General features: G+C 69.4%; 57 protein-coding genes (1 of these 57 cut by a window edge). 30 read left to right on the top strand and 27 right to left on the bottom strand.

The window, feature by feature from the left end; translation table 11 throughout:
• Window positions 1-322, top strand: the 3' portion of a protein-coding gene (locus ACO06I_RS09240) for an ABC transporter permease (RefSeq protein WP_421932282.1). 2,198 nt of this gene lie to the left of the window's left edge; only the last 322 of its 2,520 coding nucleotides appear in the window; the start codon falls outside the window, past its left edge; it ends in the stop codon at window positions 320-322.
• A gap of 113 nt (window positions 323-435) precedes the next feature.
• Here ACO06I_RS09240 and ACO06I_RS09235 read toward each other — a convergent pair whose 3' ends face one another.
• The 5 genes from ACO06I_RS09235 to ACO06I_RS09215 form a co-directional block, all read right to left on the bottom strand.
• Window positions 436-699, bottom strand: coding sequence for a hypothetical protein (locus tag ACO06I_RS09235; protein ID WP_421932281.1), 264 nt, complete (start codon window positions 697-699; stop codon window positions 436-438).
• A gap of 108 nt (window positions 700-807) precedes the next feature.
• On the bottom strand, window positions 808-1,830 hold the full coding sequence (locus tag ACO06I_RS09230; RefSeq protein WP_421932280.1) for an NAD-dependent epimerase: 1,023 nt from the start codon (window positions 1,828-1,830) through the stop codon (window positions 808-810).
• Between the two features lie 61 nt (window positions 1,831-1,891).
• Window positions 1,892-3,835 carry a polysaccharide biosynthesis protein gene (locus tag ACO06I_RS09225; RefSeq protein ID WP_421932279.1) on the bottom strand — a complete coding sequence of 648 codons (1,944 nt, stop codon included), beginning with the start codon at window positions 3,833-3,835 and terminating at the stop codon, window positions 1,892-1,894.
• A 221-nt stretch (window positions 3,836-4,056) separates the two neighbouring features.
• Entirely contained in the window at window positions 4,057-4,749 is a 693-nt protein-coding gene (locus ACO06I_RS09220) for a TorF family putative porin (RefSeq protein ID WP_421932278.1), read from the bottom strand.
• Window positions 4,750-4,958: 209 nt separating this feature from the next.
• The gene (locus ACO06I_RS09215) at window positions 4,959-5,762 is read right to left on the bottom strand and encodes an SDR family NAD(P)-dependent oxidoreductase (RefSeq protein WP_421932277.1); all 804 of its coding nucleotides are present in this window, start codon (window positions 5,760-5,762) and stop codon (window positions 4,959-4,961) included.
• A gap of 95 nt (window positions 5,763-5,857) precedes the next feature.
• Here ACO06I_RS09215 and queF point away from each other — a divergent pair, with 95 nt between their 5' ends.
• Complete coding sequence (gene queF / locus ACO06I_RS09210) at window positions 5,858-6,313, top strand: preQ(1) synthase (RefSeq protein WP_421932276.1); 456 nt, start codon at window positions 5,858-5,860, stop codon at window positions 6,311-6,313.
• A 274-nt stretch (window positions 6,314-6,587) separates the two neighbouring features.
• On the opposite strand, the gene ACO06I_RS09205 is transcribed toward queF, so the two are convergent.
• The gene (locus tag ACO06I_RS09205) at window positions 6,588-7,199 is read right to left on the bottom strand and encodes a nitroreductase family protein (RefSeq protein WP_421932275.1); all 612 of its coding nucleotides are present in this window, start codon (window positions 7,197-7,199) and stop codon (window positions 6,588-6,590) included.
• Between the two features lie 77 nt (window positions 7,200-7,276).
• On the opposite strand from ACO06I_RS09205, the gene ACO06I_RS09200 reads away from it, so the two are divergent.
• The 4 genes from ACO06I_RS09200 (at window position 7,277) to ACO06I_RS09185 (ending at window position 10,515) form a co-directional block, all read left to right on the top strand.
• On the top strand, window positions 7,277-7,891 hold the full coding sequence (locus tag ACO06I_RS09200) for an NUDIX domain-containing protein (RefSeq protein ID WP_421932274.1): 615 nt from the start codon (window positions 7,277-7,279) through the stop codon (window positions 7,889-7,891).
• 28 nt (window positions 7,892-7,919) lie between these two features.
• Window positions 7,920-8,750 (top strand): serine O-acetyltransferase, encoded by an 831-nt coding sequence (gene cysE, locus ACO06I_RS09195; protein WP_421932273.1) that lies wholly within the window; start codon window positions 7,920-7,922, stop codon window positions 8,748-8,750.
• A 57-nt stretch (window positions 8,751-8,807) separates the two neighbouring features.
• Window positions 8,808-9,020 (top strand): DUF3126 family protein, encoded by a 213-nt coding sequence (locus tag ACO06I_RS09190; RefSeq protein ID WP_370689228.1) that lies wholly within the window; start codon window positions 8,808-8,810, stop codon window positions 9,018-9,020.
• A 403-nt stretch (window positions 9,021-9,423) separates the two neighbouring features.
• Window positions 9,424-10,515 carry a patatin-like phospholipase family protein gene (locus tag ACO06I_RS09185; protein WP_421932272.1) on the top strand — a complete coding sequence of 364 codons (1,092 nt, stop codon included), beginning with the start codon at window positions 9,424-9,426 and terminating at the stop codon, window positions 10,513-10,515.
• Window positions 10,516-10,555: 40 nt separating this feature from the next.
• Here the strand turns inward: ACO06I_RS09185 and ACO06I_RS09180 are convergent, their stop codons facing one another.
• A complete protein-coding gene (locus ACO06I_RS09180; RefSeq protein WP_421932271.1) occupies window positions 10,556-11,320 on the bottom strand; it encodes a PhoH family protein in 765 nt (254 codons plus the stop codon).
• A gap of 314 nt (window positions 11,321-11,634) precedes the next feature.
• On the opposite strand from ACO06I_RS09180, the gene ACO06I_RS09175 reads away from it, so the two are divergent.
• Window positions 11,635-12,165, top strand: a complete 531-nt coding sequence (locus ACO06I_RS09175; RefSeq protein ID WP_421932270.1) for a gamma carbonic anhydrase family protein — start codon at window positions 11,635-11,637, stop codon at window positions 12,163-12,165.
• Between the two features lie 66 nt (window positions 12,166-12,231).
• Here the strand turns inward: ACO06I_RS09175 and ACO06I_RS09170 are convergent, their stop codons facing one another.
• Window positions 12,232-12,906 carry an OmpA family protein gene (locus ACO06I_RS09170; protein ID WP_421932269.1) on the bottom strand — a complete coding sequence of 225 codons (675 nt, stop codon included), beginning with the start codon at window positions 12,904-12,906 and terminating at the stop codon, window positions 12,232-12,234.
• A gap of 66 nt (window positions 12,907-12,972) precedes the next feature.
• Window positions 12,973-14,151 (bottom strand): acyl-CoA dehydrogenase family protein, encoded by a 1,179-nt coding sequence (locus ACO06I_RS09165; protein WP_421932268.1) that lies wholly within the window; start codon window positions 14,149-14,151, stop codon window positions 12,973-12,975.
• An 81-nt stretch (window positions 14,152-14,232) separates the two neighbouring features.
• Here ACO06I_RS09165 and ACO06I_RS09160 point away from each other — a divergent pair, with 81 nt between their 5' ends.
• The 4 genes from ACO06I_RS09160 to ACO06I_RS09145 are packed head-to-tail and all read left to right on the top strand — an operon-like array spanning window position 14,233 to window position 19,196.
• Window positions 14,233-15,114 carry a hypothetical protein gene (locus ACO06I_RS09160; protein WP_421932267.1) on the top strand — a complete coding sequence of 294 codons (882 nt, stop codon included), beginning with the start codon at window positions 14,233-14,235 and terminating at the stop codon, window positions 15,112-15,114.
• A 27-nt stretch (window positions 15,115-15,141) separates the two neighbouring features.
• Window positions 15,142-15,747, top strand: coding sequence for a TetR/AcrR family transcriptional regulator (locus ACO06I_RS09155; RefSeq protein WP_421932266.1), 606 nt, complete (start codon window positions 15,142-15,144; stop codon window positions 15,745-15,747).
• A 57-nt stretch (window positions 15,748-15,804) separates the two neighbouring features.
• Window positions 15,805-18,237 carry a phosphoenolpyruvate synthase gene (ppsA, locus tag ACO06I_RS09150; protein ID WP_421932265.1) on the top strand — a complete coding sequence of 811 codons (2,433 nt, stop codon included), beginning with the start codon at window positions 15,805-15,807 and terminating at the stop codon, window positions 18,235-18,237.
• Window positions 18,234-19,196 carry a 1-phosphofructokinase family hexose kinase gene (locus tag ACO06I_RS09145; protein WP_421932264.1) on the top strand — a complete coding sequence of 321 codons (963 nt, stop codon included), beginning with the start codon at window positions 18,234-18,236 and terminating at the stop codon, window positions 19,194-19,196. The genes ppsA and ACO06I_RS09145 overlap by 4 nt, the downstream gene beginning before the upstream one ends.
• Before the next feature lie 6 nt (window positions 19,197-19,202).
• Here ACO06I_RS09145 and ACO06I_RS09140 read toward each other — a convergent pair whose 3' ends face one another.
• A complete protein-coding gene (locus ACO06I_RS09140) occupies window positions 19,203-19,655 on the bottom strand; it encodes a hypothetical protein (protein WP_421932263.1) in 453 nt (150 codons plus the stop codon).
• A 147-nt stretch (window positions 19,656-19,802) separates the two neighbouring features.
• On the opposite strand from ACO06I_RS09140, the gene ACO06I_RS09135 reads away from it, so the two are divergent.
• On the top strand, window positions 19,803-20,354 hold the full coding sequence (locus ACO06I_RS09135) for an HdeD family acid-resistance protein (RefSeq protein ID WP_421932262.1): 552 nt from the start codon (window positions 19,803-19,805) through the stop codon (window positions 20,352-20,354).
• Here the strand turns inward: ACO06I_RS09135 and ACO06I_RS09130 are convergent.
• The 3 genes from ACO06I_RS09130 to ACO06I_RS09120 form a co-directional block, all read right to left on the bottom strand.
• Window positions 20,320-21,363 carry an AI-2E family transporter gene (locus ACO06I_RS09130; RefSeq protein ID WP_421932261.1) on the bottom strand — a complete coding sequence of 348 codons (1,044 nt, stop codon included), beginning with the start codon at window positions 21,361-21,363 and terminating at the stop codon, window positions 20,320-20,322. The two genes, ACO06I_RS09135 and ACO06I_RS09130, sit on opposite strands and share 35 nt — an antisense overlap.
• Before the next feature lie 123 nt (window positions 21,364-21,486).
• Window positions 21,487-22,350, bottom strand: a complete 864-nt coding sequence (locus ACO06I_RS09125; RefSeq protein ID WP_421932260.1) for a dienelactone hydrolase family protein — start codon at window positions 22,348-22,350, stop codon at window positions 21,487-21,489.
• 89 nt (window positions 22,351-22,439) lie between these two features.
• Window positions 22,440-23,096 (bottom strand): alpha/beta hydrolase, encoded by a 657-nt coding sequence (locus ACO06I_RS09120; RefSeq protein WP_421932259.1) that lies wholly within the window; start codon window positions 23,094-23,096, stop codon window positions 22,440-22,442.
• 81 nt (window positions 23,097-23,177) lie between these two features.
• On the opposite strand from ACO06I_RS09120, the gene ACO06I_RS09115 reads away from it, so the two are divergent.
• The 8 genes from ACO06I_RS09115 to ACO06I_RS09080 all read left to right on the top strand — a co-directional run bounded on the left by ACO06I_RS09115 (window position 23,178) and on the right by ACO06I_RS09080 (window position 30,467).
• The gene (locus tag ACO06I_RS09115; RefSeq protein WP_421932258.1) at window positions 23,178-23,522 is read left to right on the top strand and encodes an ArsR/SmtB family transcription factor; all 345 of its coding nucleotides are present in this window, start codon (window positions 23,178-23,180) and stop codon (window positions 23,520-23,522) included.
• Entirely contained in the window at window positions 23,519-23,977 is a 459-nt protein-coding gene (locus ACO06I_RS09110; protein ID WP_421932257.1) for an SRPBCC family protein, read from the top strand. Before ACO06I_RS09115 ends, ACO06I_RS09110 begins: the two co-directional genes overlap by 4 nt.
• Window positions 23,978-24,031: 54 nt before the next feature.
• On the top strand, window positions 24,032-24,814 hold the full coding sequence (locus tag ACO06I_RS09105) for an enoyl-CoA hydratase-related protein (protein ID WP_421932256.1): 783 nt from the start codon (window positions 24,032-24,034) through the stop codon (window positions 24,812-24,814).
• 66 nt (window positions 24,815-24,880) lie between these two features.
• The gene (locus ACO06I_RS09100) at window positions 24,881-25,354 is read left to right on the top strand and encodes a DUF1579 domain-containing protein (protein ID WP_421932255.1); all 474 of its coding nucleotides are present in this window, start codon (window positions 24,881-24,883) and stop codon (window positions 25,352-25,354) included.
• Window positions 25,355-25,460: 106 nt separating this feature from the next.
• The gene (locus ACO06I_RS09095) at window positions 25,461-27,113 is read left to right on the top strand and encodes a choline dehydrogenase (protein WP_421932254.1); all 1,653 of its coding nucleotides are present in this window, start codon (window positions 25,461-25,463) and stop codon (window positions 27,111-27,113) included.
• Window positions 27,114-27,293: 180 nt separating this feature from the next.
• Entirely contained in the window at window positions 27,294-28,682 is a 1,389-nt protein-coding gene (locus ACO06I_RS09090) for a pyridoxal-phosphate dependent enzyme (protein ID WP_421932253.1), read from the top strand.
• Entirely contained in the window at window positions 28,679-29,845 is a 1,167-nt protein-coding gene (locus tag ACO06I_RS09085; protein ID WP_421932252.1) for a cystathionine gamma-synthase, read from the top strand. The genes ACO06I_RS09090 and ACO06I_RS09085 overlap by 4 nt, the downstream gene beginning before the upstream one ends.
• 31 nt (window positions 29,846-29,876) lie before the next feature.
• A complete protein-coding gene (locus ACO06I_RS09080; protein WP_421932251.1) occupies window positions 29,877-30,467 on the top strand; it encodes a TetR/AcrR family transcriptional regulator in 591 nt (196 codons plus the stop codon).
• Window positions 30,468-30,640: 173 nt separating this feature from the next.
• On the opposite strand, the gene ACO06I_RS09075 is transcribed toward ACO06I_RS09080, so the two are convergent.
• A complete protein-coding gene (locus ACO06I_RS09075) occupies window positions 30,641-32,710 on the bottom strand; it encodes an ATP-binding protein (RefSeq protein ID WP_421932250.1) in 2,070 nt (689 codons plus the stop codon).
• 243 nt (window positions 32,711-32,953) lie between these two features.
• On the opposite strand from ACO06I_RS09075, the gene ACO06I_RS09070 reads away from it, so the two are divergent.
• From ACO06I_RS09070 to ACO06I_RS09055, 4 genes are all read left to right on the top strand, one after another.
• A complete protein-coding gene (locus ACO06I_RS09070; RefSeq protein WP_421932249.1) occupies window positions 32,954-33,550 on the top strand; it encodes a LuxR C-terminal-related transcriptional regulator in 597 nt (198 codons plus the stop codon).
• Between the two features lie 245 nt (window positions 33,551-33,795).
• Window positions 33,796-34,503, top strand: coding sequence for a TetR/AcrR family transcriptional regulator (locus ACO06I_RS09065; protein ID WP_421932248.1), 708 nt, complete (start codon window positions 33,796-33,798; stop codon window positions 34,501-34,503).
• 103 nt (window positions 34,504-34,606) lie between these two features.
• Complete coding sequence (locus tag ACO06I_RS09060) at window positions 34,607-35,959, top strand: LLM class flavin-dependent oxidoreductase (protein WP_421932247.1); 1,353 nt, start codon at window positions 34,607-34,609, stop codon at window positions 35,957-35,959.
• A 3-nt stretch (window positions 35,960-35,962) separates the two neighbouring features.
• Window positions 35,963-36,841, top strand: a complete 879-nt coding sequence (locus tag ACO06I_RS09055; protein WP_421932246.1) for a DMT family transporter — start codon at window positions 35,963-35,965, stop codon at window positions 36,839-36,841.
• 144 nt (window positions 36,842-36,985) lie between these two features.
• On the opposite strand, the gene ACO06I_RS09050 is transcribed toward ACO06I_RS09055, so the two are convergent.
• Window positions 36,986-38,020: a calcium-binding protein gene (locus ACO06I_RS09050; RefSeq protein WP_421932245.1), complete on the bottom strand. Its 1,035-nt coding sequence runs from the start codon at window positions 38,018-38,020 to the stop codon at window positions 36,986-36,988.
• 30 nt (window positions 38,021-38,050) lie between these two features.
• Window positions 38,051-38,245, bottom strand: coding sequence for a hypothetical protein (locus ACO06I_RS09045; protein WP_421932244.1), 195 nt, complete (start codon window positions 38,243-38,245; stop codon window positions 38,051-38,053).
• On the opposite strand from ACO06I_RS09045, the gene ACO06I_RS09040 reads away from it, so the two are divergent.
• Window positions 38,244-38,591 carry a hypothetical protein gene (locus tag ACO06I_RS09040; RefSeq protein ID WP_421932243.1) on the top strand — a complete coding sequence of 116 codons (348 nt, stop codon included), beginning with the start codon at window positions 38,244-38,246 and terminating at the stop codon, window positions 38,589-38,591. The genes ACO06I_RS09045 and ACO06I_RS09040 overlap by 2 nt on opposite strands.
• A gap of 83 nt (window positions 38,592-38,674) precedes the next feature.
• Here ACO06I_RS09040 and greA read toward each other — a convergent pair whose 3' ends face one another.
• Complete coding sequence (greA, locus tag ACO06I_RS09035) at window positions 38,675-39,148, bottom strand: transcription elongation factor GreA (protein ID WP_421932242.1); 474 nt, start codon at window positions 39,146-39,148, stop codon at window positions 38,675-38,677.
• 239 nt (window positions 39,149-39,387) lie between these two features.
• Window positions 39,388-40,215 (bottom strand): potassium channel family protein, encoded by an 828-nt coding sequence (locus ACO06I_RS09030; protein WP_421932241.1) that lies wholly within the window; start codon window positions 40,213-40,215, stop codon window positions 39,388-39,390.
• On the opposite strand from ACO06I_RS09030, the gene ACO06I_RS09025 reads away from it, so the two are divergent.
• Together ACO06I_RS09025 and ACO06I_RS09020 are read left to right on the top strand one after the other, a co-directional pair.
• Entirely contained in the window at window positions 40,214-41,074 is an 861-nt protein-coding gene (locus ACO06I_RS09025) for a histidine phosphatase family protein (protein ID WP_421932240.1), read from the top strand. The genes ACO06I_RS09030 and ACO06I_RS09025 overlap by 2 nt on opposite strands.
• Window positions 41,071-41,961, top strand: a complete 891-nt coding sequence (locus ACO06I_RS09020; protein ID WP_421932239.1) for an NAD(P)H-hydrate dehydratase — start codon at window positions 41,071-41,073, stop codon at window positions 41,959-41,961. Before ACO06I_RS09025 ends, ACO06I_RS09020 begins: the two co-directional genes overlap by 4 nt.
• Here ACO06I_RS09020 and ACO06I_RS09015 read toward each other — a convergent pair.
• Both ACO06I_RS09015 and ACO06I_RS09010 read right to left on the bottom strand, forming a co-directional pair.
• Window positions 41,958-42,581: a hypothetical protein gene (locus ACO06I_RS09015; protein WP_421932238.1), complete on the bottom strand. Its 624-nt coding sequence runs from the start codon at window positions 42,579-42,581 to the stop codon at window positions 41,958-41,960. The two genes, ACO06I_RS09020 and ACO06I_RS09015, sit on opposite strands and share 4 nt — an antisense overlap.
• Window positions 42,582-42,682: 101 nt before the next feature.
• On the bottom strand, window positions 42,683-43,234 hold the full coding sequence (locus ACO06I_RS09010; RefSeq protein ID WP_421932237.1) for a PAS domain-containing protein: 552 nt from the start codon (window positions 43,232-43,234) through the stop codon (window positions 42,683-42,685).
• Between the two features lie 173 nt (window positions 43,235-43,407).
• On the opposite strand from ACO06I_RS09010, the gene ACO06I_RS09005 reads away from it, so the two are divergent.
• Window positions 43,408-44,310: a hypothetical protein gene (locus tag ACO06I_RS09005; protein WP_421932236.1), complete on the top strand. Its 903-nt coding sequence runs from the start codon at window positions 43,408-43,410 to the stop codon at window positions 44,308-44,310.
• Window positions 44,311-44,554: 244 nt separating this feature from the next.
• Here ACO06I_RS09005 and ACO06I_RS09000 read toward each other — a convergent pair whose 3' ends face one another.
• The 6 genes from ACO06I_RS09000 to hfaA all read right to left on the bottom strand — a co-directional run bounded on the left by ACO06I_RS09000 (window position 44,555) and on the right by hfaA (window position 51,655).
• A complete protein-coding gene (locus ACO06I_RS09000) occupies window positions 44,555-45,304 on the bottom strand; it encodes a class I SAM-dependent methyltransferase (protein WP_421932235.1) in 750 nt (249 codons plus the stop codon).
• A 24-nt stretch (window positions 45,305-45,328) separates the two neighbouring features.
• Complete coding sequence (locus tag ACO06I_RS08995) at window positions 45,329-45,967, bottom strand: glutathione S-transferase family protein (protein ID WP_421932234.1); 639 nt, start codon at window positions 45,965-45,967, stop codon at window positions 45,329-45,331.
• A gap of 115 nt (window positions 45,968-46,082) precedes the next feature.
• The gene (locus ACO06I_RS08990; RefSeq protein WP_421932233.1) at window positions 46,083-48,974 is read right to left on the bottom strand and encodes a M16 family metallopeptidase; all 2,892 of its coding nucleotides are present in this window, start codon (window positions 48,972-48,974) and stop codon (window positions 46,083-46,085) included.
• A 90-nt stretch (window positions 48,975-49,064) separates the two neighbouring features.
• On the bottom strand, window positions 49,065-50,294 hold the full coding sequence (gene hfaD, locus ACO06I_RS08985) for a holdfast anchor protein HfaD (protein ID WP_421932232.1): 1,230 nt from the start codon (window positions 50,292-50,294) through the stop codon (window positions 49,065-49,067).
• The gene (gene hfaB / locus ACO06I_RS08980) at window positions 50,224-51,228 is read right to left on the bottom strand and encodes a holdfast anchoring protein HfaB (RefSeq protein WP_421932231.1); all 1,005 of its coding nucleotides are present in this window, start codon (window positions 51,226-51,228) and stop codon (window positions 50,224-50,226) included. Before hfaB ends, hfaD begins: the two co-directional genes overlap by 71 nt.
• On the bottom strand, window positions 51,218-51,655 hold the full coding sequence (gene hfaA, locus ACO06I_RS08975; protein ID WP_421932230.1) for a holdfast anchoring protein HfaA: 438 nt from the start codon (window positions 51,653-51,655) through the stop codon (window positions 51,218-51,220). Before hfaA ends, hfaB begins: the two co-directional genes overlap by 11 nt.
• Before the next feature lie 163 nt (window positions 51,656-51,818).
• Here hfaA and ACO06I_RS08970 point away from each other — a divergent pair, with 163 nt between their 5' ends.
• On the top strand, window positions 51,819-52,457 hold the full coding sequence (locus ACO06I_RS08970; RefSeq protein WP_421932229.1) for a rhomboid family intramembrane serine protease: 639 nt from the start codon (window positions 51,819-51,821) through the stop codon (window positions 52,455-52,457).
• 57 nt (window positions 52,458-52,514) lie between these two features.
• Entirely contained in the window at window positions 52,515-52,943 is a 429-nt protein-coding gene (locus tag ACO06I_RS08965; RefSeq protein WP_421932228.1) for a CBS domain-containing protein, read from the top strand.
• A gap of 55 nt (window positions 52,944-52,998) precedes the next feature.
• On the opposite strand, the gene ACO06I_RS08960 is transcribed toward ACO06I_RS08965, so the two are convergent.
• A complete protein-coding gene (locus ACO06I_RS08960) occupies window positions 52,999-53,436 on the bottom strand; it encodes an RrF2 family transcriptional regulator (RefSeq protein ID WP_421932227.1) in 438 nt (145 codons plus the stop codon).
• Window positions 53,437-53,578 lie beyond the last annotated feature (142 nt).

The raw sequence follows: 53,578 nt of genomic DNA, 5'->3' as shown, positions 1-53,578 counted from the left end.
GGCGATCGCGGCCGGCGCCCAGTCGCGCATGCGCGAGGCCGCCATCCTCAAGGTCCTGGGGGCCTCGCGCGGCCAGATCCTCAGTGTCTATGTCCTGGAGTACGGCGCCGTGGGCGTGGTGGCCGGCGCGGCGGGCGTGGCCCTGGGCTGCGCCGCGGCCTGGCCCATCGTGACCCAGGTCTTCCAGGCCCACTGGAGCGTGGATTGGTCGGGGATCGCCGCCCTGGTGGGCGGGGCGGCCCTGCTGGCGGCGCTCGGGGGCCTGGCGGCCTCTCTGCAGGCCCTGTCTCGCCGCCCGGCCCCGGCGCTGCGGAGCGAGTAGCTAGAGCGTGACAGTCTGGAGTGGATACCGGTTCGGGCGCCCGTCACGCTCTAAGCTTAAGAGGGCGAGCCTGCTCATCCGTTTCAGATAAGGTCATCTGAAACGGGCAGGCTCTAGCGGATCGAGGCGACCGCGGTGGTGGTGGTCGGGGAATAGAGGCCCATCAGGCCTTCGCGGGCGGCGACGGTCCGCGCCGCGCGGGCGGCGTTCTGGCAGATGACGCCGTGGGCGTCGCCGGAGAGGCACTGCTGCAAGGCGGCCTCACGCTCATAGGCGTTGTCGCGGAAATAGGTGAAGGAGCGGTCGATGGAACCCCAACCGACCGAGGCGGTGATGGCCGCCAAGGCGACCCCGCACCAGAACACAACGCGTACCATATTGAAGCACCCCCCCAGGGCTGGGTGCAAGTCGTAGGCCCCAATCTGGGGCGCCTCAACCCCGCGCCCGCGCCAGGCGAAGAGATACAATCCTCAGGGGTGAAAACCTCAGGCGCCCTTGGGCTTGTAGTAGTCGAGGTACCAGTCGACGAACCGTCCGATCCCGGTCTCGATGGGGGTCGCAGGGGCGTAGTCGAGAGCGGCCTGGGTCTCGGCGGTGTCGGCCTCGGTGCGGCTGACGTCGCCCGGCTGCATGGGCATGAGGTTGAGCTGCGCCTTGCGGCCGAGCTTCTCCTCCAGCACCTCGATATAGCGCATCAGCTCCACCCTCTGGCTGTTGCCCAGGTTGAGGATGCGCCAGGGGGCGACGCCGCTGGTGGCCGGGTTGGGCGCCTGGGCGTCCCAGGTCGGGTCGATCCCCGGCGGCCGGTCGAGGCCGGCGATCACCCCCGAGACGATGTCGTCCACATAGGTGAAGTCCCGCTGCATCTTGCCCTGGCCGTAGACGTCGATGGCTTCGCCCTTGAGGATGGCGTCGGTGAACTTGAACAGCGCCATGTCCGGCCGGCCCCACGGACCGTAGACGGTGAAGAACCGGAAGCCCGTCGCGGGGATGCCGAACAGGTGGGCGTAGGAATGGGCCATGGACTCGTTGGCGAGCTTGGTGGCCGCGTAGAGGGTGATCGGATGGTGCACCGGATCGCGCACCGAGAACGGCAGCTTGCCATTGGCGCCGTAGACCGAGCTGGTGGAGGCGAAGACCAGGTGCTTGGGCTGGGTGGCGCGGCAGCCCTCCAGGATGTTGAGGAACCCCACGACGTTGGAGTCCACATAGGCCTCGGGGTTTTCCAGGCTGTAGCGGACGCCGGCCTGGGCGGCGAGATTGATCACCCCGTCGGGCTTCACGTCCTGGAACAGCTTGGCGACGGCCTCGCGGTCGGCCAGGTCGATCTTGGCGTGGCGGTAGCCTTCGCGCGCCTCCAGGCGGGCCAGGCGCGCCTGCTTCAAGGTGGGGTCATAATAGGCGTTGAGGTCGTCGAGACCGACCACCTCGTCGCCGCGATCGAGCAGGCGATGGGCGGTGTGCGAGCCGATGAAGCCCGCCGATCCGGTGACAAGTACGATCGCCATGTAACTCTCTTACCGTAGATATGATGTCATGCCGGCCGGGCGGGACCCGGGTCGGAGCCTGCTAGCCGTTGGCCACGACCCGCAGGGCGGGGGCGGCGCCGGGCTTCTCGCCGCGGATCTGGGCGACCAGGTCGAAGAGGGCGCGCCGCACCTCGTCCACATCGCCCTTGTCGGCGAGGCCCTCAAGATCAACCAGGTGGTTGGCGGTGATGCGAAGGGCCGAGGAGGAGACCACCTCCATGACCTTGGGCGCGCAGGGCAGGGAGCGCTCGGTCTCGTCCAGCAGGGCCTCGGTGAGCTTCTCGCCGGGACGCAGGCCGGTGATCTCGATCTCGATGTCCTTGCCGGGCAGGCGGCCCGACAGGGCGATCATCTGACGGGCGAGATCCATGATCCGCACGGGCTCGCCCATCTCCAGCAGGAAGAGGCGGGCGTGGGAGGTCTCGCCCCCCTCGGCGCTGGTGGCGGTGGCGTGCAGCACCAGCTGAGCGGCCTCGGGGATGGTCATGAAGTAGCGGGCCATCTCCTCGTGGGTCACGGTGACGGGCCCGCCGCGGTCGATCTGCGACTTGAAGATCGGCACGACCGAGCCGGCGGAGCCCAGGACGTTGCCGAAGCGCACGGCCGAGAAACGCGTTCCGCGGCCGTTCTGCTGGGCCTGGATCACGGCCTCGGCCAACCGCTTGGTGGCGCCCATGACGTTGGAGGGGTCGACGGCCTTGTCGGTGGAGATCAGCACCATCTGGGCCGCGCCGCAGGCCCGGGCGCCCTCGGCGACGTTCCAGGTGCCCACCACATTGGTCAGGACGCCCTCGCAGGGGTGCCGCTCGACCATGGAGACGTGCTTGAGGGCGGCGGCGTGGAAGACCAGGTCGGGCTTCTGGCGCTGGAAGCACTCGGCGATCCGGTTGGCGTTGCGCACGTCCACCAGGGCGGCGTGGCGCGACAGGCTGGGGAAGGTCTCGCCGAGTTCGCGGTCGATCTCGAAGAGCGAGGTCTCCGAGAAGTCCAGCATGGTGACGTGGGCGGCCTGATAGGCGGCGACCTGCCGGACCAGCTCGGCGCCGATGGAGCCGCCGGCCCCGGTGATCAGCACCCGGCGGCCGTGGATCAGGGCCTTGACGGCCTCGTGGTCCAGTTCGATCGGCTCGCGGGCCAGCAGCTCCTCGACGCTGATCTCCCGCATCGGCAGGAGGGCCATGCCGTCATGCTGCGACAGCTCCACGATGGAGGGCAGGCGCAGCAGGCGGATGCCGTCGTTCTTCAGCCGGCCCAGTTGATCGGCGGTGAGGCCCTTCAGGCGGCCGGGCTCGTCCAGGAACAGGATGGCGCGCGGATAGCGGTTCCAGCGGCGCAGGTCGGCCAGCGCGGCGTCGAGGTTGTCGATGGACTCGATGATGCAGACGCCGCGAACCTGCTGACCGACATCGCGGGCCTCCGGGCCGACGATGCCCACGGGGGTCCAGGCATGGTCGTGGCGGCGCGCCACGTCGCGCAGATAGGTGTCGGCCAGCGCCGTCGGGCCGATCAGCAGCAGGGACGGGGCCTGGGGCGCGCGGTCACGGACGGACTTCAGCGGGGCGAAGCTATCGAGGGCGTGCTCGTGCAGGGCGCGGCGCATGATCCGCGCGCCCATGGAGCCGGTCATCTGGAAGATGGTGGCCATGGCCAGGACCGAACGGGGCAGGCCGCTCGCCCGGTCGATGACGAAGACCGCCAGCAGGAAGACCCCGGCGGTCAGGACCGCGGTCCGGGCCAGGACCAGGGCGTCGGGAATGGAGACATAGCGCCAGGGGGAGAGTTCGCGGCGGAAGACGGTGGAGAAGACCGCGGCGAGCCCGCCATAGAGGCAGACCAGTTGGACGACGTTGAGGCTCGAGAGGGCGCCGCCGTCGTCCAGGCCCAGGGTGCGGGTGGCCGAGAGCAGATAGGCGAGGAAGAACGCCCCGGCGGCGATCAAGGTGTCGACGACGACGGTCTGGGCTCGGTTGGCCATCTGCTCCATGGAATCGTGCTCCGCTCAGGTCGTCTAACCGGCCACCATAGAGGTGTCGGCGCGACCGTCCAATGAAACTCCCGGCGGAGCGCGGTTCTTGCCCCTATCGGGCGAGTGGACGCATGTTTTCACCGGCGGTCGGCCCAGATACTCGAGCTTGTCTCGGCGAAAAATAGAAAAGCCGCCCCGGATGGGGGCGGCTTTCCCGAACGCAAACCTGGCTTGGAGGCTTAGAAGCTGGCCTTCACGCCGATGACGACCTTGGCGTCATAGATGTCGCCGAAGCCGTGCTCGTCGGTGTCCCAGTAGCGCAGGTCGAAGCCGACGTGGTCGTTGAGGGCGTAGCCCACGCCCAGGTTCCAGGTGTTGTAGTCGAAGGCGCCTTCGACTTCCTGGTGACCGACGGCGCCGGAGACCGACACCTTGTCGACGACCGGCATGGAGCCGTTCAGCTCATAATAGGTGGCCTTGCCGGTCTTGCCGAAGAACTCCGGCGAATAGAAGACCGTCGCGCCGACAGTGGCCGGACCGACCGCGGTGGAACCGGCGGCCTTGTACTCGACGTAGTCTTCGTGGCTGCCGGAAGGCTGGTTGGTGTAGCCGTAGTAGTAGACGCCCAGGTCAAGGTTGACCGGGCCCACGACGGGCTTCACGCCGGCGTAGAGGTCGTATTCCAGGTCGGTGCCGTTGTTGAACTCGACGTTCGACAGCCACACGCCGGCATAGCCGATGCCGTACAGGGTCGCGTCGGCGCCGCCGAAGATCTGGCCGCTGTTGTCGGTCTGGCTGATGCCGCGGAACATGTAGTCGCTGGCCGCGCCGAGGTTGAAGGACAGCGCGATGTCGTCGTCGGCGGCGAGAGCGCTTCCACCCATGGCGGCGGTGGCCGCGGCGGCGAGAAGCATGATCTTGAGAGTCTTCATTTCGTTTATCCCCATTTTCTTCAGCCGAGCTTCGCCCAACCGTCACCGGAGATCGCCACGGGGGTGGCGCTCAGATCAACGAGGGGCGGCGCACAGGCGGCCCCCAACTACCCGCTGCTCGAAAAATGTGCGTTAACAGAGTGTGGCGCCGAGCGTTTAGGCGCCAACCTGTGCCTTAGGCGCCACGGCGCGCCCTTGGAGGTCAAGCCTCAACGCATCGCCAGGGGCGAATAGTTGAGGTGAGTCCCTGCATCAACCAGCAGAGTCTCGCCGGTGATATGTTTCGAAGCAGGGGCGGCCAAAAACACCGCAGCCCCGGCGATATCCTCGGCGCTGGAGGCGGCCTTGAGCGGGGTGGAGGCCGCGGCGCCTTCGCGCATTCGTTGGGCGCGCTCGGCCCCCACGCCCTTGCCGAACCAGGGGGTGTCGATGAAGCCCGGGCAGATGGCGTTGACCCGGATCTTGGGGGCGAGCGCCCGGGCCAGGGACAGGGTCATGGTGGTCAGGGCGCCCTTGGAGGCGGCATAGGGCACCGAGGAGCCGATGCCCGCCACGCCGGCGATGGAGGAGGTGTTGACCACGGCGCCCGGCTGCGGCGCGGCCTCCAGCAGGGCGCGCGCGGCGCGGACCATCTGATAGGCCCCCACCACATTGACGCTGTAGAGACGCAGGAAGTCCTCGGCGGTGACCGCGTCGAGATCGGCGTGGTTGGGCGCGAACTTGGTGACGCCGGCGTTGTTGAACAGGGCGTCGATCCGACCGAAGGGCTCGGCGGCGGCGGCGATCCTGCGGCAGTCCTCGTCGGAGGCCACGTCGCCCTGCACCACCACGGCCTTTGCGCCGTGGGCCTCGACCTGACGGGCGGTCTCGGCGGCCTCCTCTGCGCTCGAGGCGTAGTTGATGATCACCGCCGCGGCGCCGCGGCTGGCGGTCTCCACCGCGATGGCGCGCCCCAGGCCGGTGGAGGCGCCGGTCACGACGACCACGAATTGGTTGAAGTCCTTGCCGCTCATCACGCGTCCCTTCCCCTTGGTTTGAGCCGTGATACCCCCTCGCCACGCCGGAGTCTCGGTTGCGGCGGGCGCCCGCGGGCGGTAAAGCGCGCGCCATGGATGAGACCCACCTGACCCAGCTCGGCCGCGAGGCCCGCGGCTTCGCCTCGCCGGAGGAGGCCGTTCTCGAGCGGGTTCCGAACCCCCAGGCCGACAGCCTCTACCTGGCCCGGTTCACGGTCCCGGAGTTCACCTCCCTGTGCCCGGTGACGGCGCAGCCGGACTTCGCCCACCTGGTGATCGACTACGCGCCGGCCGGTTGGCTGATCGAGTCCAAGTCGCTGAAGCTCTATCTGGGCGCCTTCCGCAATCACGGCGCGTTCCACGAGGACTGCACGGTGGCCATCGGCCGCAAGATCGTCGAGGTCGCCCAGCCCCGCTGGCTGCGCATCGGCGGCTACTGGTTCCCGCGCGGCGGCATTCCCATCGACGTCTTCTGGCAGAGCGGCGCCCCGCCGGAAGGCCTGTGGATCCCCGACCAAGGTGTCGCGCCCTATCGCGGTCGCGGCTGACGAGGTTTCAGGCGTTCGGCGAAGTCGGCTCACGACATCGTGGCAGGTGTTTGCAGGTCAGGCCGCAAGCTTCACAGTAAAGCGAGGGCCGTCGGCTGCGGCGATCTTTGATCGTGTCGTCCGATAGAGTCCCGAGCTGGGACAGTCCGATGCGCGAATCAAGGGTCGACTAGCCGACGTCGCCAAAATGGGGTAAGGATAGCTCGCCCAACTCTCCTCGGGCGTGTCACACTTCAGGCCGGGCGGCGACCCTTCGCCGTCCGGCCGTTGTGTTTCAGGGCCGCCAGGTGGTGATCAGGCTGGCGAGCTCGGGCCGTTCCCGCTCCTGCGGCGGCTCCTTCGGCGTCCCCAGGAACACAAACCCGGCCACCTTCTCCCCGGGCTCCAGACCCAGGATGGCCTTGGCCTCCTCGTCATAGGCGTACCAATCGGTGATCCAGTTGGCGCCGTAACCCAGGGCCAGGGCGGCGTAGAGCAGGGTGGCGCACACCGCGCCGGCCGAGAGCACCTGCTCCCATTCCGGAATCTCTCCCGTCCTCGGCCGGGAAACCACCGCGACGCCGAGCGGCGGGATCTTCAGCTTGGCCAACTTGGCGGCGGAGCGGACGTCGCCGCGGGAATTGGCCAGGGCCTCCAGGCGATCGGCGAAGACCGCCTTGGCGGCGGACTCAAGGACGATGAAGCGCCAGGGGGCGAGCTTGCCATGGTCGGGAACCCGGGCGGCGAGCCGCAACAGCCCGGCCAGTTCGTCGGCGGACGGGGCCGGTTCGGCCAGGGTGACGGCCGAGGCCGACCGGCGGGTGGCCAGGAAGCTCAGCACCTCGGGGCGGGGCTGCTGCGGGACCGGCTGGCCGAACAGCGGGGCGGCGGGAAGCGACAGGGGCATCTTGGAGCGCGCCTCATTAGGAAAGCCGATAGGGGAGTTCTCTTATATGGGGGTGGTTTCGCAAGCTAGTTGAGAACATGTCGCAAAAACCGAGCTGGCTTGTGGCGCACGGGCGTCCCTGGACCAAGGGGCCGCCGCGGCCGATCTACGACAATCCCTGGATCCGCGTGACCGAGTACGACGCCGTGGCGCCGACGGGGGCCGACGCCCTGTACGGGGTGGTCAGCTTCAAGAATTTCGCGATGGCCATCCTGCCGGTGCATGACGACGGGACCATCACCCTGGTGGGCCAGAACCGGCTGCCTTTCGCCGACTATAGCTGGGAGATCCCCGAGGGTGGCGGCCCGCTGGCCGACGATCCCCTGGAGAGCGCCCAGCGCGAACTGCTGGAGGAAACCGGCCTGGAGGCGGCCCACTGGCGGGAAATCCTGCGGATGCAGCTCTCCAACTCGGTCACCGACGAGCACGCCTTCGGCTACCTGGCCACGGGCCTGACCCAGGTCCAGGCCGAGCCGCAGGGCGACGGCACCGAAGATATCCTGATGGCGCGCGTACCTTTTCGAGAAGCGCTGGAGGCGGCGGTCGGGGGTTATATGCAGGACGCCCTGACGGTTGCCATGCTGCTGCGGGGCTACCACATGGCCAGGGAGGGCGCTTTGCCGAGCGATCTTTCGGCGGCCATGCTAGGATGAGAGGAACGTCATGGGACGGGAGGAACCGATGAGCCAGCGTCTGGAGGTCATCGACCCGGCATCGCCGCCGCCGGTCTGGGCCGCGTTGCGCAACGAAGCCGCACGGGCCTCCCAGTCGGAGCCTGCCCTGGCCTCGCTGCTGAACGCCGTCGTGCTGAGCCACCACGACCTGGGCGCCGCGCTCAGCTACCAGCTGGCGCGCAAGCTCGGCGACCAGGAGCTGCGGGCCATGAGCCTGCGCGAGCTGGCCGACGCCGCCTATAACGACAATCCCAAGCTGGTGGATATCGCCGAGGCCGACCTGAAGGCGGTGTTCGAGCGCGACCCGGCCTGCAAGGGCTATGTCCAGCCATTCCTGTTCTTCAAGGGCTTCCAGGCCCTACAGACCCAGCGGGTCGCCAACTGGCTCTGGGGCCAGGGCCGCGAGACCATCGCCCTCTACCTGCAGAGCCGCATGTCGGAGGTGTTCCAGGTGGACATCCATCCGGCCACCAAGATCGGGTCGGGTGTCTTCATCGACCACGGCACCGGCATCGTCATCGGCGAGACCGCGGTGATCGGCGATGACGTCTCCCTGCTCCAGGGTGTCACCCTGGGGGGAACCGGCGCCGAGCGCGGCGACCGCCACCCCAAGATCGGCAAGGGCGTGCTGCTGGGCGCCGGGGCCAAGGTGCTGGGCAATATTCATATCGGCGACTACGCCAAGATCGCCTCCGGCTCGGTGGTATTGAAGCCGGTTCCGGCCCATTGCACGGCCGCCGGGGTTCCCGCGCGCCTGGTCAACTGCCCGACCTGCGACGAGCCGGCCCGCAGCATGGACCACACCCTGGCCGAAGCTGTGTACGACTACGTCATCTGACGGTTCCTAAGATCGCCCCGAACCGCTAGGTTCCGCGGCTGTTGAATCGCCGAGGAGATGGCCGTGGACGAGAGAATGATGCGCAAGCTGGAGGGCCACCTGCGCGGCACCTTCGCCAATGCGCGGATCAGCCTGGTTCCCCGTCCCAAGCAGAAGGACTCGGCCGAGGTCTATATCAACGACGAGTTCATCGGCGTGGTCTTCGAGGACGAGGACGGCGACGGCTCCTTCATGTTCGAGATGGCGATCCTCGCCGAAGACCTCCCTTAGCGGGCGTCCGTCCGCCTGAACCGGTCTTCGCTTCAGGCGATCACGCCCTGCAGCGTGTCGGCGATCGCCGGCACGCCGCGCGTCGGCCATGTCCCCCCGTCGGGGGCCGACGCCCCGCCGCCAACCTTGATCTTGGTCATGTTGGGCCCCTGCGGCCCTTGCTAGCTCAGAGGTGCGCCCGCGCCTGACCGGGCGCATGCGGTGCGACGCCCCCCGCGTCGAACCAAGGCCTTCGACGTCGCGCCCGGGGGGGCCGGCGGCGAAGTGAGGTGACTCAGACCGGGCCTCCCTCCTGTCCTGACCGGGAGGCCCGGTCGCCTCTCACCGGCCCGCCGCGGGGCGTGGGGCCCGCGACGCTGGCCCCGGTTGTTGCTAAGGTGGTTCCGTCGGTCGCGGAGGGATCATGAAGCCAAGTTGGCCCAGGCGTCTGGGGCGGGTCGGACCGCCGCCCGGCGGCGTGCGCGCGGAGCCGGCCGGATTCTCCCAGGTCCGCTTCATCGGCGACGAGGACGAGCAGGGCCTGGCCCGGTTCTATGGCGACCTGCCCACCCGCGCCCCCACCGCGGCCCCCGACTGTCTGCGCGTCCTGGCCCTCTCGGGCGGCGGCGCGGGCGGCGCCTTCGGGGCGGGGGCGATGCTGGGCCTCACGCAATCGGGAACCCGGCCCAAGTTCGACATCGTGACCGGGGTCAGCACCGGGGCTCTGATCGCCCCCTTCGCCTTCCTCGGCTCCGAGTGGGACGAGCAGCTGGCGGGCGCCTATCTGGGGGACCAGACCTCGGTGATCCTGGACTGGACCACCCTGCGGCCGGGCGCCGGCCTCTACGCCAGCGACCCGCTGGCGGGCCTGGTGCGGCGCTACATCGACGCCGAACTGCTGGCGGCCGTCGCCGTCGCCCATTCCGAGGGCCGGCGCCTGTTCGTCGCCACCGCCAATCTGGACACCCAGAGGCTGTCGATCTGGGACATGGGGGCCATCGCCAGCCAGGGCGGGCCCGAGGCCTTGATGCTGTTCAAGGACGTGCTGATCGCCTCGGCCAGCATGCCGGGCCTGTTTCCGCCCAAGATGATCTCGGTGGCCACCGAGGACGCGGTCTTCGCCGAGATGCATGTGGACGGGGGCACCATCACCCCGCTGTTCGTCGTGCCCGAGCCGCTGATCGTGCGCCGCGCCCAGCAGTGGGCGGTGCGGGAGGTGGAGGTCTACGCCCTGGTCAACACCACCCTGGAGCCGGTCTCGGCGGTCACCCCGATGGGGGTGGTGCCGATCCTGATCCGCAGCTTCGAACTGATGCTGAGATCGACCTATCGCAACGCCCTGCGTTCGGTGGGGGCCTATTGCGAGATCAACGGGTTCGCCCTGCACACCGCTTCGATCCCCGCCGATTTCGGCGGAATCAACATGCTGCGGTTCGACCATGGCCTGTTGAACAACATGTTCGAACACGGCGCGGAACTGGCCCGCAACGGGCGGCTGTGGACGAAGATCCGGTGAGTCGGCCGGCCCCGGAGCTCCCGAGGCCGGCCTTCACGCGTTAGAGAACCCCCAGCATCTCGGCCACCAGCGGGTGGCGGACGATGTCGCGGTCCTTCAGCCGGACCACGGCGATGTTGGCGACCGCCTCGAGCTTGTCGGCCACCGGGCCCAGGCCCGAGAGTTCGGGCAGCAGGTCCGACTGGTTGGGGTCGCCGGTGACCACCATGGTGGAGTGCCAGCCCAGGCGGGTCAGCAGCATCTTGAGCTGACCGTAGGTGCAGTTCTGGGCCTCGTCGATCACCACGAAGGCGTTGTTGAGGGTGCGGCCGCGCATGAAGCCGACGGGCGCGATCTCGATGGCGCCCTCGGTCATCAGGGCCCGGACCCGCTTCATGGAGAGGCGGTCGGACAGGGCGTCGTAGAGGGGCCGAAGATAGGGAGCGAGCTTGTCCTCCATCTCGCCGGGCAGGAAGCCGAGGGATTCGCCGGCCTCGACGGCGGGGCGCGAGAGCACGATGCGCCCCACCTTGCCGGCCTCCAGGGCCTCCACCGCCTTGGCGATGGCCAGATAGGTCTTGCCGGTGCCGGCCGGGCCCAGGGCCATGACCAGGTTCTTGGCGTCGATGGCGGCGATCAGTTCGTCCTGGCCCGGGGATTTGGATTTGATGGTTTTCAGGTAGCCCTGCTCACGATCATCATTGTGATGGGCCAAGGGCGACCAAGCCCTGTCTACCGGCAGCCGACGGACCTTCCCGTCATCCTGGAATTGGCCGGCGTCGAACGCGCCTTCGCGCACTTGTCGCTTCAGGGCTCGCTTGGTCATCAAAGCCTCCGTAAGGGCATGAAAAAAGGGCGTATCCGCAATGGATCGCCCTTCGAGGTCGACTGGATTGTTGAGACAGAGGCGCGTCGTGCGCAGCCCGGCGGACCGCTTTCGCTTCGCAATGCTGGCGGTGAGACCCGCCGAAGCCACAAACGCGACACCCTCGTCTCCGTCATGCGGGACGCCAGGACCGAAAACCGGCCATGGCCGGTTCGGGAAGGCTATCGCCCTCTCGAATCGCCCGACTAAGATGATCCTAACGGGGTTAATCGCGGATTAAGCAAACGATCCGCGACAATAAACGGGGTGCGACAATGAGTGTCTATAACTTGGGCGATGTGGGTCCGGAGCTTCCGGATGCGGACGAATACTGGATAGCGCCGAACGCGGCGGTGATGGGCCGGGTGATTCTCAAGAAAAACGCGTCGGTTTGGTTCGGTGCGACAATTCGAGGCGACAACGACCCCATCATCATCGGGGAGAACTCGAACGTGCAGGATGGTTCGGTCCTGCACACCGACACCGGCTCGCCCCTGACCATCGGCGCCAATGTCACGGTGGGCCACATGGTCATGCTGCACGGCTGCAGCATCGGCGACAATTCCCTGGTGGGGATCGGCTCGATCATCCTGAACGGGGCGAGGATCGGAAAGAACTGCCTGATCGGCGCCAATGTGCTGATCACCGAAGGCAAGGAGATTCCGGACAACTCCCTGGTCATGGGCGCGCCGGGCAAGGTGGTGCGGGAGGTGTCCGAAGGCCAGGCGCGGATGCTGGCCGGTGGCGCGATGCACTATGTGGCCAACTGGAAACGCTACAAGGCCGAGCTGCGGGCGGCGGGCTAGGCGCGAAACGCACAACGCCCCCGGCCGTGAGGCCGAGGGCGCTGTTTGGAGATGTCGGGCTGGCGCCTAGCCGACGACGGGGCGCAGGATGATCTCGACGCGACGGTTCTGGGCGCGGCCTTCCGGGGTGGCGTTGGTGGCCACCGGCTGACGCTCGCCCTCGCCGGCGACGAAGATGCGGGCCGGCAGGACGCGGCCGGCGCCCACCAGGTAGTTGGCGACCGAGCTGGCGCGGCGTTCCGAGAGCGACTGGTTGTAGTCGTCGGCGCCGCTGGAGTCGGCGTGGCCCACCACGTCGATGGTGGTCTGGGGATAGGCGTTGAGGGTGCGGGCCACGTCGTCCAGCACCGGGGTGAAGCGCGGCTGCACGTCCGACTGGTCGACGGCGAAGGTGACGTCGCTGGGCATGATCAGCACGATGTTGTCGCCCTGGCGGCGGATCTGCACGCCGGACCCTTCCAGCGAGCGCCGGAAGTCGGCCTGCTGGCGGTCCATGTAGTTGCCGACCGCGCCGCCGGCCAGGGCGCCGATGCCGGCGCCGATCAGGGCGTTCTTGCGGCCCTGTTCGCCGCTGTTGGTGTTGGTGAGATAGCCGAGCGCCGCGCCGCCCAGGGCGCCGGCGATCACGCCCGTCCCGGTGTTGTTGCGCACCGGCATGCCCGTATAGGGGTCGGTGGTGGTGCAGGCGGTGAGGGCGGCGGCGCCGATCAGCATGGCGAGGGTGGCGGTAATCTTGGTCATGGCGCGCTCCGGGCGTTTCTCAGGTTGGCGGCGAAACGCGGCGTCACGGCCAAGGTTCCCGGCGCGTCAAATCTTCAGGACGTGCTTGGCCATGATGTTGCGTTGAACCTCGTCGGAGCCGCCGGCGATGCTGGCCGCGCGGCCCTCGAAATAGCGCACGGTCTCGGGGCGCGCCCAGTCGGGGCCCAAGGGGTCGGCCGGCCCCTCCACCTCCGGAAACCAGGGCGCGGCGTAGGGGCCAGCGCACTCGACATAGAGCTCCGTCAGCCGCTGGACGATGTCGGTTCCCTTGAGCTTCAGCATCGAGGACTGGGCGCCCGGCGCCGAACCCGCGGCGACCTCCCACAGGGTGCGGAGCTCGGTCATCTCCAGGGCCTTGAGTTCGATCTCCAGGGCGGCCAGGCGGCCGGCGAATCCGGGATCGTCGATCAGCCGGCCGCCGGCCGAGCCCGCCAATTCGGTCGAGGCGGCGACGCGGATGCCGCGGGCGAGGTTGAGGGACAGGGAGACGAAGGCCTGACCGGTCCGCTCATGGGTCAGCAGGCCCTTGGCGTAGGTCCAGCCCTGGCCCTCCTCGCCGATGCGGTTCTCCACCGGAACCCGGACGCCGTCGAAGACCACGCGGTTGAAGGCGTGCCGCCCGTCGATGGAGATGATCGGGCTCACCGCCACGCCCGGGCTGCGCATGTCGATGAGCAGGAAGGTGATCCCCGCCTGCGGCTTGGCCTCCGTTGCGGTGCGGGTGAGGCAGAACATCCAGTCGGCCTTGTGGGCCCCGCTGGTCCACACCTTTTCGCCGTCGACGACATAGACGTCCCCCTCGCGCACGGCCCGGGTGCGCAGCGAGGCGAGGTCGGACCCGGCGCCGGGCTCGGAATAGCCCTGACACCAGCGGGTGGTGTCGGCCACGATGCCCGGCAGGAACCGCTGCTGCTGTTCGGGGCTGCCATAGGCGAAGAGAACGGGCGCCAGCATGCCGGGCCCCATCCCGCCGACCTGCGCCGGGACACCGGCCGCGGCGGTCTCCCGCTCCCAGATGAAGTTCATGGCCGGGGTCCAGCCGGGTCCGCCGAAGGCGACCGGGAATTTGTTCACCGCCCAGCCCCGGGCCAGCAGGGCCTGATGCCAGCGAGCTTCGTGCGCCGGGGACCCGTCGAAGGCCTCGCCTGCGGGAAAGACCCGGGCGATCAGGTCGCGGACTTCCTGGCGGAAGGCGGTCTCCTCATCCGAAAAGTCGAGATCCATGGTCGGTCCGGATTGTTATTATAAGGAGCGTCCAATAGTATCCGGCCTCGCCAGACCCGGTCAACCGACAGCGAGGCCCAGATGTCCGACGCGCCCTTCACCGCCACCCGCCAGGACGGCGTGATCGCCGGTCCCGTGCGCCGCCCAGACAATTTCTCCAAGCACGCCAAGGGTTCGATCCATGACAACGCCACCGCCCAGAAGCTGGGCTTCAAGGGCGGCACGGTGGCCGGCAACATCCATTTCGAGCAGTTCCCGCCGCTGATGGCCGAGCTGTTCGGCCGCGACTGGTATCGTACCGGCAACCTGTCGCTCTATTTCCTGACCCCCACCACGGACGGCGAGCCGGTCCAGGTCTTCGCCCGCGATCCGGTCCCGCGCCCCGAGGGCGGGATGCGGGCGGAGGTGTGGATGGAGGACGCCGAGGGACGCCGCGTGTGCGAAGGCACGGCGGCGTCCGGTCCGCCGGACCTGGGGAGTTTCCTGCGCCAGAAGCTGAAGGCCGTGCGGCCGGCGGAGGACCTGCGGATCCTGAAACGGTCCAAGGTGGGCGACACCTGTCTGGACGTGCCGGCCCGCCTGGAGCTGTCGCGCAACGAGAAGCGCCTGGAGTTCATCACCGAACCCCTGCCGGAGTACGAGGACCCCAAGGTGTGGGGGGAACGGGTCGCAGCCCCGGCCATCGCCATCGACGCCATGCGCGAGGTGGAGACACCGCTGTTCAAGCCCGACGAGGCCTTTGTCGGCATGTTCGGGGCCATCGAGGTCCAATGGCTCGACGGCCCGGTGTTCATGGAGCACGACTACCTGGCCGAGGGCCGGCTCCTGGCCCTGTCGGAGTCCCCCAAGACCGAGGTGGCCTGGTTCGAGAGCACCCTGCGCGACGCCAAGGACGGCCGGGACGTGTCGCGCATGATCCTGATGACGAGGCTGCTCAAGGCCTCCTCGCCGCTGTGGACCTGAGGGGCGGGGGCGCGGCATAGATCGGTCATGACCTCGCGCGTCCGCACCCGACTGACGCCGGCCGCCCGCCGGGACCAGATTCTCGATGTCGCCGCCCGGGTGATCGTGCAGGAGGGGCTTCAGGCCGCCACCATGGAACGGGTGGCCCGGGCCGCGGGGGTCAGCAAGGCCCTCGTCTATACCTACTTTTCCACCCGGGACGTCCTGCTGGGGGCGCTGCTGCAGCGCGAGCAAGCCGAGCTGGGGGACCGGGGCATGGCCGCGGCGCTGCGCGCGGAGACCTTTCCCGACCTGATCGTCCGGACCACCCGCCACTATCTGGAGCATGTTCGCGACCGCGGCCCGCTGATCGCGGCCCTGCTGGCCGATCCGGCGACGGCGGCGCTGATGGAGGCCGAGAGCAAGGTCAACCGGGACCAGACCATCCGCTACCTCGTGCGCGCCACACGCCGGGCCTACGGCCTGCCGCTGCCGCGGGCGATCGCGGCGGTGGACCTGCTGATGGCCGTCACCGGCCGCGCCGGAAAGTTGGTGGCCGACGGGGAACTCGAGATCGAGACCGCGGTCGACATGTGCCTGCAGATCGCCGTGGGCGGCCTGGCCCGCCTGGCGGAGACCCCGTCCGTCTCTTGATCCACGGCAAAGCGTGATCGGCTGGAGGGCCCACACTTCGCGGTGGAGGCGCCCACCATGAGTTACATCCGCGATTTTTCGACCCTGTCAGCCGACGACACCGCCCTGGTGGGCGGCAAGACCTCGGCCATCGGCGAACTCAGCCGCCTCCGTGGCGACGGGGTGGAGGTTCCGCCCGGCTTCGCCGTCACCGCCGAGGCCTATCGCGACGCCCTGACCCGAGCTGGCGCGTGGGAGCCCCTGCACCGCCTGCTGGACGGATTGGATGTCCGCGACACCGCCGAGCTGGCGGTCCGGGCCGAGGCGGCGCGCAAGATCGTCTATGGGGCGACGGCCGATCCGGCCCTCTGCGCCCAGATCGGCGAGGCCTGGCGGGCCATGGCCGCCCGCGAGGGGCCGGGCCTGACCTTGGCGGTGCGCAGTTCGGCCACGGCGGAGGACTTGCCCACCGCCAGCTTCGCCGGCCAGCACGAGAGTTTCCTGCACGTGACGGGGGAGGCCGCGGTGATCGAGGCCTGCCGCCGCTGCTTCGCCTCCATCTTCACCGACCGGGCCATCGTCTACCGGGTGGAGAACGGCTTCGACCACTTCAAGGTCTATCTGTCGGTGGCGGTGATGAAGATGGTGGCCGCCGACCGCGGGGCCAGCGGGGTGATCTTCACCCTCGACACCGAGAGCGGCTTTTCCGACGTGGTCTATCTTACCGGCGCCTACGGCCTGGGAGAGACCGTGGTCCAGGGCCGGGTCGATCCCGACGAATTCCACGTCCACAAGCCCACCTTCGCCAAGGGCTTCCGCGCGGTGCTGCGCCGCAAGCTGGGGGGCAAGGCGATCAAGCTGGTGCTGGAGGGCAAGGGCGAGGCCGCCCGGCCGGTGGAGCGCCGCACCTCGGCCGAGGACCGGCGGCGGTTCTGCCTCACCGACGAGGAGGTGCTGGCCTTGGCCGGCATGGCGATGCGGATCGAGGCCCACTTCTCGGCCCGCGCCGGCCACCCCCGGCCCATGGACATCGAATGGGCCAAGGACGGCCGCGATGGCCGTCTCTATATCCTGCAGGCCCGGCCCGAGACCGTGACCTCGCGCCGGACCGCCGGCGAGATCGACACCTGGCGGCTCAAGGGCTCGGGCGAGGTGCTGGTCAGCGGCAAGTCGGTGGGCGAGCAGATCGCCAGCGGCCGGGCCCGGGTGATCGTCACGCCCAAGGACCTGGCCCAGTTCCAGCCCGGCGAGGTGCTGGTGGCGGCCACCACCAGCCCCGACTGGGAGGCGGTGATGAAGACCGCCGCCGCCATCGTCACCGATCGCGGCGGCCGCACCTGCCACGCCGCCATCCTGGCTCGCGAGCTGGGGGTGCCGGCCGTGGTCGGCGCCGGCGACGCCACCGCAGCCCTGACCACCGGGCAGATGGTCACCGTCTCCTGCGCCGGCGGCGAGGCCGGACAGGTCTATGCCGGCGCGTTGCCCTTCGAGGTCGAGCACCTCTCGGTGGGGGACCTGGCGCCCACCCGCACCGAGGTGATGCTGAACCTCGGCGACCCCGACCTGGCCTTCAAGTACGCCGCCCTGCCGGTGGCCGGCGTCGGCCTGGCGCGGATGGAGTTCATCATCAGCCAGGGGGTCGGAGCCCATCCCATGGCGCTCGCCCACCCCGAGCGGGTCGGTTCACCCCGGGCGCGGACCACCATCGCGCGGATGTCGGAGGGCTGCGCCTCGCCGGCGGACTACTTCGTGCAGCGAGTCTCCGAGGGGGTGGGGACCATCGCGGCGGCCTTCTATCCCCGGCCGGTGATCGTGCGGCTGTCGGACTTCAAGACCAACGAGTACGCCGCCTTGATCGGCGGCCGCGACTTCGAGCCCCTGGAGGCCAATCCCATGCTGGGGTTCCGGGGGGCGGCCCGCTACGCTCATCCGGCCTATGCCGACGGTTTCGCCTTGGAGTGCAGGGCCCTGCGCCGGGTGCGCGAGACCATGGGCCTGACCAACCTGGCGATCATGGTGCCCTTCTGCCGCCGGGTGGCCGAGGCCGAGCAGGTGATCGAGGCCCTGGCCCGGCACGGCCTGGTCCAGGGGCAGGGCGGGGTGGAGATCCACGTCATGTGCGAGATCCCCAACAACGTCATCCAGATCGACGCCTTCGCCGCCCTGTTCGACGGCTTCTCCATCGGCTCCAACGACCTCACCCAGCTGGTGCTGGGGGTGGACCGCGACTCCGAGACCGTCGCCTTCGATTTCGACGAACGCGATCCCGGTGTGCTGGAGTTCCTGCGTCAGGCGGTGGTGGGGGCGCGGGTCAACCACCGCCATGTCGGCATCTGCGGCGAGGCGCCGGCCACCTATCCGGAGGTGGCGCGATTCCTCATCCAGCACGGGGTGGACGCCATCAGCGTCAATCCCTCCAGCGCCCTGAAGATGATGCGCCTGGCCGCCGAGGTCGAGGCCGAGGTCGAGGCGCCCGGGCCGCCCGCCCACATGAAGGCCTTCGCCCATTGAGCCGGGCGCGCGCCGCGGCGCCGGTCATCGCCACCCTGACCCTGAACCCGGCGGTGGACCTCAGCGCCGCGGTGGACCGGCTGGAGCCGGAGCGCAAGCTGCGCTGCCACGACCTGCGCCGCGACCCCGGCGGCGGCGGGATCAATGTGGCCCGGGTGATCCGGCGCCTGGGGGGTCAGGCCTTGGCGGTTTTCGTGGCGGGCGGGGTCGGCGGCGAGCGGCTGCGGACGCTGCTGGCCGCCGAGCGCGTGCCGGTGGCGGTGGTCACGACCCAGGCCGAGACGCGGGAGAACTTCACCGCCCGCGACCTGGCCACCGGGCAGGAATACCGCTTCGTTATGCCGGGCGAGCCGCTGCGGGCGGCCGAGCAGGGCCGGGTTCTGGCGCTGTTGAGGGGGCTGACGCCGGCGCCGGAGATCCTGGTGCTCAGCGGCAGCCTGCCGCCGGGATTCCCCCTGGCGGTCCACGAACGGCTGATCGGCCAAGCGCGGCGGGCGGGGGTTCGGGTGGTGCTGGACGCCTCCGGCCAGGCCCTGAAGGCCGGCCTTGCGGCGGGAGTCTGGCTGGTGAAGCCCAATCTCAAGGAACTGGAGGATCTGTGCGCCCGCCCGCTGCCGGACCTGGCGAGCCGCCTGGCCGCCTGCCGCGAGATCATCGCCGCGGGCGGCGCGGCGCTGGTGGCGCTCAGCCTGGGCCGGGAGGGCGCCTTGCTGGTGAGCGCGCAGGGCGCCTGGCGCGCCTCGCCCCTGGACATCGCGCCCGTCAGCACCATCGGCGCCGGGGACAGTTTCCTCGCCGGCCTGGTCTGGGCCCTGGCCCGAGGGCTGGCGCCCCCCGAGGCGCTCAGGTGGGCCACGGCCACGGCCTCGGCCACCCTGCTGGCGCCGGGCACCAGCCTGTGCCGCCGCGCCGACGTCCTGCGCCTGCGCAAGGGCGTGAGCGTGGCCGCGGTCGGCTGAGGCGGCTCAGCCGCGGGCGACGGCGCCCAGCAGCATCCGCACCTGGCCCTCGCCCCAGGCGGGCAGCAGCAGGCGCTCATAGTTGTCGGCCACCGTGGCGGGATCGGCGTGGCGATAGACCGTCGGCCGCTGCTCCTCGACGGTGGCGCTGCACTGGGCGCGCAGCAACTGGAAGGGATGGGGCAGGTTCACCTCGTCGATGAAGCGGCCGAGAATCGCTTCCTGCTCGGCCCTCGACACCCCCTGCTGCAGGATGCTGAACCGGAACCGCTCGGGCTGGGCGAAGACGTCCAGCAGGAAGACCTCGCCGCCGATCTTCTGGGCCTGCGACAGGTCGACGTCATCCCAGAACGGTATCTCCGCCGCGCCGCGCCGCAGGGCCTGCCAATAGGTCAGCAGGGCGTCGAGCTGGCCGCCGAGGGGCCGGGCGATGGCGAAGGGAGCGTCGGGTTGGGTCATGGGCCTGAGGGTTCAACGGTTGGGAGGGTCTCGCCTTGACCTTGCTCAACGCGGCGGCGTCGGGACCATCATCGCCCGCCGCTTGACCTGGCTCAATGGCGTTGGGCCGCGCTTTGGCCGATGATGTCGGGCAGCGGGAGGCGGGTCATGACCACCACGACATCGGAGGGGCTCTGGTCCCAACTGAAGACCCGCCCCGGGCGCCTGTTCTGGCTCGGCTGCAGCCTGGCGGTGATCGGCTCGGCGGCCATGGTCTGGCCCCAACTGGCGCACCTGGTGATCGGCGGCTTCGCCGGGTGGCTGCTGTGGCTCGCCGGGGCCCTGATGCTGGGCGCCAGCCTGCTGATGACCGGCGCCAAGTCCTTCTGGCCCGGCGTGGTGAGCAGCCTGGTGGCCGTGGCCGCGGGGGTGTTCCTGCTGTTCAATCCGGCGGCGGGCGCCATCGCCGTCACCCTGCTGGTGGCGGCCGCCTTCATCGTCGACGGCGCCTTTCAACTGGCCCTGGCCCTCGAACTGCGGCCCCTCAAGGTCTGGCGCTGGATCCTGAGCTCCGCCATGGCCAGCGTCGTGGCGGCCCTGATGCTGGCGGGTGGGGTGTTCCAGGGATCGACCCCGGCCTTCGGCCTGATGGCCGGGATCGCGGTCCTGACCACCGGCCTGGCCTTCATGGCCCTCGGCGACGCCGCCAGAAAGGCTTAGCGGCGATGACCGGCGCCTCGGGCCGGTCCCCCAGCACGTCCTCCACATAGACCATCTTCACCAGGACATAGGCCACCACCGCCAAGGGTGTCGCCAGCAGCACGCCCAGGGGTCCCAGCAGGACGCCCATGGCCAGGACGGCGAACAGGGTCACCGCCATCGGCAGGGCCGCCATCCGGCGCAGCACCAGGGGCGTGATGACATTGGCCTCCAGCTGGGCGGCCACGAGATAGACCCCGGCGGTCATGGCCAGGACCTGGGGGCCGGCGGCCAGGGCCACCAGCAGGCCCGGAACCGCCGCGGCCATGGGCCCCACCACCGGCACGAACTGGCCCAGGCCCGCCAGCACCCCAAGGCCGATCGGGAACGGCGCGCCCACCAGCCAGAGGCCGAGCGCCGTCGTCGAGCCCACCAGGGCCATGGACAGCAGCTGGGCCAGCAGCCAGCGCTTCAGGGCGTCGTGGATCGCGGCGAGAATCTCGAGGGCGCGGGCGCGCAGGTCGCGCGGGAACAGCCGCACCAGGCCCTCGGCATAGGTCCTGGGATGGAAGGCCAGATAAAGCCCGGCGAAGATGACGATCACCGTGGCCGCCAGTCCGCTGGCGGCGTTGGCGGCCACCCGCGGCGCCAGGCTGAGCCAGCCGCCATCGGGTCCGGGCAGGGCGTCGAGCTCCCGCAGCAGCAGGGCGCCCAGGGTGGAGCGGGAGAGGCGCGCCTGGAAGCCGTCCCAGGCGCGGGGCGCCATGTCGGCCAGACTCCCCAGTTGGGAGTCCAGCTTGCTGCCGAAGGCCCAGAGGATGACGGCGATCGCCAGGACGGTGACGATGACGGCCGCCACCAGGCTGCCGATCCGACCCAGGGGCGTGCGGCTGCGCAGGGGCGCGGCGATGGCGTTGAGCAGGATGGCGAACAGCACCGCGCCGAAGATCAGCAGCAGCACGTCCACCAGCCGCAGGAGCACCAGGCCGGTGACGATCAGGGCCGCGGCGAGGGCGAGCAGACCCGCCACGCGCGGCGGTTCGGTTGCATCCTGTGACTTGCGCCGCACGCCGGTCCTCCGAGGCTTTCAGGCCAGGAACCCTGCCTGACCCGCGCCTCGGGAACCTTGATGTCGCGCAAAGCCTTCGACGGGCTAGCCCAGGCTCTTCTTGTAGAGCGCCGTCAGGGCGGCCCATGCCTTCTCGGCCTGGACGGGGTTGTAGACGGCCCCGTCCTTCACGCACCAGCCGTGCTGGGCGCCGGCATAGACCTCCACCGTCGCCGGCAACTTGGCCGCGGCGAAGGCGGCCTTGAGCTTGTCCTTGCCGTCGGGCTGCTTGGCGTCGTCGTTCTCGGCGATGGCCACCAGGAAGTCGGCCTTGGCCTTGGCCACCATCAGGTGGGGGCTGTCGGGCTTGTCGGTCACCAGGCCGCCGCCGTGGAAGGAGCCGGCCGCGCCGACCCGGGTCGGGTGGTTGGCCGCGGCGATGAAGCTGTAGGGCCCGCCCATGCAGTAGCCCTGGACGCCGATCTTCTTCTTGGCGTTGACCTGGGGCTGCTTGTCCAGCCAGGCGACATAGGCCGCCGCGTCGGTGGTCTTGGCCGGGGTGGTGAGCGGCGCGGTCAGTTCGGTCAGCTTGGCGCGGTCGGTGGGGTTGGCGAAGTCGAAGGGCCCGCTGATCACGGGCGCCTTGCGGGTGCGGTAGAAGGGATTGGGGACCAGCACCGCGTAGCCCTCGGCGGCCATGCGCCGGCCCATGTCGCGGAACGCCGGGCGCAGGCCGATGATGTCGGTGAAGATCACCACGGCGGGCCAGGCGCCCTTGCCGGCCGGGTGGAAGAAGGCGGCGTCGCAGGTCCCGTCGGCGGTGGTGATGCTGACGTCGGTCTCCACCACCTCGGCGGCCAGGGCCTGGCCAGCCAGGGCCACGCCGGTGGCCATGGCGACGGTGGAGAAGCCGCGCCGGGTCAGGCGGGAGTCGCGATCGATGCTCGCGGGGTTGAGTTCGTCGTCCATGGGGAGCCTCGCCTGATGCCGGGCGCTCGTCGGCGGCGCCGTTCAGATCAAGGTAGCGCAGATGACACGGCGCGCCAGGGGCGAGGGCCCTAGTTCAGCACCTTGTGCAGGAAGTTGCCGCCCATCTGCAGGCCGTCCAGGTCGATGCTGTGGCCCAGGCCTGGCGAGACGTGGCCGCCGACCTGGTAGCCGAGCGCCTGCAGGGTCGCGCCGCTGTGGTGGAGTGCCGCGACCGGCACCGTGGGATCGGCGTCGCCGTGCACCAGCAGGACCGGCGGCTTGCTGGTCATCTCCGACAGGCCCGATTCATCAACCAGCATTCCGGAATAGCCCAGAATGCCGGCCACCGGCCTCTGGCGCCTCAGGCCCACCTGCAACGCCATCATGGTCCCCTGGCTGAAGCCCACGAGGGCCAGCTTGTCGTCCGACAACCCGTAGCGCGCGAGCTGGGCGTCGATGAAGGCGTCGATGATGGGGGCGGTGGCGCGGGCCCCGGCGATCCGGGCCTGGGGGTCCATGTTGGTGATCGGCCACCATTGATAGCCGCCCGGCGCGCCCGGGCACACCTGTGGCGCGTTGGGCGCGATGAACAGGGTGTCGGGGAAGGCGTGCCGCCAATGCGGGACCAGGCCGATGAGGTCCTCGCCGTTGGAGCCATAGCCGTGGAGCAGGATCACCAGGCTCTTGGGGGGCGCGCCGGAGGCAGGCGGAACGAAGGGGCCGTCGAGGGCGGGGAGGGCGGTCATGGGGATTTGGTGCGGGAGCCCGGCCTCCGGGTCAAGCGGGGAGGGGCTTGTCAGGCTCCGGGGCGACTGATACTTAAGTATATGCTTAACCAACAAGCGACCCTCGACCTCATGTTCCAGGCCCTGGCCGATCCGGCCCGGCGCGGGATGGTGGACCGGCTGAGCGGCGGACCGGCCTCGGTGAGCGAACTGGCCGAGCCGCTGGCCATGTCCCTGCCGGCAGTGATGCAGCATCTGGGCGTCCTGGAGGCCAGCGGCATCGTCCGTTCGCAGAAGGTGGGGCGGGTGCGCACCTGCCAGATCGATCCGGACGCCCTCAGCCTGGCCGAAACCTGGATCAACGAGCGCCGCACCCTCTGGGCCAAGCGCCTCGACCGGCTGGGAGACTTCCTGGCCGTGCCCCCTGACAACGGAGACTCCAAATGACCCAACGTTCTGTCGCCCATGGGACCTTCGTCATCGAACGCACCTATCCGGCCGCCCCCGAACGCGTCTTCGCCGCCTGGTCGTCCCGCGACGCCAAGATGCAGTGGTTCGGCGGCCCGGAGGGCTGGGAGAGTTACACGCTCGACTTCAAGGTGGGCGGCGGCGAGCACGGCCGGGGCAAGCCGGGCGACGGGCCGGTCTACAGCTATGACGCCCAGTACCAGGAGATCGTGCCGAACGAGCGGATCGTCACCACCTACACCATGGACATGGACCAGACCCGCATCTCCGCCTCGGTGGCGACTGTGGAGCTGCGGCCCGAGGGCGCGGGAACGCGGCTGACCCTGACCGAGATGGGCGCCTTCCTCGACGGTCACGACAAGTCGGAATTCCGCGAGGGCGGCACGCGGGAACTGATGGAAGCCCTCGCCCAGGCGCTCGCCAAGTCCGCTTGACGGACGCCACGGCGCCCCGCCAGCGTCCTCCCAACAACGATGGGAGGACATCCGATGGCCTATGAATTCATCTCCGTGGAGCGCGAGGGCCCGGTCACGGTCTTCACCCTGAACCGGCCCGAGGTGATGAACGCCGTGCATTCGCCGATGCACTTCGAGATGGACGAGGCCTTCAACGCCTTCAACGCCGATCCCGACCAGTGGGTGGGCATCATCACCGGCGCCGGCGAGCGGGCCTTCTCGGCGGGCAACGACCTGAAGAACCAGGCCACCGGCGGCTCCATGGCCATGCCGAAGTCGGGCTTCGCCGGCCTGGCCCAGCGCTTCGACCTGAACAAGCCGCTGATCGCCGCGGTCAACGGGGTGGCCATGGGCGGCGGGTTCGAGATCGCCCTGGCCTGCGACATCATCGTGGCCTCCGACAACGCCGTCTTCGCCCTGCCGGAACCGCGGGTCGGCCTAGCCGCCCTGGCCGGCGGCCTGCACCGCCTGCCGCGCGCCATCGGCACCAAGCGGGCGCTGGGCATGATTCTCACCGGCCGCCGGGTCACCGCCGCCGAGGGCCACGAACTGGGCTTCGTCAACGAGGTCAGCACCCAGGCCGAGCTGATGGCGACGGCCAAGCGTTGGGCCGCCCAGATCGCCGAGCTGTCGCCCATGTCGGTGCGGGCGTCGAAGGAGGCGGTCTATCGCGGCCTGGACGAGCCGAGCCTGGAGGCGGCCATCGCCGGCCAAAACCGCTATCCGGCCATCTCGGCCCTGTTCCGCTCGGAGGACTTCGTCGAGGGGCCGATGGCGTTTGCTCAGAAGCGCGCGCCCAACTGGAAGGGCAGGTAGGCGGTAGCTGACAAACCCTGTCAGCAGGGTGGCGGTAGGTGGGAGCTCCAGCTTGAGGAGTGATCCATGTCCGCCGCCGCCCAGACCTCGCGCCACGCCTTCGACTTCAATCACGGCGACTGGATCGTCACCAACCGCCGCCTGAAGGGGCGGGGCGTGGGTTCGACGGACTGGGATGTCTTCGAGGCCCGTCAGCGCTCCGACCTGCGGCTTGGCGGCATGTGCAGTCTCGACGAAATCGACTTCGCCGCCCAGGGCTTCAAGGGGATGACCTTCCGGCTCTACAGCCCCGAGCGCGACGAGTGGACCATCTGGTGGATCACCGACCGCGACGGGGTGATGCAGCCGCCGGTGATGGGCCGGTTCGAGGGGACGCACGGGACCTTCCGTGGCGAGGACATGGATGGCGACCGGCCGGTGCAGGTGGTGTTCGACTGGCGGACCGCCGATCCCGAGGCGCCGCGATGGAGCCAGGCCTTCTCCTATGATGGCGGGAAGAGCTGGGAAACCAACTGGATCATGGAGTTCCGCCGTCCGTGACGCTGGCGTCAACTTTATGAAGGCTGACGCGGCGTACGGTCTTGTTTCGGGCGTTGAGGCTTGTAAGGGTTCGGCCAAATAAGCACGCCAAGGGACGGGGCCGCGCATGGACCGCTACGACTACATCATCATCGGGGCCGGCTCGGCCGGTTGCGTCCTGGCCAATCGCCTGACCGAGGACCCCACGGTGAAGGTCCTGCTGCTGGAAGCCGGCGTGAAGGACAATTCCCTGATGGTCCGCATGCCCGCCGGCGTCGGCGGCCTGATCGGCGCCAAGGGCACCTACAACTGGGGCTTCTGGACCGAGGAAGAACCCAACCTCAACAACCGCAAGCTCTGGTGGCCGCGGGGCAAGGGCTGGGGCGGGTCGAGCTCCATCAACGGCATGATCTATATCCGCGGCCACGCCCGGGACTATGACCAGTGGCGCCAGATGGGCCTGCAGGGCTGGTCCTACAAGGACGTGCTGCCTTACTTCAAGCGCTCCGAGAGCCTGGAGGGCGGCGGCGACAAGTGGCACGGCGGCGACGGTCCGCTGGCGGTCACCAAGGCCTCCGACCCCAACCCGATCTACAAGGCGACGATCGAGGCGGGCCGTCAGGCCGGGCACAAGGTCACCAGCGATTTCAACGGCTTCCAGCAGGAAGGTTGGGGCCCCTATCAGCTCACCATCAAGAACGGCGAGCGCTGGAGCGCCGCCCGCGGCTATCTGCATCCGGTCCTGAGCCGCACCAACCTGACCTGCCTCACCGGCGCCCGGACCACGCGGATCGTCATCGAGAACGGCCGCGCCACCGGGGTCGAGTTCATCGACGACAAGGACGTCAAGCAGGTGGTTCAGGCCGGCCGCGAGGTCCTGCTCTGCGCCGGCGCCGTGCAGTCGCCGCACATCCTGCAACTGTCGGGGATCGGCGATCCGGAGGAACTGACCAAGCACGGCGTGCCGGTGGTCCATGCCTTGAAGGGCGTCGGCGCCAACCTGCAGGATCACCTCGACGTCACCCTGTCGTGGGAATGCCCGCTGCCGATCACCGTCTTCTCGGCGCGCAAGGGTATCAAGACCGCCCTGATCGGCCTCAACTACCTGCTGTTCAAGAAGGGCCTGGGCTCCAAGCAGATGCTGGAATCGGGCGCCTTCCTGAAGTCGCGGCCCGACCTCGACCGCCCCGACCTGCAGGTCCACTGCGTCCTGGCCGTCATGCAGAACCACGGCAAGACCCAGGTGGCCAAGGACGGCTTCACCTTCCACGTCTGCCAGCTGCGGCCCGAGAGCCGCGGCCGGGTGGGGCTGAACTCCGCCAACCCGCTGGACGATCCCGCGATCTTCGCCAACTACCTGTCGGCCGAGGAAGACCGCCGCGCCCTGCGCGAGGGGGTGAAGATGATGCGCGAGGTGGCCCGCCAGCCGGCCCTGGACAAGTACCGCTCCACCGAGCTGTTCCCCGGCGAGGCGGTGCAGACCGACGAGCAGATCGACGCCTGGATCAAGGAGGTGGCCGAGACCATCTACCACCCGGTGGGCACCTGCCGCATGGGCGCCGCCGACGACCCCATGGCGGTGGTGGATGGCGAGCTGAAGGTGCGCGGCATCGCCGGCCTTCGCGTCGTCGACGCCTCGGTCATGCCGACCCTGGTGGGGGGCAACACCAATGCGCCCACCATCATGATCGCCGAGAAGGCCGCCGACATGATCCGCGGCAAGGCGGCCCTGCCGGCCGACGACGCGCCGGTCTATGAGGACGGCCAGAAGGCGGCTTAGGGCCTCAGCGGGATGCGGGCGGAAGACCGGATTCCACTTTTCCTCATCCCGCTTTGGGGCAAGCTTCTCCACGGTCGATACGGCCGTGGAGTTTTTTCTGCTCCATATTGCGCGGACTCGCGGCTGATGCGTTCCTAGGGCGACACACGCCGATCTCACGAGCGTGAGCGAGGACGCCCCATGGACTCCCAACCCCTGCCCGGGCCGGTCGGCTCGGCGCTGGACCTGATCGGCCGCACGCCGATGATCGAGCTGGCCGGCTTCGACACCGGCCCCTGCCAACTGTTCATCAAGCTGGAGAGCGCCAATCCCGGCGGCTCCATCAAGGATCGCATCGCCCGCTCGATGATCGAGGCGGCCGAGGCCGACGGCTCCCTGAAGCCTGGCGGGACCATCGTCGAGGCCACGGCCGGCAATACGGGCCTGGGCCTGGCCCAGGTGGGAATCCTAAAGGGTTACAAGCTGTTGCTGGTGGTTCCCGACAAGATGTCCCGGGAGAAGATCCAGCACCTGAGGGCCATGGGGGTCGATGTCCGCATCACCCGCTCCGATGTCGGCAAGGGCCATCCGGACTATTATCAGGACATGGCCCTGGCCCTGGCGGCGGGCATCCCCGGCGCGGTGTTCGTCAACCAGTTCGCCAACCCGGCAAATCCCCTGGCCCACGAGACCTCCACCGGCCCGGAGATCTTCGAGCAGATGGGCGGGAAACTCGACGCCATGGTGGTGGGGGTGGGCTCCGGCGGCACCCTGACCGGGCTGGGCCGCTACTTCGCCAAGGTGTCGCCGAAGACAGAAATGGTGCTGGCCGATCCGGTGGGCTCGATCCTGGCGCCCCTGATCAACACCGGCGAGACCATAGAACCCGGCTCCTGGGTGGTGGAGGGGATCGGGGAGGACTTCATCCCCGACAACTGCGACCTCTCCCTGGTGGCCAAGGCCTATTCGATCCCCGACAGCGAAAGCATCGGCGCCGCGCGCGATCTGCTTCGAAAGGCTGGGGTTTTGGGCGGATCCTCATCCGGCACCCTGCTGGCCGCGGCCCTGCGCTATTGCCGCGAGCAGACGACGCCCAAGCGGGTGGTGACGCTGGTCTGCGACACCGGCTCGAAGTACCTGTCCAAGGTCTACAACGACAGCTGGCTGGCCGAGCAGGGGCTGACGGCGCGGGCCCTGCATGGCGACCTGCGCGACCTGATCGCCCGCACCCCCAGCGAGGGCGGGGCGGTGACGGTGGGGCCGACCGACACCCTGCTGACCGCCTACAACCGCATGCGCCAGGCCGATGTCTCGCAGCTGCCGGTGCTGGACGACGGGCGGCTGATCGGGCTGATCGACGAGAGCGACCTGCTGGACGCCATCGAGGAACGGCGGCCCGACAAGCGGTTCTCCCAGCCGGTCAGCTCGGCCATGACCGCCAAGCTGCACACCCTCCAGGCCCATGAGCCGCTGGAGGCCCTGCTGCCGATCTTCGACAAGGATCACGTGGTCCTCGTGCTCGACGGGCGCGAGTTCCTGGGGCTGATCACCCGCATCGATCTCATCAACTATCTGAGGCGCGCAGCGTGACCGACGGCAAGAACCGCTTGGATTTCAACACCCGCGCCATCCATGGCGGGCAGTATCCGGACCCCAGCACCGGGGCGGTGATCACCCCGATCTACGCCACCTCGACCTACGCCCAGTCGAGCCCGGGGGTGCACCAGGGGTTCGAGTACAGCCGCAGCCAGAACCCCACCCGGTTCGCCTTCGAGCGCGCCGTGGCGGACCTGGAGAGCGGGGCCAAGGGCTACGCCTTCGCCTCGGGCCTGGCGGCCATCGCCACCCTGTTGGAGGTGCTGGACGCCGGGGACCACGTGATCGCCACCGACGACCTCTATGGCGGGTCGTTCCGGCTGTTCGACAAGGTTCGCAAGCGCTCGGCGGGCCTGGAGTTCAGCTTCGTGGACCTCAGCGACCTGGCCGCGGTGGAGGCGGCGATCTTGCCCAACACCAAGCTGCTGTGGGTGGAGACCCCCACCAATCCCCTGCTGCGGCTGGCCGACCTGGAGGCCCTGGCGGCCCTGGCCAGGAAGCACGGGATCATCGCGGCGGCGGACAACACCTTCGCCAGCCCCGCGATCCAGCGACCGCTGGAGTTCGGGTTCGACGTGGTGATGCACTCCACCACCAAGTACCTCAGCGGCCATTCCGACATCGTCGGCGGCTGCCTGGTGGTGGGGGAGAACGAGGATCTGCTTGAAAAGCTTACCTTCCTGCAGAACGCGGTGGGGGCGGTGGCCTCGCCCTTCGACAGCTTCCTGGCGCACAGGGGGATCAAGACCCTGGGGCTGCGGATGGAGCGGCACTGCGCCAACGCCCTGAAGATCGCCACCTGGCTGGAGGGCCGCAAGGGGGTGGAGCAGGTGATCTATCCGGGGCTGGCCAGCCATCCGCAGCACGGTCTGGCCCGGCGGCAGATGACCGGCGGGTTCGGCGGGATGATGTCGGTGGTCGTGGATGGAGGACTCGAGGCTTCGCGATCTGTCCTCGAGAAGACCCGGCTGTTCACCCTGGCCGAGAGCCTGGGCGGGGTTGAGAGTCTGATCGAGCACCCCGCGATCATGACCCACGCCTCCATCCCGGCCGATACGCGCCGCCGTCTGGGCATCCATGACGGACTGATCCGGCTGTCGGTGGGGATCGAGGACGCCGACGACCTGATCGCCGACCTGGATCAGGCTCTCGGCTAGACAAAACGACCGGTCGTGCTAAAATCGCGGCATGGGAAAAGGCGCCACCACCCGCGAGGCCATCGTCAGCCAGGCCCTGGACAGCGCGGTGCAGATCGGGCTGTCGGGGCTGTCTCTAGGGCCCCTGGCCGAGGGGCTGGGCCTGTCGAAGAGCGGGCTGTTCGCTCACTTCAAATCCAAGCAGGCCTTGCAGTTGGCGGTGCTGCAGGAGGCCATCGACCGGTTCCGGATCCGGGTCGTCGAACCCGGCCTGCAGGCGCCCCGCGGGCGGCCGCGGATGGAGGCGCTGATGGCCCGCTGGTTCGGCTGGATCGAGGGGGAGCCCGGCATGGGCGGCTGCCTGTTCGCGGTCGCCGCCCAGGAATATGACGACCGCCCCGGCGCCCTGCACGACCTGCTGGTGGAGAGCCAGACCGCCTGGCACGAGACCCTGGCGCGGGTGGCGACCGACCTGCCGCGCGGCGGGTCCGCCCCGGCCGACTTTGGCCGACAAGTGGCCTTCGAGGTGTCGGGGGTTTCCCTGGCCTTCCAGCAGCAGGCCAAGCTGTTCAGGGCCCCCAATGCGCGGGCCCGGGCCGAGGAGGCGCTGGCCCGAATCCTGGACGACGCCGAGGCGGGCTGAGGCGCTGAGATCCTCCCCCAGCGCGCAGCGCGATGTGGGGGAGGTGGCGCGCGCAGATATGCGCGTGACGGAGGGGGAGGCGGGCAGAGCGTCCGCAAACAAGAGTCAAAGTCCCCCTCAGTCAGCCTGCGGCTGACAGCTCCCCCAGAGGGGGAGCATCTGACGGCCACGACCTACTCTTCCCCCAGCGCCGGCTGCAGGTGTTCGGCGATGCGTTGGAGGAGGGCCGCCGCGCCGATGGGTTTGGAGACGAAGTCGTCCATGCCGGCCTCGCGACATTCGGTGACCTCGTCGGGGGAGGCCGCGGTGACGGCGATGATGGGGATGGCGGCGACCGGGCCGGGCAGGGCGCGGATCGCCCGGGTGGCCTCCAGGCCATCCATCCGGGGCATGTGGACGTCCATCAACACCAGGTCGAAGCGGCCGGTCTTCACCGCCTCGACGGCGGCGACGCCATCCTCGGCGAACTCGAAGCGCAGGCCCGCGCCCTCCAGGACGATGGCGGCCACCCGACGGTTCAGGGGATGGTCCTCTGCCACCAGGATCAGGGGGTCGCCCGGCTGGCTCTCCCCGACGGGGTTACGCGCGCCGCCCGCGGGCGGCGTGGCGACGGCGTCGGTGGCCTCGAAGGGAATCTCGCAGACGATGCGAGCCCCGCCCTGCGGGGCGTTCTCCGCCCAGATGCGGCCGCCCATCAGGGTGACCAGCTCGCGGCAGATGGCCAGGCCCAGGCCGGTGCCACCGTGCTTGCGGGTGGCGCCGTTGTCGGCCTGGATGAAGGGTTCGAACAGGCGCTCGCGCTGATCCTCCTCGATGCCCGGGCCGCTGTCGGTGACCTCGAAGCGCAGGTTCGAGCCGCGGCCGATGCGACGGGCGGCCAGGGTGACCTCGCCGCGATCGGTGAACTTGATGGCGTTGTTGACCAGGTTGGAGAGCACCTGGCGCAGGCGCCCGGCGTCGCCCAGAAGGGTGGGGGGCAGGCGGCTGAGGCTGACCTTCAGGCTGATTCCCTTGGCCTCGGCGGCGAAGCGCCAGACGTCGCCGACGGCGGCGACCGACTCGGCCGGCGAGAAGGGGCGGGGATCCAGCATCAGGGCGCCGGCCTCGACCTTGGCGAGGTCCAGCACCTCGTTGAGGATCGACAACAGGCCCTGGCCGGAGGAGCGGATGATGTTGACCAGCTCCAGGTCGTCCCGCGCCAGGGCACGGTGCGACAGGGCCTCGGCGACGGCCAGGATGCCGTTCAGGGGCGTGCGCAGCTCGTGGCTCATGGTGGCGACGAAGCGCGACTTGGCCTGGTTGGCCACCTCGGCGGTCCGCCGGGCGGCCTCGGTCTCGCGGGCCAGGGCCTGGAGGGCCGCCTTCTGGGTCTCCAGCCCGGCGCTGAGGGTCTCCAGCTCGAGGACCGTGCCCCGCAGCTCGGCGTTGGCCGCCCTCAGGGCCTCGTCCACCTGCAGACGCTTGGTGATGTCGCGGCAGGCGCCGATGAACTTCCGTTCCCCGCCGATCACCGCCTCGCCGATGGAAAGCTCGATGGGGACGATGTGGCCCAGGCGGTGGCGCAGGGGAAGGGCCCGGGGCCCGACATTGAGGATGCCGCTGACCCCGCTCTCCAGATAGCGCTCGATCTGGCCCTGGTGGCTGCTGTGATAGGGCTCGTCCATCAGGACCTGGATCGGGCGGCCCACCAGCTCGGCCTCGGTCCAGCCGGTCAGGCGGACGGCGGCCTCGTTGGCCCCCTCGATGACCCCGTCGGTGCGGATCACGATCATGGCGTCGGCGGCGTGGGTAAGGATGGCCCGCAGCCGATCCTCCAGGGCGCGCAGCTTGGCGATCCCCTCCTCCCGCGCGGTGACGTCGTTGACGCTCAGGACCAGGCCGCGCTGCTGTCCGTCGACGCTGCGGGGCAGGAAGGAGACCCGCAGGGTGCGATCCTCGCCGGAGGCTGCCACCAGCTTGGTCATGCCCGCCTGGCCGGCAAGTGCGGCCTCCACCAGGGGGGCGATCGCCGCGGCGTCGGCGGGGTCGAACAGCTCGGCGAGGCGCACGCCGGTCCTGGCGGGCCAGTTGGCGTCCGCGCCCTCGCGAGTGACGCCGGCGGCCGAGACCAGGCGAAGGTGTTCGTCGAAGTCCAGGGCGAGCAGAGAGAAGCGGTGGCGGAAGAAGGTGGTCGCCGGGGCGTCGGCGAGGGCCTCGCGAACCCGAGCCTGGGCGGCCTCGGTCGCGGCTTTCTGGTCAGGCATCAGGCTTCTCGAATCACCCCCGTGATCCCGCAGCTTCGAGCCAAGCCGATGCGTCGGGAATCCTACCCATGGCCTGGCCATCAGGCGTGAAAACCCGAGGTTTCCTGCGCCAGATCAAGGCGCGACGGGGCCGGGAGGCTGAATGGCTAGCCGCTCGGCCAGGTGACGAGGGGGTGGAAAGACCCTAGTTGCGGCAGGGCCATCTGTCCGCCCCACGGGCCCCCAGGAGATTTCGCCATTCCGATGCGCGCCGTGATCGTCAGCAGCCAGCCGCTCTGCCGCGACGCCCTGGCCGCCATTGTGCGCGAGGATCTGGGCGCCGCCGAGGTGGCGACCGTCGCCGATCTGCCGGGCGTGGAGCGCGACCGCAAGCTCGACCTCGCCCTGCTGGACCTGCCCTCCGAGGCCGATCCGGCGCGCTGGATCGCCCGCGGGGCCCAGATCGCGGCGGGCCATCGGGTGCTGGTGGTTCCGAAGCGCGACCTGGCTCTGGCCCGCCTGGCCCACGCCCATGGCTACAAGGCCCTGCTGCCCAAGAGTTCGGAACGCCCCCTGATGGCTGCGGCCCTGAGGCTGGTCCTGGCCGGGGGGGAATACTTCCCCTGTTTCGAGGAGCTGGCGGCCCGGCCCGAACCGGCCCCGGAGACCGGGGTCGACCGGCTGTCGCCCCGCCAGCGCGAGGTGCTGACCGAGATCGAGCTGGGCCGGACCAACAAGGAGATCGCCAAGAAGCTGGGCATCTCCATCGCCACGGTGAAGCTGCACGTCCAGGCCATCCTGGCCGCCACCGGCGCCCGCAACCGCACCGAGGCGGTGAGCCGGCTGAAGCTGGCGGGGTAGGGGGGCGGGGGCCTGGAGACGCCGGCCGCGTGCGCCCCACCGCTAGCCGCGGCGGCGGAGCGCGGCCGCTTGCGGGCATCCTGTCCTATGGCCTGCGGAGGCGAAGAGCTGACCTTCTCGAGAAGCACGTCGCCAGTGTGTTATGAGCCTTGGCTCCAGGCGATTGAAAGCTAGAGCCCATGAGCGAAAGGTCCGGCCTCAGAACGCGCAGGGGCGCAGGGGTCTACCAGACCGGACGGGATCGGGTGGGCCAGATCCTGGATGTCTCGCTCGATATCCTGATCGAGAGTGGATATGAGGCGCTCTCGTTGCGCGAGGTCGCCCGACGTTGCGGCGTGCAGATCGGCGCGGTCACCTACTACTACAAGGGCCGGAACGACCTCCTGCAGGACGTGCTCAACATGGTCCTGGCGCCCTACGGCGAGAAATTCGGGGCGATCCGGGCCGCCTCGGACCTGTCGGCGGAGCAGAAGCTGGAACGGTTGATCCGGCTGCTTCTGGAAGACATTCAAACGAAAAAGACGACCCGGCTCTTCCCGCACCTCTGGGTGCTGGCCAACCACGACCCCTTCGTGGCCCGCGCCGTGGATCGCATCTACGTCCTGGAGCGGCTGACCCTCAACAGCCTGATCGCCGAGATCAATCCGCACCTTAGCCACCAGGAACGGGAGACGCTTGCCGTCTTCATCTCGGCGTCGGTCGCGGGATCGACGATGTTCGTAGGGTTCGAAAAGCCCTGGTCGACCGAACTGCCCCTGTACAGCGCCATCGCCTGCCGCGCCCTGGTCGACCTGGTCAGGACGATCAAGCCAGAGGAACTGGAAGCCCTTGGCTGGCGACAAGGGGATGCAAAGCCCGACTGGAAGACACCAACCCTGCTGACGGCCGAGGATTTCCAAGCCCTGCTAGACGAGTGGGAGGCGAGCTCCACAGAAGGCGACGAACGACCCTGAATGCGGGTCACATCCCGAACATTGGTCAGTTGACCAATGTTCGGGGCCTGTGCTTAGGTCGGCGTCGCGTCGAAGCGCGGCGCGGTCAGCACACGGGACCCCCATGGGCAAAGAGCTTCGCCTCAACGCGTTCGCGATGAACTGCGTCGGGCATCAGGCGCAGGGCCTATGGCGGCACCCACGTGACACCTCGGCGGATTACCGGTCGCTCGACCATTGGGTGGAACTGGCCAAGCTTCTGGAGCGCGGGAAATTCGACGCCCTTTTCCTCGCCGACGTGCTCGGGGTGTACGACGTCTACGGCGGCAGCCCCGACACCGCCTTGCGTGAAGCGGTCCAGGCGCCGGTCAACGATCCGCTCCTGATCATCCCCCCAATGGCGCATGCCACCGAGCATCTTGGCTTCGCGGTGACGTGCAATCTATCGCAGGAGCCGCCGCTGCCGTTCGCGCGACGTATGTCGACGCTCGATCACCTGACGGATGGCCGCATTGGATGGAACGTCGTCACCGGCTACCTCGACAGTGGCGCCAAGGGGGCGGGACGGGACAAGCAGGTCTCCCACGACGTGCGCTATGACATCGCCCAGGAGTTCATGGAGATTCAATACGGGCTCTGGGAAGGCAGTTGGGAAGATGGCGCGGTGCGCCGTGATCGGGCGGCGGGCGTGTTCACCGACCCTGCCAGGGTCCATCGCGTGACCCACCAGGGCGAGTACTTCAGGATCGACAGCGTCCATCTGTGCGAACCATCGCCTCAGCGCACGCCCGTCATCTATCAAGCCGGATCGTCGGCAAAGGGGACCGCGTTCGCGGCTCGCCACGCCGAGTGCGTCTTCATCGGCGGGAACACGCCCAGCAAGATGGCCGAGGACGTCGCCAAGCTGCGTGACCTTGCGGTCGAGTTCGGCCGGGCGCGGTCAGATATTCTGGTGTTCGCGCTGGCCACGGTCGTCACCGCAGCCACCGACGAGGAGGCCGAAGCGAAGTTCGTCGACTACCAAGGCTACGTCAGCGAAACAGGGACCCTGGCCCTGATGTCGGGATGGGCCGGGGTCGACCTGTCGAAACCTGACCAGGCGAAGGCCGGCGCCGCGAGCAGCAACGCCATCCAGTCGGTAGCCGCCAGCATCGCAAGCGGCTCGGCGCCCGCCGGGCGTCGCGTGGGCCGCAAGGTGGGCCTCGGCGGTGGAGGGCCAGCCATTGTGGGCGGTCCGAAGCGCGTGGCCGATGAACTTGAGGCGTGGGCCGAGGAAGCCGACCTCGACGGCTTCAATCTGGCCTATGCGGTCATGCCGGAGACCTTCGCCGATATCGTCGAGCACCTCGTTCCTGAATTGCAGCGCCGCGGCCTGTTCAAGCGGAGCTATAGTCCGGGCGCCTACCGGGAAAAGCTCTTCGGCGCTGGTCCCCGCCTCGGAGACCACCATCCAGCCGCCCGCTATCGCCGTCCTTGAACCATGAGCCTGCCTCCCTCGGCGCGTGCTGCGAGGCCGGGCGTCAGGGCGATCGCCCTGACGGTCGCCGCGATGTTCGCGTTCGCGGCCAACTCAATTCTGTGTCGCCTCGCCCTTGCCCACAGTTCGATTGATCCGGCCAGCTTCACCCTCGTCCGGATCGGCTCAGGCGTCGTGGCGCTCTGGATCATCCTGGCCGTGGGACGGAAGGCGCGCGCCGTGGGCGGAACATGGCGGGGCGCGCTTGCGCTGTTCGCCTACGCCGGCGCTTTCTCTTGGGCCTATGTCACCCTCTCGGCCAGCACGGGGGCATTGCTCCTGTTCGGCGCCGTGCAGGCGACGATGGTCATGACCGGCCTGGTTCGCGGCGAGAAACTGACGGGGCCGCAATGGCTCGGCTTCGTCCTCTCCCTGGCCGGCTTGACGGTCCTCCTGATGCCGGGCGCTTCGGCCCCGCCGCTTGCTGGCGCCCTTCTGATGATCGCCGCCGGCGTCGCCTGGGGGGCCTACTCGCTGCTCGGGCGTGGGGCCGCCGATCCGCTCGTCGCGACGGCCGGAAACTTTCTGCGCGCCCTCCCGCTGGCCGCCGTGGCTTGTGCAATTGCATCGGCGGCGGGCACGCACCAGGCCCCGGACGGCGTGCTCTATGCGGTGCTGTCAGGCGCCCTTGCTTCTGGAGTGGGCTATACGATCTGGTACGCAGCCCTGCCTTCGCTCTCGCCGGTCCAAGGCGCGTCAGTACAACTGAGCGTCCCCGTCATCACCGCGCTTGCCGGGACACTGACGCTGGGCGAGGGAATTTCAGTCCGCTTGGCGCTCACTTCGATGGCGATCCTGGGGGGCATCGGTCTGGTCATCGCCAGACGGCCGCGGGACCTGTGAGCCCCTCCCAGGACTGCTGGTCGCGTCCGCAAAAGGATCAAGACACGGGCCCGATGTTTGCGTGGCGCGAACGTGTGCTTCCTGGCTAATCGCCGATGTCCGTATTGGGGCCGAGCGGACGAGTTCTTGCTGAAGCCGTGGCGCCTAGCCCGAGATCAGCCAGCCAACGGGTAAGGTTGCAGCGTCTACGCCCACCAGGATCATCTGAGTTCCTTCGAGCTCGATGACCGTATCGGCGCCGACCTGGCGCAGCATGTAAGGCGTGCCGGCCTGCTCGAATTTCACCCGATCGCCCTGCGCGACAGAGAAATCCAGCACCCGATCGACGCCGGCCCCGGCGAAGGTATGAAAGATGTCCCGCCCCGTGCCGCCCGACAGGGTGTCGTCGCCCCGGTCGCCGGAGAGAAAGTCGGCGCCCTCTCCCCCCTGAAGCTCATCGTTGTTCTGTCCCCCGCGGAGAAGATCGTCGCCATACGAGCCGATCAGGGTGTCATCCCCCATATTGCCGAAGATGAGATCTCCGCTCAGGCTGAAGACGTCGGGTCCGTCCCCATTCAGAAGGTCGTTTCCCTGGCCGCCGACGACCCAGTCATATCCGAGCCCGCCATAGAGGGTGTCGTCGCCCATATTTCCGTGCAGGTCGTCGAAGCCAGCCTCGCCCAATAGCCGGTCGTTGCCTGCGCCGCCGCGCTGAAAATCGTCCCAGACGGTGCCCGTCACGGTGTCGTTCCCGCCGCCCGCGACAATGGAGCGGCCGGCGAGATCATCGTCGCCCTCGGTGATGGCGCCAGGCAGGTCCACCCGAACGCGGATAAGCGCGTAGCCGGGGCTGGTGCTCGGGCTCCACAGGGCGTTGATGAAGTAGAGGCCTGTGTAGGGGGCCACAAATCCCGACAGGTCCTGGACTGACGATTGATAGCTCTGCGCCAGGCTGGCGCCATCCTGGTCGTAAAGAACCAGCCCGTTGGGACGTATCCAGAGGTTCTGGTTCAGGATCTCGATCTTTGAGCCGGCCGTCAGCTGAATCTCAAAGATGTCGCTCGCCCCGATGTTGGATTGCGGGCGGAACTCGGCGCTCAGATCCCAATGGTCGCCAAACTCGGGCGCCGGCTGCAGGGTGATCGCGGTCTGGCGAAGGGAGAGCGGCAGCGCCGTGGCGATGGTGGTTGAGTAGCTCATGACGCGCCCCGAACTTGAATGCGCTGCAACCTACACGAGCTTGGCCGTGCGACTAGCTTCTTCCCGACGGAGTTCCAGCTTGATCTGCTGGCCAGGATCGGCGCTGGGGCGGCGGCTGGCCTCCGCGATGTCCCACGACGCCGTCGGATGTCGCTTGGAACAGAGGGCGCCCAAAGGGCTTGTCCCTTTGGCATAGGCGGCGAGAGGAACGAAAACCAAAGCCATGACCGGCTCCGGCTCGCTGTTTTCCGACGCATTGCTGATGCTTCTGCAGATTTACGTCTTCATGGGCGGCTGGATCGCGAGCCTGATCGGCATCGGCCTATGTGTCGCGAGCAAGGGCCTGGGCGCGACCTGGGCGACGATCAGCCTGACCGGTGTCGCCTGCCTGGCCCCGCCGGCCGTTCTGGTTGGCGGCAGTCTGGTGGTTGACGCCATGCCCTGGGTCGACACCAGCAATCTCGGAATGTGGATCACCGCCGGACTTGCCGCGGTCCTGATCCTTTCGGGACCGATCGCGGCGTTGAGGTTGTTTCTTCGCCTGTCAGGGTCCGCCCACCCGCCAACCTGATCGCCTCTCTCGCCAACCCGCGCCCGCCCAGGGCTTGGGGACGTTTGCTTGTGACCGCTCGTGACGGATCGGAGGGTCGGCCGTCAGATCCACTCGACCTTCGTGACCTCGTACGCATTCAGGCCGCCGGGACTTCTCACCTCGACGACGTCACCGCTCTCCTTGCCGATCATGGCGCGGGCGATGGGGGAGGTGATCGAAATGCGGCCGTTCTTCACGTCGGCCTCATGCTCACCCACGATCTGGTAGCGGGCCGGTATCTCGGTATTTTGGTCGACGACGGAAACGGTGGCGCCGAACTTGATCTGGGTTCCGGACAGCTTGCTGACGTCTATGACCTGCGCGCGCGCCATCATGTCGCCGATCTGAACGATTTGGCCTTCGATCCACCCCTGCCGGTCCTTGGCGGAATGGTACTCGGCGTTCTCCTTGAGGTCGCCGTGGAGGCGCGCCTCCCCGATCGCGACGGTTACGGCGGGCCGCTCGATCGTCTTGAGCCGCTTCAAGTCTTCGTCCAGGGCGCGAAAGCCCTGAACCGTCATAGGCACTTTATCCATGGCGATGGGTGACTCGGCTCGTTTAAGGGGAAATCTGGAGCACACGGACGGCATGAGCAGATGTCCGCGACGGAGGTGGCCGCTTCTCGTTAGCACGATTACCGCCGGGACTTGGCCGCCGATGTCACAACCCAGACGTCTGCCCTCGCACAGATGCCAACTTTCGCTCATGGCGCAGAGTGGACGCCCGGCCATCGACCGCGGAGGGGACCGGACGGGGGATCAGCGGGCGCCCCGCCCTACGGCCCCTCGTCGTTGGGGATGTTGAGGAGCTGGCCGCAGGCCTTGCAGTGGACGGCGTCGAGGTCGTGGCGCAGCAGGCCGCAGGCCGGACAGGCGAACAGCACCTTGCGCGGCCGCAGCAGGGCCTGGGCCAGGCGCACGAAGAGGGTGAAGCCCGACAGCATGATCAGGATGGAGAGCAGCTTGCCTGAGGCCCCGGGCAGGGTGACGTCGCCGAACCCGGTGGTGGTGACGGTGCTGACGGTGAAATACAGCGCATCGACATAGCCGTTGATGTGCGGATGCTGCCGCGCATAGAGGGCGTAGACGAAGCCGGTGACGATGAAGAGGTAGGTCACCAGGGTGGCCAGCGCCTTGGTGGTCTCCTCCCAGCGGGTGTTGTCATAGCGCCGGGCCACCGTCTCCCAGAAGAAGTCGCTGTGGAACAGGGACCAGAGCCGCAGCACCCGCAGGAAGGCGAAATTGGCCAGCCAGAGCGGGAACAGCAGGGTGATCAGCACCACCACGTCCACCCAGAAGCTGGACCGGCGCACCCAGCGCGACAGGTCCGGCGCGGCCAGGGTGCGGGCGGCCAGGTCGATGGCGACGATGACGGCGATCCCATAGTCGATGGCCAGGAAGATCGGCCGGTCGCGGAACATCGGCGTGGCGATGAAGAAGCCGATCAGCACCAGGTCGAGGACGATGACCCATAGCCGGAAGCGGACGGCGCCGGGGCTCTCGCCATAGAAGAGGTGGCGCAGGTTCAGGCGCAGCCGCCGGAAGGCCGAGGTGGGGGCGGGGAGCGGGGCGATCTTCGCCGGAGTGCGCGTCTTCGAGGCCATGACCCATCAAACGCGCGACGCGGCGCGTGTCATGTTTTTTCCCGCCCCGGGTCTGGGAGGGAGCCAGGCGCCACGCCCCGGCGTTCCGGTCTGCATGAGATCACGCTGGCCATCCAATCTGTGGATCGTGCGGCATGGGGAGAGCGCCGGGAACGTGGCCCGCGACCTCGCCCACGCCTCGGGTCTGGGACGTATCGAGATCGCGCAGCGGGACGTGGACGTGCCGCTGAGCGAGTTGGGCGAAGAGCAGGCCAGGGCGCTGGGCCGATGGTTCGCGGCCCTGCCCCCTGGGGAGCGGCCCGAGGTCGTGCTGACCTCCCCCTATGCGCGGGCCGTGCGCACCGCCGAGCTGGTGGGGGAGGAAGGCGGCCTGGCCCATGACGCTCCCACCCGCTGCGTCGACGAGCGGCTGCGGGAGCGGGAGTTCGGCATCCTGGACCGGCTGACCAGCCTGGGGATCAGGGAGCTGCACCCCGAGCAGGCGGAGATGCGCGCCCTGCTGGGCAAGTTCTATCACCGGCCGCCGGGGGGCGAGAGCTGGGCCGACGTCATCCTGCGGCTGCGCAGCGCCCTGGACACCCTCTCCCTGCACCATGCCGAGCGTCGGGTGCTGATCGTCGGCCACCAGGTGGTGGTGCTGTGCCTGCGCTACCTGCTGGAGGGCCTGAGCGAGCAGCAGATCCTGGAGATCGACGCCGAGGGGGACGTGGCCAATTGCGGGGTCACCGAATACCGGTTCGAGCCCGGCGAGGGCCACGACGGGGCGCTGAAGCTGGCGCGCTACAACTTCACCGCCCCGCTGGAACGGGCCGGCGCGCCGGTGACCTCGGCCCCGGACGCCGCCGTGGCGGCGCGATGAGCGCGCCGGTGGAGGTCGATCCTGTCCTGCTTCGGAGCCTGCCCCTGCCCCGGCTGGAGGGGGAGAGCGACAAGGACGCGCGGGGCCGGATCCTGGTGGTGGCCGGCGGGGCCCAGGTGCCGGGCGCCGCGGTGCTGACCGGCATCGCCGCCCTGAGGGCCGGGGCGGGCAAGCTGCAGATGGCGGCCGGGGCCTCCTACGCCTCGCCGCTGGCCTTCGCCGCCCCCGAGGCCCGGGTGATCACGGTGGCCGAGACCGCCGACGGGGACATCGCCGCCTCGGCGGCCGACGCCCTGGCGCCGCTGCTGCGCCGCACCGACGCGGTGGTGGTGGGGCCCGGCATGATGGACGAGCTGTGCGCCGGAGAACTGGCCGCCCGGCTGATGGCGGCGGCCAGCGGTTGCGGCTTCGTGCTGGACGCCGCGGCCATGACCGGGTTGGGACCGGTGTCGGCGGCGGCGCGGGCCCTGGGCGGCCGGCTGATCCTGACCCCGCACGCCGGGGAGATGGCCGCGCTGAGCGGGCGCTCCAAGGCGGAGGTGCAGGCCGACCCCTTGAGCGTGGCCCGCGACCTGGCGGCATCCCTGCAGGCGGTGGTGGTGATGAAGGGGGCCGACAGCTTCGTCGTCTCCCCCGACGGCCGCGCCTGGCGTCACCGCGACGGGGCGGTGGGGCTGGCGACCTCCGGGTCCGGCGACGTGCTGGCCGGGGTGATCGGCGGCCTGCTGGCGCGCGGGGCGGCGCCGGCGACGGCGGCGATCTGGGGCGTCTATCTGCATGGCCGGGCCGGGGCGGCCCTGAGCGCCAGCGTCGGACCCCTGGGCTTCCTGGCCCGTGAGCTGCTGGCGGAGATCCCGCGGGCGATGGCGGAGGCGGCCGGCGCCTAGGGGGCGTCGAGGGCCACGACCTCAGCCGGGGCGGGGTCGCCCTGCGGGGCGGTCTGTTCCACCAGCGCCCGGCGCGGGGCGGCCTCGGGGCCGCAGCCGCCGCGTTCCCCCAGGCCCTTGAGATAGGCGCGGCGGACGGCGCCGGCCAGGGCCGCGTCCTGGGCCTTGCGGGCGTGGGCCTCGGCGCCGGTGACGGTGCGCAGCACGCCGCGATAGGGAATCCAGCTCACCGCCAGGCGTCGCACGGCGCCGGCGGCAGCGCGTCCGATCATCTTGCGCTTGGTGAGCTTGGCGGCGTCGACGTCGAGGTCGGGGCCGAGGGCGGCGTCGAGGCCGGCGATCTCGGCGGCCATGGCCGTGCAGCTGTCGTCGGCCTCCAGGGCGTAGGGATCGTCGGCGGCCTTGCGCAGGCTGTCAGGGATCTCGGCCTGGTTGATGTTGAAGTCGGCCAGCGGCTGGCCCATGGCCGAGACGAAGGCGTTGCGCGCGTGCGGGGTGGCGGCGGTGGCGGCCTGGGCGCGGATGTCCTGGGCGTGAGCACAGGGCGCGAACACGCCGAGGCTGGAGATGATGGCCGCGCCCGCGAGCCAGTGTCTTGGGGCGCTCAGTGGATGTCCCATCTGCGCTTCCTCCGACTACGCACTCTAAGCGCGTAGGCTTTCCGGAGCTTTAAACGCGCGAAGAGGGACTCGGCTTCCCCGACGCGGGCGGGACGCCCGGGTCAGGCGATGCGGCGGCCGTCGAGGGTGGCGAGGCGCAGGCGAGGGGTTTCCTCGTTGGCCGGGCCCATGCCGCGGATGTCGCGCACGGCGAAGGGCAGGGCGGGCAGGCCGCGCAGGCGGGCCACCATGCCGAGCGGCTGGTAGAGGCCGAGGAAGCGGTCGGGTGAGCCGTTGGCGCCGGCCAGGGGCGCGAAGAGCACCTCCATGGGGAGACTGGGCCCCTCGGTGAGCACCTCGACGGTGGCGACGATGGGCTCGGGGCGCCGCCAGGCGGTCTCGAGCGCGGTGTGCAGGTTGAAGCGGTCGCGCTCGCGCACCAGGGACAGGCCGTTCTGCTGGCGCAGGTCGCGCTGGTGCAGTTCGGAGACGAAGCCGCCGGCCAGGCGCACGGGATAGACGCCTGAACGGGTGCGCCCGAGGATGAAGACCTGGGCGATGATCTCTGAGAAATCGGCCGGGCTGATGGCGCTGCGCAGCGGCAGACGGCCGTCGCCGCCACGGCCACGCCAATAGTCTATCAACCGTTCTGTATTTGAATGGAACACCGACATCCCGATGCGATCCCGTTCGCGGCCTTCCGTGGCCGCATGGGGCTTGCAGAAAGATGCGGACCAGTCGCCCGGCGTCCCCAATCGGGACGTCCAGGGCTTGGCTGCGGGACCCGGCGCGATGTGCGGCGCGGTTCTTGCATGCTTAACGGCGGCCTTAGAGGAGGGGCTGTTCCATGACGATGCGTTCGACCCTGCTGGGCCTGCTGCTCGGATTTGGACTGCTGTTCCTGGGGAGCGCCACGCCCGACGTGGCGCTGGCCCAGTGCTGCACGCCGCCGCCGGTCTGCTGCACCCCGCCAACCCCGCCCTGCTGCGTCACACCCCCGTCGCCGCCGTGCTGCACCCCGCCGCCGGCCCCGCCACCGCCGACGCCGCCCTGCTGCGACAGCGGCCAGCGCACCAACATCCACGTCAATGTCTCCAGCGTGAACGTCGCCATCGCCAACGCCGCGTCCAGCGCCGGGGCCGGCGCGGGGGCGGGCGCCGGGGCCGGAGCCGGTTCCGTCACCTATTACGGCGGTGGCGGCGGGGGCGGCGGCTATTCGCCCCCCATGTCCACCGGCATGATCGCCGGCCTCAACATCGACGCCGGCAAGCGGATGAAGCGCACCGCCTACCAGGCGACCCGCACCAAGACCACGCGGGTGGTGATCCAGGCCTTCTGCATCGACGATCGCGAGATTCCGCACCCCGCCAGCCAGGTCACGCCCGACCGTGACATCGACGACGCCTATGAGGGCGAGCTCTATCGCTGCATCGCCGGGACCTTCCTGTCGGCGACCATCGCCGAATACAACGGCCAGGTGGACTTCTCCGGCGGCAAGACCCTGGTCTGCCGCAAGAACGACGCCCTGGTCCACCTGCCCGGCGGCAAGGTGGAGTGCCGTCCGCAGCGCCCGGCCCGGGACTGCAACGAGCGCTCCCTGCTTCGCCGCTTCGGGGCCGGGATCAAGATCCTGACCATGATCATGACCGAGACCTACACCGCCTATCGCGAGGAGGAGGAGCGCAGCTCCGAGACCAGCGTCACCACGGCCATGAGCCTGGACGGCGGCGTCGGCGGGATCGTCTACTAGCGACCGACCGATCTCAGATTGCGGAGGGGCTCGCGGCGACGCGGGCCCCTTCTGCGTTTCAGATCCTCCCCCGGCGCGCCAGCGCGATGTGGGGAGGTAGCTCGGACCGCAGGTCCGTGCCGGAGGGGGATCGACATAGTCGACACCCTCGGCTCCAAACGAGAGTCAAAGTCCCCCTCAGCCGGCCCTTCGGGCCGACAGTCCCCCAGAGGGGGAGCATCTGCGGCGGCCATCCTCCCGGCGGTTACCGCTTCACGGCCTCGATCAGGAAGCGGGTGTAGGTGAACCGGAGCGGTTCGCCGGCCTCCAATTTCCCCTGCAGGGTTTCGAGCGGTTCAAGGCGCCGCTCGACGTCGAAATCCTGGACCACCCAGGGGATGGCCTTGAGGAAATAGATCAGGGCGCCGACGTCGGCGAAGGTGACCGGGCCGCGCCATTCCTCGGCGCGGCGGATCTCGGCGCCGAGGGCGGCGAAGTCTTCGCGCACGCGGGCGAGGGTGTTGTCCGGATAGGGGAGCCGGGCGTCGAAGGCGGCGGTCAGGTCGGCCAGGTTGTCGCCGCCCACCTGCTGGGTCAGGAAGACGCCGCCCGGCTTGAGGATCCGGTACATCTCGGCGGCGCGAAATCCGCCGTGCCGGTTGAGCACGAGGTCGAAGCTCGCGTCCTCGAAGGGCATGCCCGAGCGGGTGTTCCCCTGGAAGACCCGCACGCCCAGGGGCTCCAGCCGCCGCCGCGCCACCGGGAGATTGGGGACGAATCCTTCCACTGCCGTCGCCCGGCCGGAGAAGGGGGCGAGGCTGGCGAAGATCTCGCCGCCGCCGGTGGCGACGTCCAGGATGTCGGAGGCCCGGGTTATGGCGGCCCTGGCCAGGGCCAGATAGTCCCAGGAGGGTTCGGCCTCGGTGAAGCGGCCGGCGAGGTGGGAGAAATCCCAGCCCTCGAAGGGCGCGGCGGCGTCCCGGAGCCACGCTTCCAGGTGGGGGCTGGCGCTCATGGGGTCATGCTCGCAGGCCGAGCCCTAGGCTTTTCGCGTCAGGTCGGCCGCCTCGAACAGGGCGATCTGGTCGGCCCGGGCCTGCTTGAAGGCGGGGCGGTCGGTGATACGGGCGACGTAGGCCTCGGTGGCGGGCCGGTCGCCGAAGGCGCGGACCTTCGGCACCCGCAGCACGTCGGCCATCAGCAGGTCCGCCACGGTGAAGCGGCCGGCGGCGAGCCAATCGCGCGCGCGCAACACCCCTTCGACATGGTCGAGGCGCTGGGTCATCCAGCCGGTGAGCCCATTGGCCGGGTCGCCGGAGATGTTCAGGAACCACCAGGGGACGGTGACCATCTCGACGGAGTTGAGGGCGGCGATGGTCCATTCCAGCGTTTCGGCCGCGCCCACCGGATCGGAGGGCATCAGCCTGTCGCTCTTGCGCGCCAGGTGCAGCAGCCCCGCGCCGCTTTCGAAGATCTCCAGATCTCCGTCGTTCAGGAACGGAACCTGGCCGAAGGGCTGGCGCGCAAAGTGCTCGGCGTCGCGACCCTCGAAGGGCACCGTGCGGACGGCGTAGGGGAGGCCGGCCTCCTCACAGGCCCACCGCAGCCGGAGATCCCTCACCAGGCCACGCGGGCCCTCGGGCACCCAGTCGTAGGTCCAGATGGTCAGGTCGGTCATGGCGGCAAGCCTTTCCTGCAGGGCGCGCGCACCCGGCCCGGGGGCAAAACCTGTCACCGGCGCGCGCCGCTGGCCAGCCCCGACGCGCGCGCCCCGAGCGCCAGGACCGGTCGCCCTACTTGGCGGGCTTGATCTCCAGCATCCACATCCTGTCGTCGGCCAGGGCCTCCTGGGCGGCGCGGCGGACGTCGGCGATGGTGACGCGTTCGGTGCCGGGGATGATGGCGCGGGTGGCCTCCAGGCGACGGGGGTCGGCCTGCGCGCCCGACAGCTCGTTCAACCAGTAGCCGTTGGTCTCGCGGGCCTTCTCGATCTGGTCGATGCGGGGCTTCTTGGCCCGTTCCAGTTCGTCGGGGGTGATGTCCTTTGAGCGCAGGTCGGCGGCGATCTTGCGGACGTCGGCGAAGAAGGCCGGCAGCTTCTCCGGCGGGATCTCCACATTGGCCGAGACATAGCCCCAGCCTGGCCAGACCATGGAGTGGTTGTAGCTGACCTGGGGCGAATAGGTGGCCCCCTGGCTCTCGCGCAGCTCCTCGATCAGGCGCAGCTCCAGCACCTCACCCATGACGGCGGTGTCGCGGGCCTTCTGGGGGTTGGCGAAGAAGTCGTTGGTGGGCCAGGCCAGGAAGCCGATGGCCTGGTCGGCGCGGCCCTTGTGGGTGCGCTGGACCGGCGTCGCCACCCCGGCCGGGAAGGCGACCTGGCGGCGCGCCGGATCGGCGGCCGGCGGCTCGGCGCGCGGGGGCAGGGCGCCGAAGGTGGCGGCCACGGCCTCGATGGCCTTGTCGACGGTGATGTCGCCGACGATCACCACCTCGATGGGGCCGCCGGAGATGGCGGGCGCGATCTCGGCCTGGAATTCCGAGAGCTTGGCGTCGGCGATCTCGCCGCGGCTGGGGAAGACCCAGCGCTGGTCGCCAGGGTGCAGCAGGCCGGCCAGGTCGCGGCTGAGCACGCCGGAATCGGTGGACTCGTACTGGTCGTGGATGGTCTTGCCGGCGGTCTTCAGGCGCTGGAAGGCCTCGGGCCGCCAGCCGGGTTCGGCCACATAGGCGGTGAGCACCTGCAGTTGGGTGTCGAGATCCTCGGGGCGGGTGCCGCCGGAGAAGACGAAGGCCTCGTCGGCGATGCCGAACTGGGCCCCATAGACCCGCTTGGCCAGGACCCGCTCCATGTCCTCGGCGCTGATCTGCTTGAGGCCGCCCTCGACATAGGCGCCGGCGGCCCAGGCCACGCTCTGGCGGTCCTTGGGCAGGTCCACCCGGCCCTTGCCGACATTGACCCGGACCAGGACCTCGTCGTCCTGGAAGTGGGTCGGCTTGACCGTGAGGCGCACGCCGTTGGCGAAGCGCACGAAGACCGCGTCGAGGTCGGCGACCTCCTTGGTCTCCACCACCTTGCCGGGGGTTCCGAAGCTGCCATAGGGCCAGGCGACGGTGGCGACGGCGGTGGGGGCCGTGACGGCGACCTTGCGCGAGGCGTCCAACGCCTGGAGCAGGGCCGGCTCGCCGCCGGCGATGGGCTGGGGCGAGGTCATGAAGACCAGGGGGCCGTCGCCGTCGAAAGCGGCCTTCAGGGCGGCCGAGACCTGGGCGGCCTTCAGCCCCTTCACGGTGGCCTCGAAGAAGGCCAGGTCCTGGACCGGGTTGGTGACCACCTCGTCGTCGGAGAGCGAGCCGACGATCTCGCCGGCCAGTTCGGCGGGGGTTCGGGTGGCGGCGCCGGAGGCGTCGGCCTTGAGGCTGGCGCGGATCTCCTCGATCTCGCGGTCCAGCTCGTCCTGGCGCACGCCGTACTGGATGATGCGGCGCTGCTCCTGGTCGGCGGCGCTCAGCGCGTCCTTCCAGCGGCTGGCCTCGGCGTTGACGGTGATCATGGTCAGTTCGGCGGCGTCGTACTCGTCGCTCTTGAAGGCGCCGGCCCCCAGGAAGGGCGGCGCGCCGGAGCGGCTGAGGCTGGAGAAGCGGCGGTTCAGCACCGAGAAGCCCAGACGCTCGATGAAGTCGCGGCGGCGCTTGGCCTGGGTGTCGGGGGCGGTGTCGGGCGGGCCGATCCAGGCCAGCTGCAGGGACAGGGGCGCGCCGCTCTCCACCACCAGCTTCGCCTCGGGGCCGCGGGGGGCGACGGGGCCGAGGTCGGGGTCGGCGCCGGCCGGGCCGGTGGGGGTCCAGTCGCCGAAGCGGGCCTTGATCTTGGCCTCCATGGCGTCGAGGTCGAAGTCGCCGACGGCCACCAGGGTGGCGCGCTCGGGGCGGTAGTACTGGTGGTAATAGTCGGCGATCAGGCCGGCCGGGGCGGTCTGCAGCACCTCGACCTTGCCGATGGGATAGCGGGTCGGCGGGCGCTGGCCCTTGAGCATGAAGTCCAGGCGGGCCTTGTAGACGCGGTAGGGCGGATTATCCCGGGCGCGTTCCTCCGACAGCACCACGCCGCGTTCGCGGTCGACGGCGGCCTGTTCGATGGTGAGGTTCCCGGCCGTCTCGCGCAGCAGCATCAGGGAGGTGTCGACGGTCTCGGCGTCGGTGCGCGGCAGGTCGAGCTTGTAGACGGTCTCGTCGAAATCGGTCGAGGCGTTGGTGTCGGCCCCGAAGGCCAGGCCCAGGCGCTCCAGGATCTTGACCATGTCGCCCTCGGGCACGTTCTTCGAGCCGTTGAAGGCCATGTGCTCGAGGAAGTGGGCGAGGCCGGCCTGGGCGTCGGTCTCCATCAGGGAGCCGGCGTCGAAGCGCAGGCGCAGGGCGGCCTGGCCCGCCGGGGTCGACTGCTTGCGGATGGCGTAGCGCATGCCGTTGGGCAGGGCGCCGAAACGGATCTCCGGATCGGCGGAGACGTCGGAGCGGACCTGGGGCCACTGGCCGGGCGGCGGCTTGGCCGGGGCGACGGCCGGGGCCTTGTCCTGTCCGAACCCGAACCCCCCAAGCTTGGGCATCGACATGTGGGGGACGGCGCAGGCGCTGAGGGCCAGGGCCGAGAGCAGCGCGCCTACGGCGCGCAAGGGACGGATCATCAAGGCTTTCCGGGTCGATCGCTTAAAAAGGTCGGGCACCATGCGCCGGGGCTCGTGGCGGGCGCAAGGCGGGAAGGGGGCGGGGGCGCCCTACTCCCCGGGGCGGCTGACATAGTAGGTGGCGGTGTTGCCCACGGCGTTGGCCACGCCCGAGACCGAGCGGCCGGTGGTCATGGTGGCCGTCGCCGTGGCCCCGACATCGACGGTGTTGCTCTGGCTGTTGGCCACCGTCAGGCGGCCCGAGCAGTCGGCGCAGGAATAGCCGACCGCCGAGTTGCCGGTGGCCGTGGCCGAGGCCAGGCCGTCATAGCCCTCGCCGCCGGTCCAGGCCGCGACGGCCTCGATGCCGCCGCCCTCGTTGAACTGGGTGTTGTCGATCACCACCTCGCCGCCGATGTCGCCCATCACCGCGCTGTTGCCGACGCCGCTGGAGACCGCCGCGCCGGCGCCGAAATTGGCCGCCGAGCTCTCGGCCTGGGCCCGCACATAGGCCTGGTTGCCCTGGTTGACGGTGGCGTCCAGCAGGTAGCCTTCGTTGACGGCGTTGAGGTTGTTGCCGGCGGCGATGGCGGTGGTCTTGGCGTCCTGCACCTGGCCGAAGGCGGTGAAATGGGAGGCGTGGGTAGTGTCGGCGGTGTTCTGCTGGTCGGCGATCATCCGCACGCCCGAGCCGCCGTCGCCGGAGAGGGAGACATTGTTGCCCATGGCGCCGGCGGTCATCTCCGCCGTGCCGGTGACGAGGCCATAGACCCCGCCGCCGTCGGAATAGGCGGTTCCCGCATTGGCCTGGTTCACCCGCACCCCGGCGGCCGCGACGCTGACCCCGAGGTTCTGGTTGTTGGCGACCGCCTGGGTGGAGGTGGCCACGTCGCCGGCCTGGGCGTCGGGCGCCTCGATATGGCTGTGGGCGTAGAGGGTGGAGGCGGTCGTGGCCTGGTTGAACACCCCGGTCAGGGTCCCGCCATAGATGCTGGCGTCGCCGAGGTTGCCGCCGGCGGTGGTGGTCAGGTTGGTGGCCGCGCCGGAATTGGCGCCGACATTGAGCACGGTGTCGGCCACCACGTCGCCGCTGGAGGTCTGGTTGGAGCGGACGTCGAGATCGCTGCCGTCGGTGGAGGCGGCGTAGACGTTGGCGGTCGCCGTCGTATTGGCGGTGGTGGAGTCGGTGACGGTCTCGACGTTCAGGGTCTGCTGGCTGAAGACGTCGCCGAGCTGGACCTGATTGTTCAGGACCGTGCTGGCGGTCTGGCTAGTAGCGGCCCCGCACGGCAGAATCCCGGCGAGAATTCCAGCGAGAAGGATCGGCCCGCGTTTCAGCATTGTTGGTGCCCAGGTTGTTGTAAGCCGGCACATAGCCGCCGGTGATCCCGACCGTGCCGTCGCCCAGCGGATCGGAGGCCAGGCAGGCGCGCGGTCCGGGCATGCCGTAGAGGTTGGCGGTCATCTCGACGACGGCGCGCTCGACGAGGGCGCGGACGGCGAGCTGCATGGGCTCCAGGGCCCCGGCGCCGGCCGAGACGTCGAAGACGTTGCCGCCCAGGAAGTCGAAGAGGCCGATGCCCACTTCGCGGCCCACCACCTGCTTCTGGTAGGAGATGACATCCACCACCTCCAGCGTGCGGGTGTTGATGAGCCGCATGTCGAGGCCGATGTTCATGACGAACATGCGGCCGCGGAAGGAGCCCTTGAGTTCCTTGGCGTCGGGGCTGCCGCCGGTGAGGTCGGCGCCGGAGGAGCGGATGTTGAAGTTCAGCTCGGTGACGCCGCCGGCCACGTAGAAGTCGGAGCCCGGCACCTGGCCGGCCAGGATGCGCCGATAGTCGGCCGCCTGGGAGGGGGCGGGGTTGGGGGCGTCGGAGATCAGCTTGTTGTTGGCGTACTTCAGCTCCAGCTCGGAGACCGAGGTGTCGAAACGTTCCACCAGGGGCATGCCGGCCTTGGCGAAGGCCGACATGGCCATCAGCGAGGCGCCCTGGGTGATCTTGCGGCCCGAGCCGTCGGATTCCGACTTGCCGGTGTAGTCGGCGATGCGGCCCACGGCGATGCGCGGGGCCACCAGCTTGGCGTTGCGGGCGTAGCCGGCCATGCAGACCAGGGCGGCGGAATAGGGCGTCGGATTGGCGGTGACCGGGGCGGTGCCGATGGCGCGGGAATAGTTGCCGCTGGGCCCGGCCACCGGGGTGGCGCAGCCGGCCAGACCGAGGGCCGCGGCGCTGAGGACGCCGGCGACGCGGTGGAGAGGGTTACTGACCACTGCCCACCCCTCCGTTGGCGCTGGCGTTGGCGGTGACCGCGCCCGTGTTGGTCTGGCTCGAATTGATGATGACGGTGTTGTAGTTGCCCTGGGTGACCACGGTCAGGTTGTTGCCGATCGCCGTGGCGCCGCCCGAGAGCGCGCCGACCCCGGCATAGGCGTCCACCACGCCGGAGGTGCTGGAGAAGCTGGACTGGTCCTCGCCGGTGAGCATGAGGCCGTCGACGATGATGCGGTTGCCGTTGGCGTCGCGGGTGGAGACCTCCACCGGATGGTTCTCCGAGCCGGCCACGCGGCCGTAGCCGGCGTTGAAATCGGCGGAGTTGGTGGCCATCGCCTGGGCTTGGGCCTGGCCCGCGGCCAGGGCGCAGGCGAGCGCGCAGGCGAGCCCGAGGAGACGCGGCGCGGCGGGGGGAGCTGCGGCCATGGAAATACGAAAACCTCGCGCGGACCAAACGTCTGCCCAGGCAGGAGCAACGAGCGTGCCAAAACTGGACAGCGCGCACTAAAGAGCAAAGACACTGGCGATTTGGTTAATGCGACTCAGCGAACCACCCGGTTTCGCTATTCTTTTGCGTGTGGAGAGCCCGTTGGACCAACCGCGTGAACCCGCCTTCAACGCCCCCTGGCCGGCGCTGGCCATGGCCGCGGTGATCATCGTCGGGTTCGGCCTGCAGACATTCCTGCCGCCTGAGCAAATCTTGCCGACCTACGGATTCTCGCCCCAGGCGATGGCGCAGGGGCGGTGGATCACCCTGTTCAGCGCCCTCTTCCTGCACGGGAGCTGGGCGCACGCCCTGCTGAACGGGGTGGCGGCCCTGGCCTTCGGAGCGCCTGTGGCGCGCTACTATGGCGTGCGCCCGGCCGGGGCCCTGGCCTTCCTGCTCTTCTATCTGGCCTGCGGCGCCCTGGCGAACCTCGGCTATGGCTGGGTCCATGCCGGGGACCCACACCTTCTGGTTGGCGCCTCGGGCGCGGTGGCGGGGCTGATGGCGGCCGCGGCCCGCATGCTGGCGGGGAAGGGGGTTCCCGGCCCCTTCCTCAGTCCGCAGGTGGTGGGGATGACGGCGGCCTGGGTGGTGGTGAACCTGCTGATCGCGGTGGTGGGATTCGCGCCCGGGGCCGGCGACATGCCGGTGGCGTGGGAGGCGCACCTGTTCGGCTACGCCGTGGGCCTGGTGCTGGTGACCCCCTTCGGCTGGCTATCACGTCGGGGTGTAGTCGATTGATCCGTCAGCGATATTGAGCGACCTTGGTTCTTCCGGGGATTACGGAAGGACGCAGCCATGCTTGTTTCGCAGATCCTGAAGGCCAAGGGCGACCTGGTCTTCACAGCCACGCCCAACGAGACGGTGAGCGCCATCTGCGCCCTGCTGCACTCGCGCAGGGTCGGCGCCATGATCATCATGGACGGCGACCGGGTGGCCGGCATCGTCTCCGAGCGCGACGTGGTCCGCGTGATGGCCGAACAGGGGGCCTCGGCCCTCAACCAGCCGGTGTCGGGCTGCATGACCCGCGACGTGGTGTTCGCCGAGCCCAACGAGACGGTGAACTCCTTGCTCAGCCGCATGACCGACCGCCGGTTGCGGCACCTGCCGGTCTGCGAGGGGGAGCGGCTGATCGGCATCGTCTCCATCGGCGACCTGGTGAAGCACAAGATCTCCGAGGTCGAGGCCGAGGCGGACGGGCTCAAGGCCTATATCGCGGCGGGGTAGGGGGCTCTCTCTATAGGGAGCGCGACATAGGGCGTGCGACGATGGCGCTTCCCTCTCAGCCCGGCGTGAACACCTCGGCGCCCTCGCAGGCGGCCGCGTCGGCCAGGCTGTAGCCCTCCAGGACGTCGGAGGTGGCGTCGCGGGCCCTCAGGAGCGCCTCGCGCAGGGAGCAGGTGGCCAGGTCCGGGCAGTCGTCGCACTTGCGGAAGGACAGCCGGCTGACGCAGGGGGCGAGCGCCAGAGGCCCATCTATGATGCGGATGATCTCGGCGAAGCTGATTTCGGTCGGGGGGCGGGCCAGGAGATATCCGCCGAACTTGCCGCGCTTGCTGACCACCACCTTGTTGCGGGCCAGCTCCAGCAGAATCGCCTCCAGGAACTTGCGCGGCGCGTCGGCCCGGGCGGCCAATTCTCCCGATGTGACCTGGCCGCCGCCGGCGCGGGCCAGTTCGACCAGAGCTCGCAGTCCGTAGCGGGCCTTTTGCGAAAGCATCTGCGAAAACCTCTTCCAACCCCGTGCGCAAAGGGTTTGCGCCCCGCCTTCATAAGGAGACGCACACTCTGTCCACAAGCCGGGACGCCGATTTGTCACCAAACTGTCGGAAGGGGGTTGCGCGGTTTCGAACCCGCTCATA

It is taken from the genome of Phenylobacterium sp., assembly GCF_965229015.1.
In the GTDB taxonomy this organism is placed as follows: domain Bacteria; phylum Pseudomonadota; class Alphaproteobacteria; order Caulobacterales; family Caulobacteraceae; genus Phenylobacterium.
The sequence above is the reverse complement of the archived record's forward strand: the minus strand, read 5'-3'. Positions and strand labels throughout refer to the sequence as shown.

What these genes read in the sequence shown, in the direction of transcription:
- ACO06I_RS09235 (WP_421932281.1), bottom strand. Translation starts at nt 699, where the DNA reads ATGGTACGCGTTGTGTTCTGGTGCGGGGTCGCCTTGGCGGCCATCACC.
- ACO06I_RS09230 (WP_421932280.1), bottom strand. Translation starts at nt 1,830, where the DNA reads ATGGCGATCGTACTTGTCACCGGATCGGCGGGCTTCATCGGCTCGCAC.
- ACO06I_RS09225 (WP_421932279.1), bottom strand. Translation starts at nt 3,835, where the DNA reads ATGGAGCAGATGGCCAACCGAGCCCAGACCGTCGTCGTCGACACCTTG.
- ACO06I_RS09220 (WP_421932278.1), bottom strand. Translation starts at nt 4,749, where the DNA reads ATGAAGACTCTCAAGATCATGCTTCTCGCCGCCGCGGCCACCGCCGCC.
- ACO06I_RS09215 (WP_421932277.1), bottom strand. Translation starts at nt 5,762, where the DNA reads ATGAGCGGCAAGGACTTCAACCAATTCGTGGTCGTCGTGACCGGCGCC.
- queF (WP_421932276.1), top strand. Translation starts at nt 5,858, where the DNA reads ATGGATGAGACCCACCTGACCCAGCTCGGCCGCGAGGCCCGCGGCTTC.
- ACO06I_RS09205 (WP_421932275.1), bottom strand. Translation starts at nt 7,199, where the DNA reads ATGCCCCTGTCGCTTCCCGCCGCCCCGCTGTTCGGCCAGCCGGTCCCG.
- ACO06I_RS09200 (WP_421932274.1), top strand. Translation starts at nt 7,277, where the DNA reads ATGTCGCAAAAACCGAGCTGGCTTGTGGCGCACGGGCGTCCCTGGACC.
- cysE (WP_421932273.1), top strand. Translation starts at nt 7,920, where the DNA reads ATGAGCCAGCGTCTGGAGGTCATCGACCCGGCATCGCCGCCGCCGGTC.
- ACO06I_RS09190 (WP_370689228.1), top strand. Translation starts at nt 8,808, where the DNA reads ATGGCCGTGGACGAGAGAATGATGCGCAAGCTGGAGGGCCACCTGCGC.
- ACO06I_RS09185 (WP_421932272.1), top strand. Translation starts at nt 9,424, where the DNA reads ATGAAGCCAAGTTGGCCCAGGCGTCTGGGGCGGGTCGGACCGCCGCCC.
- ACO06I_RS09180 (WP_421932271.1), bottom strand. Translation starts at nt 11,320, where the DNA reads ATGACCAAGCGAGCCCTGAAGCGACAAGTGCGCGAAGGCGCGTTCGAC.
- ACO06I_RS09175 (WP_421932270.1), top strand. Translation starts at nt 11,635, where the DNA reads ATGAGTGTCTATAACTTGGGCGATGTGGGTCCGGAGCTTCCGGATGCG.
- ACO06I_RS09170 (WP_421932269.1), bottom strand. Translation starts at nt 12,906, where the DNA reads ATGACCAAGATTACCGCCACCCTCGCCATGCTGATCGGCGCCGCCGCC.
- ACO06I_RS09165 (WP_421932268.1), bottom strand. Translation starts at nt 14,151, where the DNA reads ATGGATCTCGACTTTTCGGATGAGGAGACCGCCTTCCGCCAGGAAGTC.
- ACO06I_RS09160 (WP_421932267.1), top strand. Translation starts at nt 14,233, where the DNA reads ATGTCCGACGCGCCCTTCACCGCCACCCGCCAGGACGGCGTGATCGCC.
- ACO06I_RS09155 (WP_421932266.1), top strand. Translation starts at nt 15,142, where the DNA reads ATGACCTCGCGCGTCCGCACCCGACTGACGCCGGCCGCCCGCCGGGAC.
- ppsA (WP_421932265.1), top strand. Translation starts at nt 15,805, where the DNA reads ATGAGTTACATCCGCGATTTTTCGACCCTGTCAGCCGACGACACCGCC.
- ACO06I_RS09140 (WP_421932263.1), bottom strand. Translation starts at nt 19,655, where the DNA reads ATGACCCAACCCGACGCTCCCTTCGCCATCGCCCGGCCCCTCGGCGGC.
- ACO06I_RS09135 (WP_421932262.1), top strand. Translation starts at nt 19,803, where the DNA reads ATGACCACCACGACATCGGAGGGGCTCTGGTCCCAACTGAAGACCCGC.
- ACO06I_RS09125 (WP_421932260.1), bottom strand. Translation starts at nt 22,350, where the DNA reads ATGGACGACGAACTCAACCCCGCGAGCATCGATCGCGACTCCCGCCTG.
- ACO06I_RS09120 (WP_421932259.1), bottom strand. Translation starts at nt 23,096, where the DNA reads ATGACCGCCCTCCCCGCCCTCGACGGCCCCTTCGTTCCGCCTGCCTCC.
- ACO06I_RS09115 (WP_421932258.1), top strand. Translation starts at nt 23,178, where the DNA reads ATGCTTAACCAACAAGCGACCCTCGACCTCATGTTCCAGGCCCTGGCC.
- ACO06I_RS09110 (WP_421932257.1), top strand. Translation starts at nt 23,519, where the DNA reads ATGACCCAACGTTCTGTCGCCCATGGGACCTTCGTCATCGAACGCACC.
- ACO06I_RS09105 (WP_421932256.1), top strand. Translation starts at nt 24,032, where the DNA reads ATGGCCTATGAATTCATCTCCGTGGAGCGCGAGGGCCCGGTCACGGTC.
- ACO06I_RS09100 (WP_421932255.1), top strand. Translation starts at nt 24,881, where the DNA reads ATGTCCGCCGCCGCCCAGACCTCGCGCCACGCCTTCGACTTCAATCAC.
- ACO06I_RS09095 (WP_421932254.1), top strand. Translation starts at nt 25,461, where the DNA reads ATGGACCGCTACGACTACATCATCATCGGGGCCGGCTCGGCCGGTTGC.
- ACO06I_RS09090 (WP_421932253.1), top strand. Translation starts at nt 27,294, where the DNA reads ATGGACTCCCAACCCCTGCCCGGGCCGGTCGGCTCGGCGCTGGACCTG.
- ACO06I_RS09080 (WP_421932251.1), top strand. Translation starts at nt 29,877, where the DNA reads ATGGGAAAAGGCGCCACCACCCGCGAGGCCATCGTCAGCCAGGCCCTG.
- ACO06I_RS09075 (WP_421932250.1), bottom strand. Translation starts at nt 32,710, where the DNA reads ATGCCTGACCAGAAAGCCGCGACCGAGGCCGCCCAGGCTCGGGTTCGC.
- ACO06I_RS09070 (WP_421932249.1), top strand. Translation starts at nt 32,954, where the DNA reads ATGCGCGCCGTGATCGTCAGCAGCCAGCCGCTCTGCCGCGACGCCCTG.
- ACO06I_RS09060 (WP_421932247.1), top strand. Translation starts at nt 34,607, where the DNA reads ATGGGCAAAGAGCTTCGCCTCAACGCGTTCGCGATGAACTGCGTCGGG.
- ACO06I_RS09055 (WP_421932246.1), top strand. Translation starts at nt 35,963, where the DNA reads ATGAGCCTGCCTCCCTCGGCGCGTGCTGCGAGGCCGGGCGTCAGGGCG.
- ACO06I_RS09050 (WP_421932245.1), bottom strand. Translation starts at nt 38,020, where the DNA reads ATGAGCTACTCAACCACCATCGCCACGGCGCTGCCGCTCTCCCTTCGC.
- ACO06I_RS09040 (WP_421932243.1), top strand. Translation starts at nt 38,244, where the DNA reads ATGACCGGCTCCGGCTCGCTGTTTTCCGACGCATTGCTGATGCTTCTG.
- ACO06I_RS09045 (WP_421932244.1), bottom strand. Translation starts at nt 38,245, where the DNA reads ATGGCTTTGGTTTTCGTTCCTCTCGCCGCCTATGCCAAAGGGACAAGC.
- greA (WP_421932242.1), bottom strand. Translation starts at nt 39,148, where the DNA reads ATGGATAAAGTGCCTATGACGGTTCAGGGCTTTCGCGCCCTGGACGAA.
- ACO06I_RS09025 (WP_421932240.1), top strand. Translation starts at nt 40,214, where the DNA reads ATGACCCATCAAACGCGCGACGCGGCGCGTGTCATGTTTTTTCCCGCC.
- ACO06I_RS09030 (WP_421932241.1), bottom strand. Translation starts at nt 40,215, where the DNA reads ATGGCCTCGAAGACGCGCACTCCGGCGAAGATCGCCCCGCTCCCCGCC.
- ACO06I_RS09020 (WP_421932239.1), top strand. Translation starts at nt 41,071, where the DNA reads ATGAGCGCGCCGGTGGAGGTCGATCCTGTCCTGCTTCGGAGCCTGCCC.
- ACO06I_RS09015 (WP_421932238.1), bottom strand. Translation starts at nt 42,581, where the DNA reads ATGGGACATCCACTGAGCGCCCCAAGACACTGGCTCGCGGGCGCGGCC.
- ACO06I_RS09010 (WP_421932237.1), bottom strand. Translation starts at nt 43,234, where the DNA reads ATGTCGGTGTTCCATTCAAATACAGAACGGTTGATAGACTATTGGCGT.
- ACO06I_RS09005 (WP_421932236.1), top strand. Translation starts at nt 43,408, where the DNA reads ATGACGATGCGTTCGACCCTGCTGGGCCTGCTGCTCGGATTTGGACTG.
- ACO06I_RS09000 (WP_421932235.1), bottom strand. Translation starts at nt 45,304, where the DNA reads ATGAGCGCCAGCCCCCACCTGGAAGCGTGGCTCCGGGACGCCGCCGCG.
- ACO06I_RS08995 (WP_421932234.1), bottom strand. Translation starts at nt 45,967, where the DNA reads ATGACCGACCTGACCATCTGGACCTACGACTGGGTGCCCGAGGGCCCG.
- ACO06I_RS08990 (WP_421932233.1), bottom strand. Translation starts at nt 48,974, where the DNA reads ATGATCCGTCCCTTGCGCGCCGTAGGCGCGCTGCTCTCGGCCCTGGCC.
- hfaD (WP_421932232.1), bottom strand. Translation starts at nt 50,294, where the DNA reads ATGCTGAAACGCGGGCCGATCCTTCTCGCTGGAATTCTCGCCGGGATT.
- hfaA (WP_421932230.1), bottom strand. Translation starts at nt 51,655, where the DNA reads ATGGCCGCAGCTCCCCCCGCCGCGCCGCGTCTCCTCGGGCTCGCCTGC.
- ACO06I_RS08965 (WP_421932228.1), top strand. Translation starts at nt 52,515, where the DNA reads ATGCTTGTTTCGCAGATCCTGAAGGCCAAGGGCGACCTGGTCTTCACA.
- ACO06I_RS08960 (WP_421932227.1), bottom strand. Translation starts at nt 53,436, where the DNA reads ATGCTTTCGCAAAAGGCCCGCTACGGACTGCGAGCTCTGGTCGAACTG.